At 67.5% G+C, this 55,382-nt stretch carries 53 protein-coding genes (2 of these 53 running past the window's edge); 37 read left to right on the top strand and 16 right to left on the bottom strand.

The window, feature by feature from the left end:
• Positions 1-84 carry the beginning of a prepilin-type N-terminal cleavage/methylation domain-containing protein gene (locus tag D5041_RS01625; protein WP_265283716.1) on the bottom strand. The gene continues 384 nt to the left of window position 1, outside the view, so 84 of the gene's 468 nt are visible here — the first part of the coding sequence; the start codon lies at positions 82-84; the stop codon falls past the left edge of the window.
• Positions 59-502 carry a type II secretion system major pseudopilin GspG gene (gene gspG / locus D5041_RS01620; RefSeq protein WP_010105244.1) on the bottom strand — a complete coding sequence of 148 codons (444 nt, stop codon included), beginning with the start codon at positions 500-502 and terminating at the stop codon, positions 59-61. Before gspG ends, D5041_RS01625 begins: the two co-directional genes overlap by 26 nt.
• Positions 503-563: 61 nt before the next feature.
• Between gspG and D5041_RS01615 the strand changes: the two genes are divergently transcribed.
• The 6 genes from D5041_RS01615 to D5041_RS01590 all read left to right on the top strand — a co-directional run bounded on the left by D5041_RS01615 (position 564) and on the right by D5041_RS01590 (position 5,846).
• Positions 564-1,016 carry a type II secretion system protein N gene (locus D5041_RS01615; protein ID WP_265283715.1) on the top strand — a complete coding sequence of 151 codons (453 nt, stop codon included), beginning with the start codon at positions 564-566 and terminating at the stop codon, positions 1,014-1,016.
• 226 nt (positions 1,017-1,242) lie between these two features.
• Positions 1,243-2,004 carry a substrate-binding periplasmic protein gene (locus D5041_RS01610; protein WP_010105247.1) on the top strand — a complete coding sequence of 254 codons (762 nt, stop codon included), beginning with the start codon at positions 1,243-1,245 and terminating at the stop codon, positions 2,002-2,004.
• Positions 2,005-2,019: 15 nt separating this feature from the next.
• Positions 2,020-2,802 (top strand): amino acid ABC transporter permease, encoded by a 783-nt coding sequence (locus D5041_RS01605; RefSeq protein ID WP_010105249.1) that lies wholly within the window; start codon positions 2,020-2,022, stop codon positions 2,800-2,802.
• Positions 2,799-3,542: an amino acid ABC transporter ATP-binding protein gene (locus tag D5041_RS01600; RefSeq protein ID WP_265258541.1), complete on the top strand. Its 744-nt coding sequence runs from the start codon at positions 2,799-2,801 to the stop codon at positions 3,540-3,542. The genes D5041_RS01605 and D5041_RS01600 overlap by 4 nt, the downstream gene beginning before the upstream one ends.
• 63 nt (positions 3,543-3,605) lie before the next feature.
• Positions 3,606-4,889 (top strand): DcaP family trimeric outer membrane transporter, encoded by a 1,284-nt coding sequence (locus D5041_RS01595; RefSeq protein ID WP_265283714.1) that lies wholly within the window; start codon positions 3,606-3,608, stop codon positions 4,887-4,889.
• A 63-nt stretch (positions 4,890-4,952) separates the two neighbouring features.
• Positions 4,953-5,846: a DMT family transporter gene (locus tag D5041_RS01590; protein ID WP_265283713.1), complete on the top strand. Its 894-nt coding sequence runs from the start codon at positions 4,953-4,955 to the stop codon at positions 5,844-5,846.
• A 22-nt stretch (positions 5,847-5,868) separates the two neighbouring features.
• On the opposite strand, the gene mrdA is transcribed toward D5041_RS01590, so the two are convergent.
• From mrdA to D5041_RS01570, 4 genes are all read right to left on the bottom strand, one after another.
• The gene (gene mrdA, locus D5041_RS01585; protein WP_265283712.1) at positions 5,869-7,812 is read right to left on the bottom strand and encodes a penicillin-binding protein 2; all 1,944 of its coding nucleotides are present in this window, start codon (positions 7,810-7,812) and stop codon (positions 5,869-5,871) included.
• Positions 7,813-7,855: 43 nt separating this feature from the next.
• Positions 7,856-8,374 (bottom strand): rod shape-determining protein MreD, encoded by a 519-nt coding sequence (mreD, locus tag D5041_RS01580; protein WP_265283711.1) that lies wholly within the window; start codon positions 8,372-8,374, stop codon positions 7,856-7,858.
• 34 nt (positions 8,375-8,408) lie between these two features.
• Positions 8,409-9,323: a rod shape-determining protein MreC gene (gene mreC, locus D5041_RS01575; RefSeq protein WP_265282088.1), complete on the bottom strand. Its 915-nt coding sequence runs from the start codon at positions 9,321-9,323 to the stop codon at positions 8,409-8,411.
• A 109-nt stretch (positions 9,324-9,432) separates the two neighbouring features.
• Positions 9,433-10,476, bottom strand: a complete 1,044-nt coding sequence (locus tag D5041_RS01570; protein WP_010101427.1) for a rod shape-determining protein — start codon at positions 10,474-10,476, stop codon at positions 9,433-9,435.
• A gap of 218 nt (positions 10,477-10,694) precedes the next feature.
• On the opposite strand from D5041_RS01570, the gene gatC reads away from it, so the two are divergent.
• The 10 genes from gatC to D5041_RS01520 are packed head-to-tail and all read left to right on the top strand — an operon-like array spanning position 10,695 to position 22,166.
• On the top strand, positions 10,695-10,994 hold the full coding sequence (gene gatC, locus D5041_RS01565; RefSeq protein ID WP_265258549.1) for an Asp-tRNA(Asn)/Glu-tRNA(Gln) amidotransferase subunit GatC: 300 nt from the start codon (positions 10,695-10,697) through the stop codon (positions 10,992-10,994).
• Positions 10,995-11,001: 7 nt separating this feature from the next.
• Positions 11,002-12,501: an Asp-tRNA(Asn)/Glu-tRNA(Gln) amidotransferase subunit GatA gene (gatA, locus tag D5041_RS01560; RefSeq protein WP_265283710.1), complete on the top strand. Its 1,500-nt coding sequence runs from the start codon at positions 11,002-11,004 to the stop codon at positions 12,499-12,501.
• A gap of 7 nt (positions 12,502-12,508) precedes the next feature.
• Positions 12,509-12,907: a hypothetical protein gene (locus D5041_RS01555; RefSeq protein WP_265283709.1), complete on the top strand. Its 399-nt coding sequence runs from the start codon at positions 12,509-12,511 to the stop codon at positions 12,905-12,907.
• A complete protein-coding gene (locus D5041_RS01550; RefSeq protein WP_265283708.1) occupies positions 12,904-14,307 on the top strand; it encodes a KGGVGR-motif variant AAA ATPase in 1,404 nt (467 codons plus the stop codon). The genes D5041_RS01555 and D5041_RS01550 overlap by 4 nt, the downstream gene beginning before the upstream one ends.
• Positions 14,297-15,826, top strand: a complete 1,530-nt coding sequence (locus D5041_RS01545) for a P-loop ATPase, Sll1717 family (protein WP_265283707.1) — start codon at positions 14,297-14,299, stop codon at positions 15,824-15,826. The genes D5041_RS01550 and D5041_RS01545 overlap by 11 nt, the downstream gene beginning before the upstream one ends.
• Entirely contained in the window at positions 15,823-17,271 is a 1,449-nt protein-coding gene (gatB, locus tag D5041_RS01540) for an Asp-tRNA(Asn)/Glu-tRNA(Gln) amidotransferase subunit GatB (RefSeq protein WP_265283706.1), read from the top strand. The genes D5041_RS01545 and gatB overlap by 4 nt, the downstream gene beginning before the upstream one ends.
• A gap of 34 nt (positions 17,272-17,305) precedes the next feature.
• Positions 17,306-18,298: a tRNA pseudouridine(55) synthase TruB gene (gene truB, locus D5041_RS01535; protein WP_265283705.1), complete on the top strand. Its 993-nt coding sequence runs from the start codon at positions 17,306-17,308 to the stop codon at positions 18,296-18,298.
• Positions 18,299-18,357: 59 nt separating this feature from the next.
• Positions 18,358-20,184, top strand: coding sequence for a translational GTPase TypA (gene typA / locus D5041_RS01530; protein ID WP_265282082.1), 1,827 nt, complete (start codon positions 18,358-18,360; stop codon positions 20,182-20,184).
• A 15-nt stretch (positions 20,185-20,199) separates the two neighbouring features.
• Positions 20,200-21,102: a DMT family transporter gene (locus D5041_RS01525; RefSeq protein ID WP_265283704.1), complete on the top strand. Its 903-nt coding sequence runs from the start codon at positions 20,200-20,202 to the stop codon at positions 21,100-21,102.
• Positions 21,072-22,166, top strand: coding sequence for an enoyl-CoA hydratase/isomerase family protein (locus D5041_RS01520; RefSeq protein ID WP_265283703.1), 1,095 nt, complete (start codon positions 21,072-21,074; stop codon positions 22,164-22,166). The genes D5041_RS01525 and D5041_RS01520 overlap by 31 nt, the downstream gene beginning before the upstream one ends.
• A 17-nt stretch (positions 22,167-22,183) precedes the next feature.
• Here the strand turns inward: D5041_RS01520 and smpB are convergent, their stop codons facing one another.
• A complete protein-coding gene (gene smpB, locus D5041_RS01515; RefSeq protein WP_010109610.1) occupies positions 22,184-22,657 on the bottom strand; it encodes an SsrA-binding protein SmpB in 474 nt (157 codons plus the stop codon).
• A 113-nt stretch (positions 22,658-22,770) separates the two neighbouring features.
• Between smpB and D5041_RS01510 the strand changes: the two genes are divergently transcribed.
• Genes D5041_RS01510 through D5041_RS01500 form a run of 3 tightly spaced genes read left to right on the top strand, consistent with a single transcriptional unit; the run spans position 22,771 to position 23,781 of the window.
• Positions 22,771-23,211: a type II toxin-antitoxin system RatA family toxin gene (locus tag D5041_RS01510; RefSeq protein ID WP_010109613.1), complete on the top strand. Its 441-nt coding sequence runs from the start codon at positions 22,771-22,773 to the stop codon at positions 23,209-23,211.
• Positions 23,204-23,557 carry an RnfH family protein gene (locus D5041_RS01505; protein ID WP_265283702.1) on the top strand — a complete coding sequence of 118 codons (354 nt, stop codon included), beginning with the start codon at positions 23,204-23,206 and terminating at the stop codon, positions 23,555-23,557. The genes D5041_RS01510 and D5041_RS01505 overlap by 8 nt, the downstream gene beginning before the upstream one ends.
• 5 nt (positions 23,558-23,562) lie before the next feature.
• On the top strand, positions 23,563-23,781 hold the full coding sequence (locus tag D5041_RS01500; RefSeq protein WP_265283701.1) for a transporter substrate-binding domain-containing protein: 219 nt from the start codon (positions 23,563-23,565) through the stop codon (positions 23,779-23,781).
• 65 nt (positions 23,782-23,846) lie between these two features.
• Here D5041_RS01500 and D5041_RS01495 read toward each other — a convergent pair whose 3' ends face one another.
• On the bottom strand, positions 23,847-24,374 hold the full coding sequence (locus D5041_RS01495; protein ID WP_265283700.1) for a DUF4124 domain-containing protein: 528 nt from the start codon (positions 24,372-24,374) through the stop codon (positions 23,847-23,849).
• 163 nt (positions 24,375-24,537) lie between these two features.
• Between D5041_RS01495 and guaB the strand changes: the two genes are divergently transcribed.
• The 5 genes from guaB to D5041_RS01470 all read left to right on the top strand — a co-directional run bounded on the left by guaB (position 24,538) and on the right by D5041_RS01470 (position 30,372).
• Positions 24,538-26,013: an IMP dehydrogenase gene (guaB, locus tag D5041_RS01490; protein ID WP_265258559.1), complete on the top strand. Its 1,476-nt coding sequence runs from the start codon at positions 24,538-24,540 to the stop codon at positions 26,011-26,013.
• A 62-nt stretch (positions 26,014-26,075) separates the two neighbouring features.
• Complete coding sequence (gene guaA, locus D5041_RS01485) at positions 26,076-27,695, top strand: glutamine-hydrolyzing GMP synthase (RefSeq protein WP_010100457.1); 1,620 nt, start codon at positions 26,076-26,078, stop codon at positions 27,693-27,695.
• Between the two features lie 159 nt (positions 27,696-27,854).
• Entirely contained in the window at positions 27,855-28,151 is a 297-nt protein-coding gene (locus D5041_RS01480) for a type II toxin-antitoxin system RelE/ParE family toxin (protein ID WP_265258561.1), read from the top strand.
• Between the two features lie 13 nt (positions 28,152-28,164).
• On the top strand, positions 28,165-28,491 hold the full coding sequence (locus D5041_RS01475) for an addiction module antidote protein (protein WP_010100451.1): 327 nt from the start codon (positions 28,165-28,167) through the stop codon (positions 28,489-28,491).
• Positions 28,492-28,755: 264 nt separating this feature from the next.
• Positions 28,756-30,372, top strand: coding sequence for an alkaline phosphatase D family protein (locus D5041_RS01470; RefSeq protein ID WP_265282073.1), 1,617 nt, complete (start codon positions 28,756-28,758; stop codon positions 30,370-30,372).
• A 78-nt stretch (positions 30,373-30,450) separates the two neighbouring features.
• Here the strand turns inward: D5041_RS01470 and D5041_RS01465 are convergent, their stop codons facing one another.
• Positions 30,451-31,173, bottom strand: a complete 723-nt coding sequence (locus D5041_RS01465) for a fumarate/nitrate reduction transcriptional regulator Fnr (protein ID WP_010100447.1) — start codon at positions 31,171-31,173, stop codon at positions 30,451-30,453.
• A gap of 203 nt (positions 31,174-31,376) precedes the next feature.
• On the opposite strand from D5041_RS01465, the gene hemN reads away from it, so the two are divergent.
• Together hemN and D5041_RS01455 are read left to right on the top strand one after the other, a co-directional pair.
• Positions 31,377-32,759 carry an oxygen-independent coproporphyrinogen III oxidase gene (hemN, locus tag D5041_RS01460; protein ID WP_265258563.1) on the top strand — a complete coding sequence of 461 codons (1,383 nt, stop codon included), beginning with the start codon at positions 31,377-31,379 and terminating at the stop codon, positions 32,757-32,759.
• Between the two features lie 8 nt (positions 32,760-32,767).
• A complete protein-coding gene (locus tag D5041_RS01455) occupies positions 32,768-33,478 on the top strand; it encodes a sulfite exporter TauE/SafE family protein (protein ID WP_265283699.1) in 711 nt (236 codons plus the stop codon).
• 19 nt (positions 33,479-33,497) lie between these two features.
• On the opposite strand, the gene D5041_RS01450 is transcribed toward D5041_RS01455, so the two are convergent.
• On the bottom strand, positions 33,498-34,214 hold the full coding sequence (locus tag D5041_RS01450) for a YggS family pyridoxal phosphate-dependent enzyme (protein WP_265283697.1): 717 nt from the start codon (positions 34,212-34,214) through the stop codon (positions 33,498-33,500).
• 132 nt (positions 34,215-34,346) lie between these two features.
• Between D5041_RS01450 and D5041_RS01445 the strand changes: the two genes are divergently transcribed.
• The 3 genes from D5041_RS01445 (at position 34,347) to D5041_RS01435 (ending at position 37,551) form a co-directional block, all read left to right on the top strand.
• The gene (locus tag D5041_RS01445; protein WP_010108284.1) at positions 34,347-35,390 is read left to right on the top strand and encodes a type IV pilus twitching motility protein PilT; all 1,044 of its coding nucleotides are present in this window, start codon (positions 34,347-34,349) and stop codon (positions 35,388-35,390) included.
• 31 nt (positions 35,391-35,421) lie between these two features.
• Positions 35,422-36,558, top strand: coding sequence for a PilT/PilU family type 4a pilus ATPase (locus tag D5041_RS01440; protein WP_265258566.1), 1,137 nt, complete (start codon positions 35,422-35,424; stop codon positions 36,556-36,558).
• A 78-nt stretch (positions 36,559-36,636) separates the two neighbouring features.
• A complete protein-coding gene (locus D5041_RS01435) occupies positions 36,637-37,551 on the top strand; it encodes an NAD(P)-dependent oxidoreductase (protein ID WP_010107987.1) in 915 nt (304 codons plus the stop codon).
• 20 nt (positions 37,552-37,571) lie between these two features.
• Here the strand turns inward: D5041_RS01435 and D5041_RS01430 are convergent, their stop codons facing one another.
• From D5041_RS01430 to ettA, 4 genes are all read right to left on the bottom strand, one after another.
• Positions 37,572-38,243 (bottom strand): BON domain-containing protein, encoded by a 672-nt coding sequence (locus D5041_RS01430; protein ID WP_265283696.1) that lies wholly within the window; start codon positions 38,241-38,243, stop codon positions 37,572-37,574.
• A complete protein-coding gene (locus tag D5041_RS01425) occupies positions 38,240-38,845 on the bottom strand; it encodes an SIS domain-containing protein (protein ID WP_010107991.1) in 606 nt (201 codons plus the stop codon). Before D5041_RS01425 ends, D5041_RS01430 begins: the two co-directional genes overlap by 4 nt.
• A gap of 39 nt (positions 38,846-38,884) precedes the next feature.
• Positions 38,885-40,105: a DUF1631 family protein gene (locus D5041_RS01420; RefSeq protein WP_265283695.1), complete on the bottom strand. Its 1,221-nt coding sequence runs from the start codon at positions 40,103-40,105 to the stop codon at positions 38,885-38,887.
• 158 nt (positions 40,106-40,263) lie between these two features.
• Positions 40,264-41,925 carry an energy-dependent translational throttle protein EttA gene (ettA, locus tag D5041_RS01415; RefSeq protein ID WP_010107994.1) on the bottom strand — a complete coding sequence of 554 codons (1,662 nt, stop codon included), beginning with the start codon at positions 41,923-41,925 and terminating at the stop codon, positions 40,264-40,266.
• 253 nt (positions 41,926-42,178) lie between these two features.
• Here ettA and D5041_RS01410 point away from each other — a divergent pair, with 253 nt between their 5' ends.
• Together D5041_RS01410 and coaD are read left to right on the top strand one after the other, a co-directional pair.
• A complete protein-coding gene (locus D5041_RS01410; protein ID WP_265283694.1) occupies positions 42,179-43,903 on the top strand; it encodes a DEAD/DEAH box helicase in 1,725 nt (574 codons plus the stop codon).
• A gap of 148 nt (positions 43,904-44,051) precedes the next feature.
• The gene (coaD, locus tag D5041_RS01405; protein WP_010106259.1) at positions 44,052-44,555 is read left to right on the top strand and encodes a pantetheine-phosphate adenylyltransferase; all 504 of its coding nucleotides are present in this window, start codon (positions 44,052-44,054) and stop codon (positions 44,553-44,555) included.
• A gap of 27 nt (positions 44,556-44,582) precedes the next feature.
• Here coaD and D5041_RS01400 read toward each other — a convergent pair whose 3' ends face one another.
• Complete coding sequence (locus D5041_RS01400) at positions 44,583-45,551, bottom strand: LysR family transcriptional regulator (protein WP_265258572.1); 969 nt, start codon at positions 45,549-45,551, stop codon at positions 44,583-44,585.
• 108 nt (positions 45,552-45,659) lie between these two features.
• Between D5041_RS01400 and lysA the strand changes: the two genes are divergently transcribed.
• The 6 genes from lysA (at position 45,660) to cobA (ending at position 54,696) form a co-directional block, all read left to right on the top strand.
• A complete protein-coding gene (gene lysA / locus D5041_RS01395; protein ID WP_265283693.1) occupies positions 45,660-46,907 on the top strand; it encodes a diaminopimelate decarboxylase in 1,248 nt (415 codons plus the stop codon).
• Positions 46,908-47,123: 216 nt separating this feature from the next.
• A complete protein-coding gene (gene nirB / locus D5041_RS01390; RefSeq protein ID WP_265283692.1) occupies positions 47,124-49,616 on the top strand; it encodes a nitrite reductase large subunit NirB in 2,493 nt (830 codons plus the stop codon).
• Positions 49,613-50,014 carry a nitrite reductase small subunit NirD gene (gene nirD, locus D5041_RS01385; RefSeq protein ID WP_265283691.1) on the top strand — a complete coding sequence of 134 codons (402 nt, stop codon included), beginning with the start codon at positions 49,613-49,615 and terminating at the stop codon, positions 50,012-50,014. The genes nirB and nirD overlap by 4 nt, the downstream gene beginning before the upstream one ends.
• 1 nt (position 50,015) lies before the next feature.
• Entirely contained in the window at positions 50,016-52,871 is a 2,856-nt protein-coding gene (locus D5041_RS01380) for a nitrate reductase (RefSeq protein ID WP_265283690.1), read from the top strand.
• 62 nt (positions 52,872-52,933) lie between these two features.
• Positions 52,934-53,857, top strand: coding sequence for a DNA-binding protein YbiB (ybiB, locus tag D5041_RS01375; RefSeq protein ID WP_265258576.1), 924 nt, complete (start codon positions 52,934-52,936; stop codon positions 53,855-53,857).
• A complete protein-coding gene (gene cobA, locus D5041_RS01370) occupies positions 53,854-54,696 on the top strand; it encodes a uroporphyrinogen-III C-methyltransferase (RefSeq protein WP_265258577.1) in 843 nt (280 codons plus the stop codon). The genes ybiB and cobA overlap by 4 nt, the downstream gene beginning before the upstream one ends.
• 64 nt (positions 54,697-54,760) lie before the next feature.
• On the opposite strand, the gene D5041_RS01365 is transcribed toward cobA, so the two are convergent.
• A protein-coding gene (locus D5041_RS01365) for a LysR family transcriptional regulator (protein ID WP_265283689.1) crosses the window boundary here: on the bottom strand, positions 54,761-55,382 show its 3' portion. The gene runs 302 nt beyond the window's last position; only the last 622 of its 924 coding nucleotides appear in the window; its start codon lies beyond the right edge, outside the window; the stop codon is at positions 54,761-54,763.

Here is a 55,382-nt window from a genome sequence, read left to right as displayed (position 1 = left end):
GACGACCACCAGCAGCTCCAGCAGGGTGAAGCCGCGTACGCGCGCGCGCCGGGGCCGGCTATTGCCAGCTGCCAATGTCGGCATTCTTGCCTTCGCCACCCGACTGCCCGTCGGCGCCGAGCGACATGACGTCGATCTCGCCCTTGATTCCGGGGTTCAGGTACTGGTAGGGGTAGCCCCAGGGGTCGTTGGGCAGTTTTTCCAGGTACAGCTTCCAGTTGCGCGGCACCGGACCCGTGGTCGGCTTGGTGATGAGCGCCTGCAGGCCCTGCTCGGCCGTGGGGTAGCGCTGGTTGTCCAGGCGGTACAGCTTGAGCGCCTGCATGATGTTGGTGATGTCGGTCTTGGCGGCGGTCATGCGGGCGTCGTCCGCGCGCTCGAGCACATTCGGCACGATGAGCGCGGCCAGAACGCCGATGATGACCAGAACCACCATCAGCTCGATCAGGGTGAAACCGCGGCCGCGGCGGGCGCGGTGCAGGAGGATGCGGGACGAGGACATGTTCACTGCGGGCGATCTCTTCTCTTGGGGTGGGCGAATCGCCTGCATCATAATCTCCCCCATGGTGAGCAATTCGTACAGCGAATGGGGTGTGCGGCTGGGGACTTTGGCGTTCTGGGCCGCAGCGGCTGCGAGCCTGGTCTTCTGGGGGCTGCGCCTGACGGCACCTGCGGACGGCCCCTTGGCGCCCGCCGTTGCCGCAGCCCCTGCGGCGCTCGACGCCCAGGCCCTGGCGCGCCTGTTCGGGGCCGTGCCCGCGGTGTCCGACGCGGCACCCGTTGCGCCGCAGGCCGCGGCCCGGTTCGCGCTCCTGGGCGTGCTCTCGGGCCGCCGCAGCGGCGGTGGCGCGGCGCTGATCGCGATCGGCAACCAGCCGGCGAAGCCGTTTCGCGTCGGCGCCACGGTCGATCAGGAACTCGTCGTGCAGTCCCTGGGACTGCGCCAGGCGCAGCTCGGGCCGCGCGTCGGCGGGCCCACGACGCTGACCCTGGAAATGCCGCCTTTGAGAAACTGACACCCCGCGAGCAGAACGCGCGGATCCGCCCGATCCGGGCCTGCCATGCACCGGCAAATGAACGCCATGAAGAAGGGAATCCACGGGGTTTTGGGAAAAACCGCGTCCCTATAATCGCGACCGTTCGATGGCAGAGCGCTTCGCGGTCTGCCCTGGCATCCGGTTTGCTAGCACGTCTGCATGCCGGATTTTTTGTACCTGAAACCCTCCGACAGGAGCCGTTGTCATGAAACTGTTCAAGGCCGTAGCCACCGCCCTGGCGCTCTGCGCTGCATTCCTCGCCCAGGCCCGGACGCTGGACGAAGTCAAGAAAGACGGCAAGATCCTCATCGCCACCGAGGGGCAGTTCGCGCCGTTCAATTTCTTCGACGGCAGCACGCTGACCGGCTTTGAAGTGGACGTCGCCGAGCTCGTGGCCAAGAAGATGGGGCTGCGCATCGAGTGGAAGACGCTGGGCTTCGACGCCCTGCTCACCGGCCTGCGCCAGGACCGCTGGGACTTGGTGATCGCATCGCACGGAATCACCGAGGAGCGCGCCAAGGCCGTGACTTTCACCGATCCCCATTACTGCTCGGGCGGAATGATCATCGCCATGGACCCGGCGATCAAGAACGCCCGGGACCTGGCGGGCAAGGTGGTCGCGGTGCAGACCGGAACCAGCTACCTGGAGAACGTGCAAAAGATCTCGTCGATCAAGGAGATGAAGAACTTCCCCACCGACATGGACGCGCGCAGCGCGCTGGTCTCGCACCGCGTGGACGCCTGGGTGACCGACCGCTTCGTGGCCAAGGCCATCGCGCAGAAGAACCCTGGCGTCGGATTCAAGCTGGGCGACATGCTGTTCATCGAGCGCATCGCCGCCGCCGTGGCCAAGGGCAACGCCTCGCTCGCCAGCGGCTGGAACAAGGCGCTGGCCGAGGTGCTGGCCGACGGCAGCTACGCCGCCCTGTCCAAGAAGTACTTCGACGAAGACGTGCGCTGCCACTGAGCCCCCCACCCCTGCATGCTCACCGCCCTTTGGCCACAACGCTGGAGCCGCCAGCAGTGCAGCAACGCCACGCTGGTCTCGGCCGTCGTTCTGACGCTGCTGGCGCTGGCCCTGCTCGGCCAGTTGCTCTCGTTTCTGCCCGAGCCCATCGGCTCCAACGCCCAGGCCTTCGCGGGCGGCGCGCGCACCACGCTGTGTCTCACGCTCGTGAGCGGCAGCCTGGGTCTGGCGCTGGGAACGGGCGCGGCGCTGGCGCGCACCGCGCGCTGGGCGGGCGTGCGCTGGGTCGCGGGCGGCTACATCTGGATCATCCGCGGAACGCCGTTGCTGGTGCAGATCCTGTTCGTCTACTTTGCGCTGCCGGTGCTGGTTCCCGGGCTGAACCTGCCCGACTTCGCCGCCGCCGTGCTGGCGCTGGGCCTGAACGTGGGCGCGTACAACGCGGAGGCCATCCGGGCCGGCCTGCTGGCCGTTGCGCGCGGCCAGACGGAGGCCGCCAGGGCGCTCGGCCTGAGCCGGTGGCACGTGTTCCTGGACGTGGTGTTCCCGCAGGCGTTCAGAATCTCGCTGCCGCCGCTCGTGAACAACTTCGTCGCGCTGCTCAAGGACTCGTCGCTGGCCTACGCCATCGGCGTGGTGGAACTGACGAACGTCGGCAACCGCATACAGTCGGCGACCTTCCAGCCCATCGCCACGCTCTCGACCGTGGCCGTCACCTACCTGCTGCTGACGACCCTGGTGACGCAGATCTCGGACAGCGTCGAGTACCGCTTCGACGTGGAAGGGCGCAACCCTTGAGCCAGCCCGAGCCCTTCATCGTCACCGAGCGCGTCTGCAAGGCCTTCGGCACGCAGCAGGTGCTGCGCGATGTCTCGACCGTGTTCAACACCGGCGAGGTCAGCGTGATCATCGGCGCCTCGGGGTCGGGCAAGAGCACGCTGCTGCGCGCCATCAACCGGCTCGAGCCGCATGACTCGGGGTGCATCCGGATCGACGGCGTCGAGGTGAGCGACGACCCGGCGACGCTCCAGAGGCAGCGCAGCGAGGTCGGCATGGTGTTCCAGCAGTTCAACCTGTTTGGCCACATGAGCGTGCTCGACAACCTGACGCTGGCGCCGCGGCGCATCCGCCGCACCCCGCGTGCGCAGGCCAACGAACAGGCCATGACCCTGCTGCGCCGCGTGGGCATGCACGCGCACGTGCACAAGTACCCCTGGCAGCTTTCGGGCGGACAGCAGCAGCGCGTGGCGATCGCCCGCGCGCTGGCGATGCAGCCCCGGGTGATGCTGTTCGACGAGCCGACCTCGGCGCTCGACCCCGAAATGGTGCAGGAGGTGCTGGACGTGATGCGCGAACTGGCGCGCGGCGGAATGACCATGGTCGTGGTGACGCACGAAATGGGTTTCGCGCGCGAGGTCGCAGACCGCGTCCTGTTCTTCGACCAGGGTGGCATCGCGCACGACGCCGCACCCGCCGAATTCTTCGAGTACCCTGCGAGCGAGCGCATTCGTGCCTTCATCGGCCGCATGAGCTCCTGAAAGACCCCATCACCCACCACCACCAGCCCAACCAGCCCAACCGGAGTGACCATGAAGCCAAACATGAAACCAAATCACGCCCTCCTTGCCCTGCTCGCCGCCGGCCTGTACAGCCTGCCGCCTGCCGCCTTGGCGCAGTCCGCCAAGGACTTTGAAACCTTGCGCGACGAGCTTCGGGCGCTACGCGACGAACTCAACCAGCTCAAGGCCCGGCAGGCGCAGCCGTCTGCGGCGCCGGTGTCGAATGAGCGCATGGACGCGCTGGAACTCAAGCAAAAGGACGCCGTGGTGCTCGGCGACATCCCGGGCAGCCTGCGCCTGCCCGGCAGCGAGACCTCGATCCGCCTCTACGGCCGGATTGAAGCCAATCTGTTCAAGGACTTCAAGACCACGGCGCCCGGCGACCACTTCAGCAACATCATGGAGCAGCCGCTGGGCGGCGGGAGCACCGGCAAGACCGCGTTCACCGCGCAGACCTCGCGCTTCGGCTTCGAGACCTCCACGCCGACCTCGGCTGGCAGCTTCACCACCATGCTCGAGGCCGACTTCTACGCCAGCTGCGGCGGCACCGAGTGCAACCGCAACCGCCTGCGGCTGCGCCATGCGTATGGCGAGTACGCGGGCTGGACCATCGGCCAGACCTGGTCGACCTTCATCGACCTGGACACCCTGCCGGAGACCGTGGACTTCAGCGGCCCGCCCGGCGCCCCGGGTCCCCGGGTGGGGCAGCTGCGCTACACCTACAGCAGACCCGGCCTGCCCAAATTCCAGTTTGCGCTGGAAGATCCCACGAACGGCGCCAAGCTCCCGAACCTGGTCGCCCGCGTCAGCAAGGTGTTCGACTGGGGCAGCCTGAGCACCAGCCTGTTGTCGCACGAACAGCGCGTGGACGGCGTCAGCAAGCGCGGCCTGGGCCTGAATCTGGGCGCCGGCTTCAAGGTCTCGCCCAGCACCACGCTCACGGCGCAGTACACGCGCCTGGACGGCGACGGCGACGCCGCGTTCCTGACGGGCGTGAACACCCCCGTGCTCGACGGCAACCGGTTGCGCCTGGACCGCGCGCAGGGCCTGGTGCTCGGGTTGGGCCAGAGCTTCGGCGAGAAGCTGCGCGCCAACCTGGCGCTGGGCATGATGCGCTCGAGCCACAAGCTTGGCGACGCCTACGTGAACGCATTCGGCGGCAAGGGCAACCGCCAGCTGTACCAGTGGCACGCCGGCATGTACTACCTGCCGATCAAGAACGTGGAACTGGGCAGCGAACTGCTCGGCGGCCGGCGCCGCACCTTCGACGGCAGCAAGGGCGACCTGCTGCGCCTGAACCTGCAGGCGCGCTACATGTTCAACTGATCCTGCGCCGATCCTTCGTCGCTCACCCGATGCGGCTGGCCGGGAAACCGGCCAGCCTTTCTCATGCGCCCAGAACGTCTCGGCCTGCTGGCCCTGCTGGTGGTGACCGCGGTATGGGGGACCACCTTCCCCGCGATGAAGCTGCTGTCCGCGCAACTCGACGCGCTCCAGATCATCTGGCTGCGGTTTGCCATTGCCCTGCTCGTGCTCGCGCCGCTGTGGCGCGGCATGCTGCGCCATGAGTGGCTATGGGGCTGCGCGCTGGGCCTGCTGATGTTTTTCGCGTTCTGGCTGCAGGTCGAGGGCCTGGCGCGCACGAGCAGTAACCGCAACGCCTTCGTCACCGGACTGAACGTGCTGGGGGTTCCGCTGCTCGCCATGGCGCTGCTTGGCCGGCGCTATGGCTGGCGGCTGTGGGCCGCCTGCGCCATGGCCTGCGCGGGAATGGCGCTGATGTTCCACGAGGACGCGCCCTGGAGTCGGGGCGATACGCTCACGCTCGCGAGCGCCGTGTTCTACGCCCTGTACATCCTGGCGCTCGAAGAATGCGCGCGCCGCACCCTGGCGCGGCCGCTGCGCGCCAGCCGCATGGCCGCGGCGCAGGCCACGGTGATGGTGCTCACGGCCACGCTGCTGCTGTTCGCGCGCGACGGCACAATGCGCGGGCTCGCGTCGGCGGGCGCCCTGCCCCCGTCCGCCTGGGTCGCCCTTTTGTACCTGGGCCTGTTCGCCAGCGTCGTGGTGGTGACGCTCCAGGCCTGGGGCCAGCAGCGCGTGGACGCCATGCGCAGCGCCATCGTGTTCGGTCTGGAGCCCGTGGTCGCCGCCCTGACCGCCTGGGTCCTGCTCGGCGAGCAGCTGGGCTGGGCAGGTCTTGGCGGAGCGGCGTTGATCGTCGGGGCGCTGGTGTTCAGCCAGATCCGACCCCGCGCGAGACCCGGGATGCATTCCCCATGAGCCGCTGCGCGTCTGGCCGCGCTCAAGGCTCCACGAGCGGCACGTCGGCCGCCAGGCGGGGTTTGCCGATGGGCGCCGTGGCCGCGCCTTTTTGCACGGCGAGCATATCTTCCTCGCTTGGGTACTCGCCCAGCAGCCAGTAGTCGAACACCCGCCGTGCGATGGGCGCGGCAACGCCGGCGCCCCAGCCCGCGTTCTCCACGAGCACCGCGAGTGCGATGCGCGGTTCATTCGCCGGGGCGAACGCTATGTAGAGCGCGTGGTCGCGCTGCTGCTCCTGCAGCCGGGCGGCGTTGTACCGGTCCTTCTGGCCGATCGACACGGCCTGCGCGGTGCCCGTTTTGCCGGCCGACAGATAGCGCGCGCCGGCAAATGCGCGCGCCGACGTGCCCTCCTGCGTCACGCCGACCAGCGCACGCCGCACCACCTCCAGGTTCTCGGGTCGGTAATGCAGGTCGACGACCGGTTCGCGGGCCAGCGGACGGCGCTCCTGCGTGACCGCGTCCAGCGTGGCGATGGCCAGATGCGGCCGGTGGCGCAGCCCCGCGTTCGCCAGGGTGGCCGTGGCGTGCGCGAGCTGGAGCGTGGTAAAGCTGTTGTAGCCCTGGCCAATGCCCAGCGAGATCGTCTCGCCGGCGTACCACGTTCCTTGCCCGGGGCGGCGGTAGGCGTTGCGCTTCCACTCCCGGCTGGGCAAAAGGCCGCGCAGTTCACCGTGCAAATCGATCCCCGTGAGCTGGCCAAAGCCGAGCGGCTGCATGAAGTCGTGCATCAGGTCCACGCCCATGTCGTTGGCCAGCGCGTAGTAGTACACGTTGCTCGACTGCACGATGCTGCGGTGCATGTCGACCGCGCCCAGGCCATGGTCGCTGTGGCTGCGAAAGACATGCCCGCCGAAGCTCCAGGAGCCGTTGTCCTGCGTGATCATCGACGGCGTGCGCTTGCCGCTTTCCAGCGCGGCCAACGCCATGAAGGGCTTGTAGGTGGAGCCGGGCGGGTAGGTGCCGCGCAGCGCGCGGTTGAGCAGCGGCTTGTCCGGGGACTCGTTCAACGCGGTCCAGTTTTCGACGTCGATTCCCTCGACGAACAGGTTGGGGTCGAAGGTCGGCTTGCTCACCAGCGCCAGCACCTCGCCGGAGCGTGGGTCGATTGCGACCAGCGCCCCGCGGCGTGCGCCAAAAAGGTCCTCGACCAGCTTTTGCAACCGGATGTCGAGCGCCAGCAGCACCGCGTCGCCGGGGGTCGCCGGGTAGCTGGACAGGCTGCGCACGGCGCGCCCGCCCGCGGAGGTTTCCATTTGCTCGACCCCGGTGCTGCCGTGCAGGACGGGCTCGAAGCTCTGCTCGATTCCCAGCTTGCCGATGTATTCCGTGCCGCGGTAGTTGGCCTCGTCGTCCGAATCCTGGATGCGGGTCTTCTCGTTCTGGTTGATGCGCCCGATGTAGCCGATGGCGTGGCTTGCCACTTCGCCCAGCGGGTAATTGCGAAACAGCCGCGCCTTGATGTCCACGCCCGGAAAGCGGTAGCGCTGCGCAGCGAAGCGCGCCACTTCCTGTTCGCTCAGGCGCGTGCGGATGGGCAGCGACTCGAAGTTGCGCGCCTGCTCCAGGAGTTGCTTGAAGCGCCGGCGGTCCCGGGGCTGGATCTCCACGACCCGGGACAGTTCGGCGATGGTCTCGTCGAGATCGCCCGCCTGCGCGGGGGTGATCTCCAGCGTGTAGGCCGAGTAATTGCTCGCCAGCACCACCCCGTTGCGGTCCAGGATCAGCCCCCGGCCGGGAACGATGGGGACGACCGCCGTGCGGTTGCTCTCGGCCTGCGCGGCCAGGTCTTCGTGGCGCAGAACCTGCAGAAAAAAGAGCCGCCCAGTCAGCACGCAGAACGCCGCCAGGGCCACGATGCCGACCGCCAGCGCGCGCATCCGAAAGCGCGCGGCGTCGGCCAGGCTGTTGCGCAGTTCGGTCATGGGTAGCGGCGCAGGGTCACGGGATTGCCCATCGAAGTTCCCATCACAAAGGGCGGCTCTGATCGCTGTCGGGCGGGCGACGCTGCGGCGCCAGCAGTACCCAGCTGGCCAGCGGCCACAGCAGCGCCTCCAGCACCGGTGCCAGAAAGCCCGTCAGCCCCGGAAAGATTCCGCCGCCGGCCATGCGCAGCAGGAGCTCCCCGGTGTGCGCCAGGGCAAACAGCGGGAACACCTGCAGCGCCTGCAACGGCACGCTGAACCACAGCAGGCGGCGGTGCATGGCGATGGCGCCGAAAGACAGCAGGGTGTAGGACAGCGCATGCTGGCCGAGCAGCGCGGACTGGTTCACGTCCATGCACAGCCCGAGCAGGAAGGCTGCGCCCATGCCAACGCGCAGCGGCTGGTGCACGCCCCAGAAGACGAGCAGCAGCATGAGCAGGTCGGGCATCCAGACGACGCGCCCCAGCGGCAGCATGTTGCCGGCCAGCCCCGCGACCAGGCTGGCGACCACGAACACCGGATTCACCGGCAGCAGCAGGGGTTCGCCGCGCGGCATGATCATCGCGGGCCACCTTGCGCAGTGGGTCTGCGGCCGGTCATTTGTTGCGTCTCCCGCGCCGGGCCGCGGCCGCGGGTTCGGGCCGCGGCAACCCGCTGTCCGCCAGCGGCTGGAGCACCAGCACGTGGCGCGCGCCCTGTACCTGCGCCAGCGGAATGCAGTACACGCGCGCGAACGCCGAGTCGGCCTGGCGCTCCACACGCAGCACCCGCGCCACGGGCAGGCCCGGCGGGTACAGGCCGTCAACGCCGCTGGTGGTCAGCAGGTCGGCCTCGCGCAGGTCGGCACTCGCGGGCATGAAGCGCAGTTCCATGCCGCCATGCCCGGCCACGGGGTCGCCGTAGGCCACCGCGCGCGCGCCGGTGCGCACGTTGAGCACGGGAATCGCTTGGTCGCGATCCACCAGCAGGCTGACCTCGCTGACCAGCGGAAAGACGCGCTTGACCTGCCCCAGGACGCCGGCCTCGTCCATCACCGGGGAGCCGGCTTGCACGCCGTCCATCTGCCCCCGGTCGATCACCACGCGGCGCGTGTAGGGGTCTGCCGTGTCGTAGATCACCTCGGCCGCGTGCGCCGGGGTGCTGAGGCGGTCGCGCAAGGCGAGCAGCTGGCGCAGCCGGCTGTTTTCCTGCGCCAACTGCTCGGCTTTGTGCGCGCGCTGCCCCATCAGCGTCATCTTCTTGTGCGCGGCGTCGAGCGCCTCCTGCGCCGTCTGCAGCGACTGGAAATAGCCGGCGCCGTGGTCGGCGAATTCCACCGGCTTGAGCATCAGCCACTGCACCGGGTAGAGCACGGTGGCGACGATCTGCCGCAGGTTCTCCGCGAGCTGAAAGCGCGTGTCGGCGACCATCAGGAACAGCGTCAGCGCGCTGTACAGCGCCAAACGCGAAAGGTCCGACGGGCCTTGCTTGAAGAACGGGGGAGCGTTGCGCTCCAGGGTGCCCTGCGGCATCGCAACGCTCAGTATCTGCCGCGGGCCAGCGATTTTGCCGGCGCCGGCGCGGGGGGCAGTGCAGCGGGGGCGGTCATGCCGTTTGGGGCGCAGCAGCCTGCACGCCGGATCACTCGCTCATGAAAATGCTGCCCTGGCGGTCCATGCGTTCGAGCGCAATGCCGCAACCGCGCACCACGCAGGTCAGCGGGTCCTCGGCTGCGAGCACGGGCAGTCCCGTCTCCTCGGCGAGCAGGCGGTCCAGGTCGCGCAGCAGCGCACCGCCGCCGGTGAGCATCATTCCGCGGTCGGCAATGTCGGCGCCCAGTTCGGGCGGGGTCTGCTCGAGCGCGTTCTTCACGGCCGAGACGATCTGGTTCAGCGGGTCGGTGAGCGCTTCGAGCACCTCGTTGCTCGAGATGGTGAAGCTGCGCGGAACGCCCTCGCTCAGGTTGCGGCCCCTGACCTCCATCTCGCGCACCTCGGAGCCGGGGAAGGCCGAGCCGATGTTCTTCTTGATGGCCTCGGCGGTGGGCTCGCCGATGAGCATGCCGTAGTTGCGCCGGATGTAGTTGATGATGGCCTCGTCGAACTTGTCGCCGCCCACGCGCACGCTGCCCTTGTAGACCATGCCGCCGAGCGAGATCACGCCCACCTCGGTGGTTCCGCCGCCGATGTCGACGACCATCGATCCGCTGGCCTCCGACACCGGCAGGCCGGCGCCGATTCCGGCCGCCATGGGCTCCTCGATCAGGTACACCGCGGTGGCGCCGGCGGCTACGGCGGCGTCCTTGATGGCGCGGCGCTCGACCTGGGTGGAACCGCAGGGAACGCAGATGATGATGCGCGGGCTGGGCGAGAACAGCGTGCGCGGATGCACCATCTTGATGAACTGCTTGATCATCTGCTCGGTGATGACGAAGTCGGCGATCACGCCGTCCTGCATGGGACGGATGGCTTCGATATTGCCCGGCACCTTGCCGAGCATGGCCTTGGCCTCGCGGCCCACGGCCTGTATCACTTTCTTGCCGTGGGGCCCGCCTTCGTGGCGGATGGCGACGACCGATGGTTCGTCGAGCACAATGCCCTTGTCGCGCATGAAAATGAGGGTGTTGGCTGTACCAAGGTCGATGGCAAGATCGGTGGAGAAATACCGACGGAAGGCTCCGAACATTCAAAAATCCTCTCGGGCACGGCATGCACGTCGGCCTGCCATCGCCGGGTTGGCGGGGTCAAAATACCGTTTCTTCACACACAATGACCGGCAGGTGGGGGCTATTGCTGCAAAGCAGGGATAATACTCCATCCCCCTGTGAATAACCCCCGGCAATGCGGCCCGGATCGCTGTTTGATCGCTTGAGAATCCCCGCATCTGCCCAGTTTCTTCTCCCCATGGCACTGACCTCCCAGGACATAGCCCGCATCGCCCAGTTGGCTCAGCTCGATCTGACGTCCGCCGAAAGCGCGCGCATGCTGACCCAGCTCAACGGCTTTTTCGACATCGTGGAAAAGATGCGCGCCGTGGACACCACGCAGCTCGCGCCCCTGACGCACCCCGTGGCCGCCATAGGGGAAGTGGCCCTGCGGCTGCGCGAGGACGTCGCCAGCGAGCCCGACCAGCGCGCGGCCAACCAACGCAGCGCGCCGGCCGTGGAGCGCGGCTTGTTCCTCGTTCCCAAAGTCATCGAATGAGGCCCGCATGAGCAGCTGCACCAAGGCCCTGCACGATCTGGGCGTCGCCGAACTCGCCGCAGCCCTGCGCGCGCGCCAAGTCTGCGCCGTCGAAGTTGCGCAGCATTTCCTCGCGCGTGCCAAATCGCAGAGCGACTTGGGCGCCTACGTGGCGCTGAACGAGGAGGCCACGCTGGCGCAGGCGCAGGCCGCCGACGCGCGCATCGCGGCCGGCACCGCGGGGCCGCTGGAGGGTGTTGCGCTGGCGCACAAGGACATCTTCGTCACGCGCGACTTCCCGAGCACCGCCGGCTCCAGAATGCTCGCGGGCTACCGCTCCCCGTTTGACGCCACCGTGGTGCAGCGGCTCGCGCAGGCCGGCGCAGTGACCTTGGGCAAGCTCAACTGCGACGAGTTCGCGATGGGATCGGCGAACGAAAACTCCGCCGTCGCCCCCTGGGGCCACGCCGGCCCGGCACCGGTGCGCAACCCCTGGGACCGGCGCCGCGTGCCCGGCGGCTCGTCGGGCGGCAGCGCCGTCGCCGTGGCCGCGCGCCTGGCGCCGGCCGCAACGGGCAGCGACACGGGCGGATCGATCCGCCAGCCCGCGGCGTTTTGCGGAATCACCGGAATCAAGCCGACCTACGGCCGGGCGTCGCGCTACGGAATGATCGCCTTTGCCTCCAGCCTCGACCAGGCCGGCCCTATGGCGCGCTCGGCAGAGGATTGCGCGCTGCTGCTGTCGGCCATGTGCGGCCCCGACCCCGACCGCGACTCCACCTCGCTCGACCGGCCCGCGGAAGACTTCGGTCGCGCACTTGGCGACTCCATCGAAGGACTGCGCATCGGCGTCCCGGCCGAGTTCTTTGGCCCCGGCCTGGCGCCCGACGTGCGCGCCGCCATCGATGCGGCGCTGAAGGAATACGAAAAGCTCGGCGCCAAACGGGTTCCCGTCAGCCTGCCGCGCACCGAACTGTCGATCCCGGTGTACTACACCATTGCCCCGGCCGAGGCCTCGTCGAACCTGAGCCGCTTCGACGGCGTCAAGTTCGGCCACCGCGCGAAGGACTACACCGACCTGGCCGACATGTACCGCAAGACCCGCGCCGAAGGCTTTGGCGCCGAGGTCAAGCGCCGCATCATGATGGGCACCTACGTGCTCTCGCACGGCTATTACGACGCCTACTACCTGCAGGCGCAAAAGATCCGCCGCATGATTGCCGACGACTTCCAGAACGCCTTCAGGCACTGCGACCTGATCGCCGGCCCGGTGGCCCCGACCGTGGCCTGGGAAATCGGCGCGCATGGCAACGACCCGCTGGCCGACTACCTGGCCGACATTTTCACGCTGCCCGCATCGCTCGCCGGACTCCCCGGAATCAGCCTGCCCGCCGGCCTTGGCGCAGACGCAATGCCCGTGGGGTTGCAACTGATCGGCAATTACTTTGGCGAAGCGCGCCTGCTGAACGCGGCGCACCGCCTGCAACAGGCCACTGATTTTCATCTGCGCCAGCCTGGTGCAGCGTGAGTCCGCCATGGATACGGATGATGATTACCCGGACGCGGCAAAGCGCCATCTGCACGATGCGCAATGGCTCCTTGCCCAAGCGCGTTTGGCAAATGCCAGCCATCTGTCCGGATTGTCGGCTGAATGTGCGCTCAAGGCCATTGCCAAAGCCAAACGCTTTGACGGAACCAAGAAGGTGCATATTCCAGGGATTTTTTCAGAATTGCAAAACCTCTCTTCAGTCGGCGCAGGCAATCCGGATTTGGTCAGCAAAATCGCAGCACTCCAGACGAAGTTCGCCGATTGGAACGTAAACCAACGTTATGCCCCACAGAACAAGTTCACGATCGCCAGGACTTCGGAAGAATGTGCTGGCGCCCATGCTGCCTGTCAGCTGATGACCAACTACGGTGAGGGAGTGGTATGAACTGGATGGAGCGGTTGCTGGATTGGGAATATGTGGAAGGTGCTTTCGTTGAAGCTATCAGGGAAAACCCGCAAAGCGATGATTTAAGAGCCCTGCTGGCCGGCGAGGCGCTGATCCTCGTGCGCAACTGGTACGGACAACTCGTGCTGCTGCTGCCATGCCACAGGGACGAACTGGAGCGCTCTCCCTGCGGCCCGCTCATCGATGCATTGAAAGAAAAGGCCGGCCCTCTTGCGCTATCACCGTGGACACTGTGTCGGGATGAACTGTTTGATGCCGAGTCCTATTGGGCTGATCCATCCCTTTTGCAACTCTTTGGCGTGGAACTGCTGCTGCTCGAACGCCAAGACAAGGAGCGGGATTGGTTGACGCCCACAGACAGCAAAACAAACACGGCCCATGCGGCAAAGCGCTGCGTATTCTTTAGCGTCAAGGGCGGGGTGGGCCGCAGCGCTGCGCTCACCATGCTCGCCATTGCGTGCGCGCAGCGTGGCCGACGCGTGCTGGTGGTCGATGGCGACTTTGAATCCCCCGGGCTTTCGTCCAGTCTGTTGCCCCGCGGCGATGGGCAACCGGCTTACGGCGTCATCGACTGGCTCACAGCGCAGGCCCTGGGCGCGGACCCTGAGGCGTTGGAGCGCATGGCGCGGGAGCATACGGTGGAATCGAGTCCGCTCAACGCGCGGCTTGCGCTGCCGGGTGAGATATTGGTCGCGCCGGCTTACGGAAACCACACCCAAGCCTACGTCGCCAAACTGGCGCGCATCTACCGGCAAAGCCCGGACGGCAAAGCGTACGCACGGCGAATCAACGATTTTCTGTTGGCAACGGAAAAACAACACAGGATCGACGTCACGCTTTTTGATTGTCGCGCAGGGATTGACGACACGGCGGCCGTCGCCATCACGCAATTGCAAGCGGACATATCGTTTCTGTTTGCAATCAACACCAGCCAAACCTGGGATTCCTACGGCCTGCTTTTCAAGCATTTGCAACGCAATCGTGCCTTGTTTGCCTCCACCAATTCTGAGGCAGATGACGAACCATGGGAACTCCGGCGCAGCCTGCGCCTGGTCTCCGCGCTCACCCCGCAAGAGCATGGGCCTTACGTGGGCTACTGGGATGCCTTGCAGCAAAATGCCTACACCACCTTTTCCGAGATCTATGACGAAGATTCAGGCGAAGATTCAGACGAAGATCCGCAAGCATTTGCCCCGGCCCCTGACGATACCGACGCCCCGCATGCGGCTTTGTGTATCAAGTGGGTCGATGCCCTGCGCGCATTCAACCCTCTGGCCGAACCAGGGCAGTTGACTGACCCACTCAACAAGGCCGCTTTTGATGATTTCCTGGGCCCCGCCATGGCGCTTTTGGGATGTGTGAGCAGAGATGGCCGTTGAAACACACACATTAAGCGTTCAGCAACGAACCGCGTTGCGCGAGGAGTTGCGCAAAGCGCTTCAAACCATTCCGACCGATGGTTCTACGGACGACTGGAGCGATGTCTACGTTCCCCTATCCCATCAACAGGCGTTAAACCCTGAGCGCATGCTTGTCGAAGGCATGCGGGGAGCGGGAAAATCTTTCTGGACGGGGGTCTTGGCCAATTCTGATTTGCTGAACAAGCTTGGCCGTCACCGTATCGGAACCGATCTTCAAGATGCGCTGAGGGGCATCAAGGAAAGCCATGCCATTAAATTGGACGCCCCAGCGGCAAAAGCAAATTTCCCCAGCCCGGTCGAACTGCCTCTATTGCGGGCTTTGCCAGGCGTTACGCCAGAAACGATTTGGAGCGTCGCCATTCTCTTGCTTTTCGTTCCGGACCCGGCGCTTGGCATGCCCCGGTCAACCGATGCACACGATCCTTGGCAAGCGCCGATGGCGTGGGCGGGGCAGCATCCCGGCCGGATTGCGCGCGCACTGGATTTGCTCGACGAGCGACTTACATCATCCAAGGAAACGGCATTGGTGGTTTTCGATGCGCTGGATCGGGCATCCAACGAACTGACTCAAGTGTCCGAAATGACCGCAGGGCTCTTGCGCGTCATGCTCCAACTCCGGTTTGCCAAGGGACTGCGCTTGAAGGCTTTTATTCGCGAAGATATTCTGGCGCAGGCGGGACCGGTGGTGGACGGGTCCAAACTGCTCAATAGTAAAGTGACTCTGCAGTGGACCCAAGCGGATCTGTACGGCTTGGCCTTCTATCGGATCGCGCAACGCTCGGACAAGTTCAGAGCTTTTTTTTCGCGCGTCGCCGGAATTTCATGGAGATCCGATGGTGGGCGTTACGAATGCAATGATTCTGCCGATGAGCCAGACAAGCAAGAGAAGCTATGGCGTGCGCTCGTTGGAGATTACATGGGAAAAACCGCCACCAAGGGACATAGTTACCGCTATATCTATAACCACCTGAGCGACGGCCTTGGCAGGGTCGCACCAAGGACTTTTCTGACCGCTTTGAGGGCGGCGCTTGAATCGGCATCAACACAATATTCCGATAAGCCGCATGTGATTCATCATGAAGCCATCAGGGACGGTGTGCGTGATGCCAGCACAGCGCGTGTCACGGAGTTGCATGAGGAATACCAGTGGATTGCCCCGGCCCTGCAATGCATCAAGGATCAAAAGAAAACCATTCCCATCGATAAAGAGGAGTTGGAAAAAATCTGGTTGCAAAACAAGGCCAGCGTTTTGCAGAAGATAGAGTCCATGCGGGACAAGGCACTTGTTCCATGGCAGAACGGCGCGCCAAATTCGGAAAGAATGGAGCGATTGCTCGCAACCCTGGAGCAAATCGGCATTGTCAGACCACGGAAGAAGAATGGGAACGAGCGCATCGAACTGCCCGACATCTATCGCTTGGCCTACAAAATCGGCCGCCATGGCGGCATTTCCACGCAAAGAAAGCCAAAATCATGAGCGCCACCCCGTCAGTCCGCGGCTACGAGGTCGTTATCGGCTTTGAGACCCATGCCCAGCTTGCCACCCAAAGCAAGCTCTTCAGCCGCGCGCCCACGGCCTTTGGCGCTGCGCCGAATACCCAGGCCTGCGCGGTGGATCTGGCGCTGCCCGGCACGCTGCCCGTGATGAACCGCGCCGCCGTCGAATGCGCCATCAGGCTGGGGCTGGCGCTGGGTGCGCGCATTGCGCCGGTGAGCGTTTTTGCGCGCAAGAACTATTTCTACCCTGACCTGCCCAAGGGCTACCAGATCAGCCAGTTCGAGATTCCGGTGGTGCAGGGCGGCGCGGTCGATTTCTTGCTCGGTGCGGAAAAAAAGACCGTGCGCCTGGTGCGCGCGCATCTTGAAGAGGACGCGGGCAAGTCGCTGCACGAGGACTTCGTCGGCCAAAGCGGAATAGACCTGAACCGAGCCGGAACGCCGCTGCTGGAGATCGTGACCGAGCCCGACATGCGCTCGTCCGAAGAGGCCGTGGCCTACGCCCGGGAGTTGCACCGGATCGTGACCTGGATCGGCATCTGCGACGGCAATATGCAGGAGGGGAGCTTTCGCTGCGACGCCAACGTCTCGGTGCGCAGGCCCGGCGAACCCCTGGGAACGCGCCGCGAGATCAAGAACCTGAACAGCTTCAAGTTCATGCAGCAGGCGATCGACTACGAGGTCCGCTGGCAGATCGCGCAGATCGAGGACGGCCACGCGATCCGGCAGGCCACCGTGCTGTTCGACCCCGACAGCGGCGAGACCCGCGCGATGCGCAGCAAGGAGGACGCTGCGGACTACCGCTACTTCCCCGACCCCGACCTGCCGCCGCTGCATATCCCGGAGCAGTGGGTGCAGGAGCAGCGTGCGCGGATGCCCGAATTGCCGCGCAGCATGGCGGCGCGTTTCGTTGCCGACTATGGGCTGCCCGAATACGACGCCGCGACGCTCACGCAGAGCCCGGGCCTGGCCGCCTGGTTCGAGGCCGTCGCCCTGGCGAGCGGCCAGGCCAAGCTGGCGAGCAACTGGATCATGGGCGAGGTCTCGCGCCGCCTGAACCAGGCGGAGATCGGCATCGGGCAGGCCCCGGTGTCCGCGGCGCAACTGGCGGCGCTGATTCGGCGCATCGCCGACGCAACGCTCTCCCATAGCGCCGCCCGGCAGGTATTCGACGCCCTGTGGTCCGGTGAATCCGCAGACGTGGACGCGCTCATTGCCGCCAAGGGCCTCGCGCAGATGAACGACAGCGGCGCGCTGGAGCAGATCGTCGATGCGGTCATCGCTGCGAACGCCGAGAATGTGGCGCAGTTTCGTGCGGGCAAGGTGAAGGCTTTCAACGCGCTCGTGGGCCAGGTCATGAAGGCCAGCCAGGGCAAGGTCAATCCGCAGCAGGTGAATGAGCTGCTCAAAACCCGGCTCGCCTGAGCCGCACGCCCAGCGCGCCCATCATTTCGCCACCATGCAGTCCGCACCCCGCACCAGGGTGCAGCGGCGCCCCGTGCACGGGGTGCTGCTGCTCGACAAACCGCTCGGCCTGTCGAGCAATGCCGCCCTGCAGAAGGCGAAATGGCTGCTGCGCGCCGAAAAGGCGGGCCATACCGGAACGCTGGACCCGCTGGCCAGCGGCGTGCTGCCGCTGTGCTTTGGCGCGGCGACCAAGTTCAGCCAGTTGCAGCTGGACGCGCCCAAGACCTACGAGGCCATCGCGCGGCTGGGCGTGACCACGGCCACCGGCGACGCCGAGGGCGCCGTGCTGCAGCGCCGCGAGGTGGACCCGGCGCAGCTCACGGCCGAGCGGCTGGCCGCCGTGCAGCAGCGCTTTACCGGCCCCATCCACCAGCTGCCGCCGATGCACAGCGCGCTCAAGAAGGACGGCCGGGCGCTGTACGAATACGCGCGCGCGGGCGTCACGCTCGAGCGCAGCACGCGCGAGGTCGTCGTCCTGGCGCTGAAACTGACGCTGGTGCAGAGCGAGCCCCCGTCCGCAGATCTGAAAATAGTCGCCAGCTGCAGCAAGGGAACCTATATCCGCACGCTCGCCGAGGACATCGGCGCGGCGCTCGGTTGCGGGGCGCACCTGGTGTTCCTGCGCCGCACCGCCAGCGGCGGCATCGGCGTCGAGGGCTGCATCACGCTGGAGCAGTTCGAGGCCCTGCCCGAGGCCGCGCGCCTGGCCCGGTTGCAGGCGCCCGAGTCGCTGCTCGCCGGGCATGCGCGTGTCACGCTGGACGGCGAGAATGCAGCGCGCTTCCTGTCGGGCCTGCGCCGCCGCGGGCCCTGGCCGAACGCCCGTGCGGTCGCGGTTTTTGGCGACAATCCCCGGTCCCTGCTGGGAGTGGGCCATATCGCGGGCGGGGAGCTGATTCCCGACAGGCTCCTGAGTCCGCTGGAAATCCGACAAATCTTGCAAGGCAGTCCGCAACCCGAAGCGGGTGTTCTGTCCGGCAAATAGCAGCACGCAATGAAACTGCTATTTGCGGGGCAGGACGCCCGCAGCACATTGGAAAAAACATGACGACTCCACAAATTCGCAATATCGCCATCATCGCGCACGTCGATCATGGCAAGACGACCATGGTCGATCAGTTGCTGCGCCAGTCCGGCACCTTCGCCGAGCACGAGAAGGTCGTCGATACGGTGATGGACAACAACGCCATCGAACGCGAGCGCGGAATCACCATCCTGGCCAAGAACTGCGCCGTGAGCTGGGAGGGGACGCACATCAACATCGTCGATACCCCCGGCCACGCGGACTTTGGCGGGGAGGTGGAGCGCGCGCTGTCCATGGTTGACGGCGTGCTGCTGCTCATCGACGCGCAGGAAGGCCCCATGCCGCAGACCCGCTTCGTGACGAAGAAGGCGCTGGCGCTGGGGCTCAGGCCCATCGTGGTGGTGAACAAGGTGGACAAGCCCGGCGCCAATCCGGACAAGGTCGTGAACGCCGCGTTCGACCTGTTCGACAAGCTCGGAGCCAGCGACGAGCAGCTCGACTTTCCCGTGGTCTACGCATCCGGAATCAACGGCTGGGCGTCGCTCGAAGAGGGCGCTGCCGGCGAGCAGTGGGGCCCCGACATGTCGGCCCTGTTCAACACCGTGCTGCAGCATGTGCCGGCGCAAACGGGCGACCCGGCGGCGCCGCTGCAATTGCAGATCTCGGCGCTGGATTTTTCCAGCTTCGTCGGGCGCATCGGCGTGGGCCGCATCGGCCAGGGGACGATCCGGCCCGGGATGGACGTGCTGGTCATGGAAGGCCCGGAGGGCAAGAGCGCCAAGGGCCGCGTGAACCAGGTGCTGACCTTTCAGGGGCTCGACCGCGTCCAGGTCAGCGAGGCGGGCCCGGGGAACATCGTGCTCATCAACGGCATCGTCGACATCGGCATCGGCGTGACGGTCACCGACCCCGTGAGCCCCGCCCCCCTGCCCATGCTCGAGGTTGACGAGCCCACGCTGACCATGAACTTCTGCGTGAACACCAGCCCGCTCGCCGGCCGCGAGGGCAAGTACGTGACCAGCCGCCAGATCTGGGACCGTCTGCAAAAAGAGCTCCAGCACAACGTGGCCCTGCGCGTGAAGGAGACCAAGGAGGACGGCATCTTCGAGGTCGCAGGTCGCGGCGAATTGCACCTGACCATCCTGCTGGAAAACATGCGCCGGGAAGGCTATGAACTCGCGGTTTCCAAGCCCCGTGTGCTCTACAAGGAAATCAACGGCGAGAAATGCGAGCCCATCGAACTGGTGACCGTGGACATCGAGGAAAGCCACCAGGGCGGCGTGATGCAGGCGCTCGGCGAGCGCCGGGGCGAGCTGGTGAACATGGAGCCCGACGGCCGGGGCCGCGTGCGTCTGGAGTACCGCATCCCGGCGCGGGGCCTGATCGGCTTTACCAACGAGTTTCTGAACCTGACGCGCGGCTCCGGCCTGATCGCGAACATCTTCGACCGCTACGAGCCGCACAAGGGCGAGATCGGCGGGCGCAAGAACGGCGTGCTGATTTCCATGGACGACGGGGAAATCTTCACCTACGCGCTGGGCAAGCTCGACGACCGGGGGCGCATGTTCGTGCGCGCGAACGACCCGGTGTACGAGGGCATGATCGTGGGCATCCACAGCCGCGACAACGACTTGGTGGTGAACGCCACGCGCACCAAGCAGCTGACCAACTTCCGCGTCTCCGGCAAGGAGGACGCGATCAAGATCACCCCGCCGATCGACCTCACGCTGGAATACGGCGTGGAGTTCATCGACGACGACGAGCTGGTCGAAATCACGCCCAAGTCCGTGCGCCTGCGCAAGCGCCATCTGACCGAGAACGAGCGCAAGCGCGCGGGCCGCACCTAGCCTCGGGGCTGGCCCATGCCGAAACTCACGCATTCGCGCGCGGTGTTCCTGATGGTCGTGGTGGCCCTGATGTGGTCCATCGCGGGCGTGGTCACGCGCCACCTGGAGCACGCGCGCAGCTTCGAGGTGACGTTCTGGCGCAGCCTCTTCACGCTGCTGTCGCTGCTGCTCATCCTGCCAGCGCTGCAAGGCCGGGCGGTGTTTGCGACGCTGCGCCAAAGCGGCCGCGCGCTGTGGATCTCGGGCCTGTGCTGGAGCGTGATGTTTACCGCGTTCATGGTCGCGATCCTGCTCATGCCGGTGGCGAACGTGCTCGTCACCATGGCCGTGGGGCCGCTGCTCACGGCGCTGTTTGCGCGCGTCCTCATCGGCCACCGCATCGCGCCGCGCACCTGGGTGGCGATCGTGCTCGCGGGCGTCGGCATCGCGCGCATGTACGGATCGCAGATGGCCGGCCTGCCGCTGGCCGGGACGCTGGTCGCGCTGTGCGTTCCGGTGGCCGCAGCCATCAACTGGACGGTGGTGCAGCATGCGCAGCGCCACGGCCAGGCGGTGGACCTGGTGCCGGCGGTGCTCGTGGGCGCGGCGATCTCGGTCATTGCCATGCTGCCGCTGGCCCTGCCGCTGCGCGCCTCGCTGCACGACCTGGGCCTGCTGGCCTTGCTGGGCGTGGTGCAATTGGCCATTCCCTGCGTTCTCGCGGTGCGCTGCGGGCGCGTTCTCAAGGCGCCCGAGATGGCGCTGCTGGGCCTGCTGGAAGTGATCTTCGGCATCCTGCTGGCCTGGTTGGGCGCGGGCGAGGAACCCAGCATGGCCGTGCTCACGGGCGGCGCGCTGGTGATCGGCGCGCTGGTTTTGAATGAAATTCTGGGCTGGAGGGAGCAGAGATGGCAGAGCCGCTCGTTGCAGAGGTCCTGAGCGAGGTGCGCGCCCAACTGGGGTTCATCACGCTGAACCGCCCGCACGCGCTGAACGCGCTGTCGCTGGGCATGGTGCGCGAGCTGACGCGCGTCCTGCGGGCCTGGCAGGACGACGCGCGCGTGCTCGCGGTGGCGCTGCGCGGCAGCGGCAAGCAGGGGCCGTTCGGCGTCTTCTGCGCCGGTGGCGACATCCGCTTTCTGCACCAGGCCGGCAGCCAGGGCAACCCGCTGCTCGATGATTTCTTCACCGAGGAGTACACGCTCAACCACCTGATCCACAACTACGCCAAGCCCTGTATCGCGTTCATGGACGGCGTCGTGATGGGCGGCGGAATGGGAATCAGCCAGGGCGCCGCGCTGCGCGTGGTGACCGAGCGCACCCGGATGGCCATGCCCGAGACGGCCATCGGCCTGTTCCCCGACGTGGGCGGCGGCTACTTTCTGAGCCGCTGCCCCGGCCGCGTGGGCGAATGGCTGGCGCTCAGCGGCGAGAGCATCGGCGCGGGCGACGCCATCGACAACCGGCTCGCCGACGGCTTCCTCGCAGCAGACCGCCAGGCCGCCCTGTGGGACGCGCTGGGCGCGCAGCGCTTTGCCGACGGCGCGGCGGTCAGGGACTTCGTGGCTGCGCAGTTCGTGGCTCCGGGCGCGGGCCGAACGCTCGCCAGGGCCGGGATCGACGCGTATTTCTCGCTCCCCACCGTGGGGGAGATCGTGCAGGCGCTGGAAGCCGCCGACAGCGACTGGGCGCGCGCCTGCGCGGCCACGCTGCGCAAGCGCTCGCCGCTGATGCTGCACGTGGCGCTCGAGCAGATCCGCCGTGCGCGCAGCATGCGCCTGGCCGACGACCTGCGCATGGAGCGCGACCTGGTGCACCATTGCTTCCATCTGCGTCCCGGCCAGAGCGAGACGCTTGAGGGAATCCGCGCGCTGGCCGTGGACAAGGACCAGGCGCCGCGCTGGAACCCCGGCCGCATCGAGGACGTGAGGCCCGAAATGGTCGCGCCGTTCTTTGCAAGCCCCTGGCCCGCGCACGCGCACCCGCTCGCGGCCCTGGCCTGATATCCCGTCCCGCGCCCTCAGCGCCCGTGCCGCTTCATCGCGCGCTCGACCTCGCGCTTGTCTTCGCGCTCCTTGATGGTGTTGCGCTTGTCGTGCTCGGCCTTGCCCTTGGCCAGGGCGATCTCGCATTTCACGAGGCCGTTCTTCCAGTGCAGGTTCAGCGGCACCAGGGTGTAGCCCTTTTGCTCGACCTTGCCGACCAGGTGCCGGATGTCGTCCTTTTTGAGCAGCAGCTTCTTGGTGCGCGCCGCCTCGGGGTGCACATGCGTCGACGCGGTCTTGAGCGCCTGGATCTGGCAGCCGAGCAGAAACAGCTCGCCGTCGCGGATCAGCACATAGCCGTCGGTCAGCTGCGCCTTGCCCGCGCGCAGCGCCTTGACCTCCCAGCCGTGCAGCACCATGCCGGCCTCGTGGCGTTCCTCGAAGAAATAGTCGTAGGCCGCTTTCTTGTTGTCGGCGATGCGGGACGCGGGATCGGGTTTTTTGGCCATGGAGGTTTGGATGCGGCGCAGGCCGGGAGATGCATCCCTACAATTTGTCGTCGCCGCGCCAGCGCGATTCTAAATTCTCCCGGCCCGCGCGCCCTGCCGCAGGCAGCGTCTGCATGAAAACCGTCCACAAGTCCGTCCTCATCTGGTACAGCCCCGAAGAAATGTTTGCCCTGGTCACGGGGGTCGCGCACTATCCCGAGTTTCTGCCGTGGTGCGAGCGCGCGCGCGTGCTCGAGCAGACCGGGGACGGAATGACCGCCGAACTCGGAATCGCGCTCGGCGGCGTGCGCCAGACCTTCGTCACGCGCAACACGCACGAAGCGGGCCGGCGTGTGCAGATGCAACTCGTCAAGGGGCCGTTCTCGCGGCTCGACGGCGACTGGCATTTCCATCCGGTGGGGGACGGCACGCAGCGCGCCTGCAAGGTGGAACTGCGGCTCCACTACGGCTTTGACAGCAGGGCGCTGGCGGCGTTGGTGGGGCCGGTGTTCGACCGCATCGCCGCGAGCATGGTCGATGCCTTCGTCAAACGCGCGCAGCAGGTCTATGGCTGAGGGCGCCGGCAGGGCCACGGTGCAGGTCACGGTGGTGGTCTGCGTGGCCGCGCGCACGCTGCGCGAGTGGACGCTCGAACTGCCCGTTGGCGCCACGGCCGCTGACGCGCTGCGCGCGAGCGGGGCCGATGCCTTGCTGCCGCCGCAACCCGTTTGCCCAGCGCTGGGGATATGGGGCCGCGTGGTCAGGCCGGATACACCCCTGGTGCACCTCGACCGGGTGGAGGTCTACCGGCCATTGCAGATCGACCCGAAGACCGCGCGCCGCGAGCGCTTTGCCCGCCAGGGCGCGCGTGCCGCGGGCCTGTTTGCCCGCCCGCGGCCGGGAGGAGGCAGTCCGGACTGAATTCCATGCTCGCCAACCAGAGCCTGAAAGCCCGCCCCGACGGCGACATGGCGCTGAAATTCGGCTTTGGCCGGCAGGCGAACGCGATGACGGTGCGCAAGGATGCCTTTGAGTTGCACCAGTGGCTGAACAACACGATCTACTACATGAAGTCCAACGGCGAACTCGACGAGATCGCGCGCAAGTGGATCGGCTCCCCGCTGCATGAACTGCCCACGTTCTGACGGCCTCGCGCTGCCGCAGCGGCTCGGGCAAGAGCACGTTGCTGCGCTGCCTCAACGGGCTGGACTCAGCGCACGCAGTCCGAGGCGACGATTTCGTCAACGCGCTTGGCCTCCGCCGCGTAGGCGGGGCCATCGAGGAAGATGCGCTCGCCCTGGGCGTTGGCCTGGGTGATCGGTTTGCCCGCGTCGAACGCTGCCTTGGCGGCACGCGCGCGTGCGCAGTTGTCTGCCTTGGCCTTGGCGACCTTTTCCTCTTCGGCCTTTTTCTTGGCCGCTTCCGCGGCTTCGGCCTGGGCCTTTTTCTCTTCCAGTTCCTTGTCCTTGCCGTTGCCCGGCGCGCTGGCGGCCGGTTTCGCCGCGGACGCTGGCACTGGCGCGCTCTGCGCTCCCTCGGCGGAAGCCGGCGGCGCGGACGGCTGACCACCACCCGGCTGCTTGAGAATGTTTTTTTCGGGAATGTCCGCCGGAGGCGGGAGGTCGCTGAAGACCTTGTGTCCGTCCTTGTCGATCCACTGCCACTGCGTTGCGCCCACGGACCAACTGCTGGCGCAGGTGCAGGCGACGACCAGCAGGAGAAGCTTGTGCATTTGCATGCGCACGAGTGTAATCGCGCGGCCCGCCGCCCGCCAGTGCATGGACGGCGCGCAGACGACCGTGGCCGTGGCCCGCAAGCCGCCGCGCGCCGGGATTCTTCGGCCACGTTGCCTTTATGCGACGCAGGGCGCGCGGGTACAATCCGTTTTTTGGAGCCTTCTCATGCGCCTTCTCGGAAAAGCGCTCACCTTCGACGATGTGTTGCTGGTGCCGGCGTATTCCCAGGTCCTGCCCAAGGACACGTCCCTCGCGACGAAACTCTCCCGCAATATCCCGCTGAATCTGCCGCTCGTCTCCGCCGCCATGGACACCGTGACCGAGGCGCGCCTGGCGATTGCCATCGCCCAGGAAGGCGGCATCGGCATCGTGCACAAGAACCTCACGCCGCAGGAGCAGGCCGCGCACGTGGCCAAGGTCAAGCGCTACGAATCGGGCGTGCTGCGCGACCCCGTGGTCATCACCCCCGAGCACACGGTGCGGCAGGTGCTGGAATTGTCCGAGCAATTGGGAATCTCCGGCTTTCCGGTGTGCGACGCGGGCAAGGTGGTCGGCATCGTCACCGGGCGCGACCTGCGCTTCGAGACGCGCCACGACATCCCGGTGCGCCAGATCATGACGCCGCGTGAAAAGCTCATCACGGTCAATGAAAGGCAGGCAACGACGCCTGCCCAGGCCAAGGCGCTGCTCAACAAGCACAAGCTCGAACGCATCCTGGTGGTGAACGACGCCTTCGAACTCAAGGGCCTGATCACGGTCAAAGACATCACCAAGCAGACCAGCTTTCCCAACGCCGCGCGCGACGCCGCGGGCCGCCTGCGCGTGGGCGCCGCGGTGGGGGTCGGCGAGGGCACCGAGGAACGCGTGCAGGCGCTGGTCAAGGCCGGGGTGGACGCGATCGTGGTGGACACGGCGCACGGCCACAGCAAGGGCGTGATCGAGCGCGTGCGCTGGGTCAAGCGGAACTACCCGGAAATCGACGTGATCGGCGGCAACATCGCCACCGGCGCAGCCGCGCGCGCGCTGCTCGAAGCGGGCGCAGACGCGGTCAAAGTCGGCATCGGCCCGGGATCCATCTGCACCACCCGCATCGTCGCCGGTGTTGGCGTGCCGCAGATCATGGCCATCGACAGCGTGGCCACGGCGCTCGCAGGCAGCGGCGTGCCCTTGATCGCGGACGGGGGAATCCGCTACAGCGGCGACATCGCCAAGGCCCTTGCGGCCGGCGCCAGCACGGTGATGATGGGCGGCATGTTCGCCGGCACCGAGGAAGCGCCGGGCGAGGTCATCCTGTACCAGGGCCGCAGCTACAAGGGCTACCGCGGAATGGGCAGCATCGGCGCGATGCAGCAGGGCAGCGCCGACCGCTACTTCCAGGAATCGAGCACCGGCAACCCGAACGCCGACAAGCTCGTTCCCGAAGGCATCGAAGGCCGCGTTCCCTACAAGGGATCCATGGTCTCCATCGTCTACCAGATGGCGGGCGGCGTGCGCGCTGCCATGGGCTACTGCGGCTGCACAAGCATAGAAGAGATGCACCACAGGGCCGAGTTCGTCGAGATCACCGTCGCCGGAATCCGCGAAAGCCATGTGCACGACGTGCAGATCACCAAGGAAGCGCCGAACTACCGCGCCGACTGACGGGGCGCGCCTGCCGCCGGCCCCCGCTTGACCGAGCCCACCCGCCTCCGACCGGGCGCACCATGCAACACCAGAAAATCCTCATCCTTGACTTCGGTTCGCAAGTCACCCAACTCATCGCCCGCCGCGTGCGCGAGGCCCGCGTGTACTGCGAGGTGCATCCCTGCGACGTGAGCGACGAATGGCTTCGTGACTACGCGCGAGGCGGATCGCTCAAGGGCGTGATCCTCTCCGGCAGCCACGCCAGCGTGTACGAAAACACCACCGACAAGGCGCCCCAGGCGGTGTTCGGTCTGGGCCTGCCGGTGCTCGGCATCTGCTACGGCATGCAGACCATGGCGCATCAGCTCGGCGGCAAGGTCGAGGGCGGCCACAAGCGCGAGTTCGGCGCTGCCGCCGTGCGCGCGCATGGCCATACCGCGCTGCTCAAGGACATCGCCGACTTCAGCACCCCCGAGGGCCACGGCATGCTGAACGTGTGGATGAGCCATGGTGACAAGGTCACCGAGCTGCCCCCGGGATTCAAGCGCATGGCCAGCAGCGACGGCTGCCCGATCGCTGCAATGGCCGACGAGGAACGCCGCTTCTACGCCGTGCAGTTCCACCCCGAAGTCACGCACACCCCGCAGGGCAAGGCGCTGCTCGAACGCTTCGTGCTGGGCATTTGCGGCGCCCGGCCCGACTGGGTGATGCGCGAGCACATTGCCGAAGCCGTGGAGCAGATCCGTCAGCAGGTGGGCGACGAGGAGGTGATCCTGGGCCTGTCCGGCGGCGTGGATTCTTCGGTGGCCGCAGCGCTGATCCAGCGCGCCATCGGTGCGCGGCTGACCTGCGTGTTCGTCGACCACGGCCTGCTGCGCCTGAACGAGGGCGACGCGGTCATGGACATGTTCGTGGGTCAACTGCACGCGAAGGTGATCCGTGTCGACGCCAGCGAGCTGTTCCTGGGCCGGCTGGCGGGCGTGAGCGACCCCGAGCAAAAGCGCAAGATCATCGGCGGCCTGTTCGTCGACGTATTCAAGGCCGAAGCCGCCAAGCTCAAGGCGGGCGGCGCAGGCCACAAGGGCGCGAGCTTCCTCGCGCAGGGCACCATCTACCCCGACGTGATCGAATCGGGCGGCGCCAAGAGCAAGAAGGCCGCCAGCATCAAGAGCCACCACAACGTGGGCGGTCTGCCCGAACAACTGGGCCTGAAACTGCTCGAACCGCTGCGCGACCTGTTCAAGGACGAGGTGCGCGAACTCGGCGTGGCCCTGGGCCTGCCACCCGGGATGGTCTACCGCCACCCCTTCCCCGGCCCCGGCCTGGGCGTGCGCATCCTGGGCGAAGTGAAAAAGGAATACGCCGAACTCCTGCGCCGCGCCGACGCGATCTTCATCGAAGAACTGCGCAACTGCAGCGACCCGGCCACGGGGAAAACCTGGTACGAACTCACGAGCCAGGCGTTCGCCGTGTTCCTGCCCGTCAAGAGCGTCGGCGTCATGGGCGACGGCCGCACCTACGAGCACGTCGTGGCCCTGCGCGCCGTGCAGACCAGCGATTTCATGACCGCCGACTGGGCGCAACTGCCCTACGACCTGCTCAAGAAAGTCTCGTCGCGCATCATCAACGAGGTGCGCGGAATCAACCGCGTGACCTACGACCTGTCGAGCAAGCCGCCTGCGACCATTGAGTGGGAGTAATCCCACATCTCGTACAACCTCGTACGAGACGGCGTGGGCGGTATCGGCATCACTCTGGCCGAAGCGCGGGAGCGGCTGGGTGAAGCCAAGATGCTGCTCGCCGCGTTTCAGCTCTTGTGCTTGATGTAGTGTAATCAGTTGATTATTTATACTGTGGGCATGTTTACGGTCAAACTATTGCCCGAATTCAGAGCTTGGTTGAACGGTCTGGTTGATGCGAAGGTTCGTGACGTGATCATGGCGCGGCTCGATCGATTGGAATGCGGCTTGATGGGCGATGTGCAGCCTGTGGGCGATGGCGTATCGGAACTGCGCATCCATATCGGCGCGGGCTGGCGGGTGTACTTCATACAGCGCAGTACGCAGCTGATCGTGCTGCTGGCCGGTGGGTCCAAGCGTTCGCAAAAGGCCGATATCAAGCGTGCCAAGGAACTGGCGGCGCTGCTGAACAACTGACGGAGAAACGACGATGAGCCAACGTATCAGCAAACAACGCATCAATGTGGATGAACTGCCGGTGTTCGATTCCAGCGAGTATCTGGACAGCGAAGAATCCATTGCCAACTACCTGACGGACATTCTTGAAGCGCACGACACGGGCTTGTTGGCCGCCGCGCTCGGCAAGATTGCCCGCGCGCGTGGCATGACAGAAATCGCCAAGTCTGCCGGCATTACGCGGGAATCTCTGTATAGGGCTTTGCGGTATGAAAGCGAGCCGCGCTTCGATACCATCCATCGCGTTTGCGCAGCGCTTGGCGTGCGGCTGGTTGCCCTGCCTGTGGCAGTAGCAGCCTGACGCGCGGTCCGGGCGCTGACGTTTCGGGCCGGCGTGCGCAGGAGGAGCCCACGGCCCCCGTGCGGGGCGTGCAGGACAGTCTGGTCGTCCTGGCGGCGGCATACGCTGTGCGCATCCATCGCAGGAGCCCGGTCATGCGCAAGAAAAGCCAAGAAAATTTCCCAGGGCCTGACCGCTGTTGGTTGGCTGCGCAGCGGATTCATGGATTGGTCACAGTGCATGGCTACATTGCCATGTTTCTTTTTCCAACCAAGGAATCCCCCCATGTCCGACGCGCCTCCCTTTCCGAAATCCCGTCGCAAATTTTTGTACGACGCTGCGCTCGGCACGAGCGCCTGGATCGGCGCTGGCCAGCTGGCCCCCGTGCTCGCGCAGCAGCAGGGCCCTGCGATCGTGACCTCGGAGCGGCTGCGTCCGCAGGTGGGCAGCGGCGTCATGAGCGGCGACACCACGCGCGACGCGGCGATCCTGTGGAGCCGCACCGACCGCCCGGCGCGCATGGTGGTCGAGTATTCGCCGAATGAAAATTTCAAGGACGCGCGCACGCTCGTCGGCCCGGTCGCGCTGGCGCGCAGCGATTACACCGCGCGCGTTGATTTGCGCGGTCTGCCGGTGGCGCAGCGCCTGCATTACCGCGTGCGCTTCCAGGATCTGCAGCACGAATCGGCGTGGAGCGAGCCGCTTGTCGGCAGCCTGCTCATCCCCGGTGGCAGCGCGCGCGACATCTGCTTTGCGTTTTCCGGCGATGAGGCGGGGCAGGGCTGGGGCATCGACGAGTCCCGGGGTGGCTTTCGCGTGTACGAAACCATGCGGCGCTTCAAGCCGGATTTCTTCATCCATTCGGGTGACCAGATCTACGCCGACGGTCCGATCCAGGCCGAGGTGAAACTCGACGACGGCAGTCTCTGGCGCAATCTGGTGACTCCGGCGAAGTCCAAAGTGGCCGAGACGCTGGACGATTACCGCGGCAACTTTGCGTACAACCTGATGGACGCGAACAAGAAGCGCTTCATGGCCGAGGTGCCCTTTCTGGTGCAGTGGGACGACCACGAGGTGCGCAACAACTGGTACCCCGGCCAGGTGATCGGTGCGGCCGAAAAGCGCTATCAGGAGCGCGAGATCAACCTGCTGGTGCAGCGCGCGCGGCAGGCCATGTTCGAGTACAACCCGTTTCGCATCGACCGCGCCGACCCCGAGCGCGTCTACCGTTCGTTCAACTATGGTCCGCTGCTGGAAGTGTTCATGCTCGACGAGCGCAGCTATCGCGGCGTGAACTCGCCCAACCGCCAGAGCAAGCCGGGTCCGGATGCGGCGTTCCTGGGCGCGGCGCAGACGCAGTGGATCAAGCAGTCGCTGCTGCGCTCGCGCGCGACCTGGAAGCTGATCGCCAGCGACATGCCGATTTCCATCATCGTGCGGGACCTGAATCCGGACGTGCCGCAAGGCAACTTTGAGGCCTGGACGAATGCCGACGATGGCAAGCCGGCGGGCCGCGAGCTGGAACTGGCGCAGCTGCTGCGCTTCATCAAGCAGCACGACATCAGGAACGTGGTGTGGGTCACGGCCGACGTGCACTATGCGTCGGCCACCTATTACACGCCGGAAAAGGCGCAGTTCACGGACTTCAAACCGTTCTGGGAGTTCGTCGGCGGCCCCTTGCACGCGGGCACTTTCGGCCCGGGCGAGATCGACCACAGCTTCGGCCCGGACGTGCGCTACGTCAGCGTTCCGGAGGGAATGAAGCAGAACCGCTCGCCGGCCGACCAACTCCAGTTCTTCGGCATTGGCAAGATCGACGCGAAGACCCGGGCGCTGACGATGTCCTTGCACGACGTTGACGGCAAGAATCTGTTTGGCGTCGAACTGTCGCCGGAGGCCTGACCCGAACGCGCCGCAACGGGGGCCCGGCTTGGCGCGTCGGGTCCTTGATCCAGCCGCGCAGCACGCCGGCCGCGCCTTTCAGTGGCAGGTCTGCTGGCTGTTCACGATGCGTTTGAGCGCGTCGATGTCCAGGAGGCGGACATGGCGCTGATTCACCTCGACGATGCCTTCTTCCACGAACTTGGAGAAGGTGCGGCTCACCGTCTCGAGCTTCAGTCCCAGATAGCTGCCGATTTCTTCGCGCGTCATGCGCAGCACCAGTTCGGAGCGCGAGAACCCCCGGGCATGCAGGCGCTGCACGAGATTCAGCAGGAATGCGGCCAGGCGTTCCTCGGCGCGCATGCTGCCCAGCAGCAGCATCACGCCGTGCTCGCGCACGATTTCGCGGCTCATGATCTTGTGCACGTGGTGCTGCAGGGCGGTGATTTCGCGGGACAACTCTTCGATGCGATCGAACGGCATGACGCAGACTTCGGCGTCTTCCAGCGCCAGCGCGTCGCAGGTGTGGTGGTCGTTGACGATGCCGTCGAGACCGATGATCTCGCCGGCCATCTGAAAGCCCGTGACCTGATCGCGGCCATCCTCGGTGGCCACGCAGGTCTTGAAGAAACCCGTGCGGATGGCGTAAAGCGAGGTAAAGGGTTCGCCGTTGCGAAACAGCGGTGTGCCGCGCCGGATCTTGCGTCGAACGGCCACGACCTCGTCGATGCGCTGCAATTCCTGTGCGTTCAGATCCACGGGCATGCATAGCTCGCGCAGGTTGCAGTTCGAGCAAGCGACTTTCATGGTCAGCGGATTCATCGGCATGTCGGGCGCATGGGCTGGGGGTCGAATGCCGAGCATAACGTGCCCGATGCGGCGGGAGCGCGCCTGACGCTGGCGGGAGGCTGACAGGCGGGCAAATAGGCTGCCCTGGGGTGACCCCGTGCATCGCTTGACTCAGGTCAAGGACATGTCCGGGGCGGTGCAGCACATTCGGGGTGCAAGCCAAGGATATTTTGCCCATGACCGCCGTCTCGCCCGATCTTCTGCACCGTTTTGACGTGCCAGGGCCACGCTATACCTCCTATCCGACGGCCGACCGTTTTGTCGAAGCCTTTGGTCAGGAGGACTATGTCCTGGCGCTGCAGGAGCGCCGCTCGGGCGCCCTGGCCAAGGCGCTGCCGTTGTCCCTGTACGTGCACATCCCTTTTTGCGCGTCGTTGTGCTACTACTGCGCGTGCAACAAGATCATCACCCGGCGGCACGATCGCGCCGAGGTCTATTTGCGCTACCTGGGCCGCGAGATCGATCTGCACACGGCGCACTGCGGCGTCGGGCAGGCGGTAAGCCAGCTGCATCTGGGGGGAGGCACGCCCACGTTCCTTTCGGACGCGGGACTGCAGGAGCTCATGCGCATGCTGCGGCGCAGCTTCAGCCTCGCGCCGGGCGGCGAGTACTCGATCGAAGTCGATCCGCGCACCGTCGATGCCGGGCGGCTGGCCTTGCTCGCGCAGCTGGGTTTCAACCGGCTGAGTCTGGGCGTGCAGGATTTCGATCCCCAGGTGCAGAAGGCGGTGCACCGCGTGCAGCCTGCGGAGCAGGTTTTTGCGCTGCGCGAGTCCGCGCGCGCGCTGGGCTTCGACTCGATGAACGTGGACCTGATCTACGGCTTGCCGCACCAGACGCCGCAGTCGTTCGAACGCACGCTGGCGCAGGTCACGCAGCTGCGCTCGGAGCGCATCGCGCTGTATGCGTACGCGCACCTGCCCGAGCGCTTCAAGTCGCAGCGGCGCATTCCTTTGGCGGCGCTGCCGAGCGCGTCGGACAGGGTGCTGATGCTCGCGCGCGCGCTCGAGGCATTCACGGACGCCGGCTATGTGTACGTCGGCATGGACCACTTTGCCCTGCCCTCGGACGCCCTGGCCGTGGCCAAGCGCCAGGGGCGCCTGCACCGCAATTTTCAGGGCTACAGCACGCGGCCGGAGTGCGACCTGGTCGGCCTGGGGGTCTCGGCGATTGGCCGGGTGGGCGCGACCTACAGCCAGAACGCGAAGACGCTCGCCGAGTACTGCGATTTTCTCGACCAGGGCCGTCTGCCGGTGGTGCGCGGCCTGGCGCTCACGCGCGACGACCTGGTGCGGCGCGCCGCCATCATGGCGCTGATGTGCCAGGGCAAGCTGCTGTTCGAGCCCATGGAGCAGGCCTGGTTGATCGACTTCCGGCAGTATTTCGCCGCCGAGCTCGCGCAGCTCGAAGACATGGCGCAGCAGGGCCTGCTGCGCGTGGGTGCCGAGGGCATCGAAGTCAGTCCCACGGGCTGGTTCCTTGTGCGCGCGATCGCCATGGTTTTTGACCGCTACCTGCAGGCGGATCGCAACCGGGCGCGGTTCTCGCGCATCATCTGAGTTTTTTCATGTCCACGACGCTTGCCTGGACGGCCTTGCTCATGGGACTCGTGGGCGGGCCGCATTGTCTTGCCATGTGCTCGGCGCCCTGCGCGGCGCTGACCGGCGGTGCGCGCGTGCCCGCGCCGCTGCCTGGGGTCCCCGTCGCCCGGGGGCACGCGGCCTGGCGCAGCGTGGCGTTCCACGCCGGCCGGCTCGCGGGCTACGCGGCCGCAGGCGCCCTGGCGGCGCTGGCCATGGACAGTCTGGCCTGGCTTACCCGCCAATCCGCGGCCCTGCGCCCGGCGTGGACCCTGGTGCATGTCGCCGTCATGGCCTGGGGGCTGTTGCTGTTGCTGCAGTCGCGCCAGCCCGCGTGGGTGGAGCAGGCCGGGCGGGCCGTGTGGGCGCGGGTGCAGCCCCTGGTGAGGGCGCCGGGCGGTGTGCTCGTGGCCGGCGTTCTGTGGGCCCTGCTGCCGTGCGGGCTGCTGTATTCGGCCCTGTTGGTCGCGGCACTGAGCGGCACGCTGCTGCAAGGGGCGCTCAGCATGGCCTTGTTTGGCGTCGGCAGCGGCCTGTGGCTGGTGGCCGGCCCATGGATCTGGGGCCGGCTCAGAAACCGCCTCGATGCGGCCCGGACCGAGTGGGGAAGCCGGGTGGCGGGGGCGCTGCTGTGCGCGGTGGCAGCCTGGGCGCTCTGGGTGGACCTGCTCCACGCGCCGGCGCTCGGGTGCCGGTGAGCGCCGCGGGCCGGCGGGCTCAGGGGGTGGTATCCCGGCCGCCGAAGATTCCCGTGCCCACGCGCACCAGCGTGCTGCCGGCCTGGACCGCGGCCTCCAGATCGGCGGTCATTCCCAGGGAGAGGGTGTCGAAGTCTTCGAGCCCCGGCTCCGCGTTCCCGCGTATCTGGTCAAACAAGCGCTTGGCGCGCAGGTGCACGGCGCGCTGCGCTTCAAAATCAGGCGTGTGGTCGGGAATGCTCATGAGCCCGCGCACGCGCAGGCATGGCAGTTGCGCAACGGCGCGCACCAGATCCGGCGCGTCCGCCGGCGCCACGCCCGACTTGTTCGGATCCCCGTCCACGTTCACCTGAATGCAGACCTGAAGCGGCGGCAAATGCGCGGGGCGCTGGGCCGACAGACGCTCGGCAATCCGGAGCCGGTCCACGGTGTGCACCCAGTCGAAATGCTCGGCCACGGGCCGCGTCTTGTTGCTCTGGATCGGGCCGATGCAGTGCCATTGCAGCGCCGCACCGGGCAGGGCCGCGCGCAGGGCGGCGATCTTGGCCACGCCCTCCTGGATGTAGTTTTCGCCAAAGGCCCGCTGGCCGGCGGCCACGGCCTGCGCCAGCGCGTCGGCGCCGAAGGTTTTGGAGACGGCCAGCAGGGCGACGCTGGCCGGGTCGCGCCCGGCGGCTGCACATGCTTGCGAAAGTCTGCCGCGAACCTGTTGAAGCTTGTCGTAAATCGTGGTCATAATGGTTGCCAAGCCTAGCAAAGAAGATGGGCAACCAAAGCTCGGTGTTTTGCCCCGAAAATAGCAGCACAAGATGAAACGGCTGCTATTTGCGGGGCAGGACACTGGCCCAGGAGAATGAAGAGGGATACCGTGGACATTAGCCAACTGCTCGCTTTCAGCGTCAAGAACAAGGCATCCGACCTGCACCTTTCTGCGGGACTGCCGCCCATGATCCGGGTCCACGGCGACGTGCGGCGCATCAACGTCGAGCCCTTCGATCACAAGACCGTGCTCGCCATGGTGTCCGACGTCATGAGCGATTCCCAGCGCAAGACGTATGAGGAGTTTCTGGAGATCGACTTCTCGTTCGAGATCGAGGGCTTGGCGCGCTTTCGCGTCAACGCCTACAACCAGAACCGCGGCGCGGCCGCCGTGTTCCGCACGATTCCGAGCAAGATATTGTCGCTGGAACAGCTCAACGCGCCGAAAATCTTTGCCGACCTGGCCTTGAAGCCGCGTGGACTGGTGCTCGTGACCGGCCCCACGGGGTCGGGCAAGTCAACCACGCTGGCGGCGATGGTGAATTACCTCAACGAGACCGAGTACGGCCACATCCTCACGGTGGAAGACCCGATCGAGTTCGTGCACGAGCCCAAGAAATGCCTGATCAACCAGCGCGAAGTGGGCCCGATGACGCTATCGTTCGCGGCCGCGCTCAAGTCTGCGCTGCGCGAAGACCCGGACGCCATCCTCGTGGGCGAGATGCGCGACCTGGAAACCATCCGCCTGGCGATGACGGCCGCCGAAACGGGCCACCTGGTGTTCGGCACGCTGCACACCTCGAGCGCGGCCAAGACCATCGACCGGATCATCGACGTGTTCCCTTCCGAAGAAAAGGAGATGGTGCGCGCGATGCTCTCCGAATCGCTGCAGGCCGTGGTCTCGCAAACGCTGTGCAAGACCAAGGATGGCGCGGGCCGTGTGGCCGCGCACGAAATCATGCTGGGCACCAGCGCCATCCGCAACCTGATCCGCGAGGCCAAGGTGGCGCAGATGTACTCCGCCATACAGACCGGCAACGGCGTGGGCATGCAGACGCTGGACCAGAACCTGACCGACCTCGTGCGCCGCAACATCATCAGCCCGACCGAGGCGCGCAGCAAGGCCAAGATTCCCGAAAACTTCTCGGGCTGATACGCGCACAGCGCATACCGGAGCCACTCTGATGGAACGCGACCAGGCGAGCAAATTCATCAACGACCTGCTCAAGCTGATGCTCAGTCGCAATGGCAGCGACCTGTTCATCACCGCAGAGTTTCCGCCGGCGATCAAGGTGGACGGCAAGATGACCAAGGTCTCGCCGCAGCCCCTGACCCCGAACCACACGCTCACGCTGGCTCGCTCCATCATGAGCGACAAGCAGGTGGCCGATTTCGAGCGCAGCAAGGAGTGCAACTTCGCCATCTCGCCCGCAGGCATCGGGCGCTTTCGGGTGAGCGCCTTCATCCAGCAGGGCCGGGTCGGCATGGTGCTGCGCACGATCCCGCTCATGCCGCCGACCATAGACGCCCTGGGAATGCCGCAGGTGCTCAAGGAAGTGGTCATGCACAAGCGCGGGCTGTGCATCCTGGTGGGCGCCACGGGAATGGGCAAATCCACCACGCTGGCGGCCATGGTGGACTGGCGCAACGAGCACTCGTTTGGCCACATCATCACGGTGGAGGACCCGATCGAGTTCGTGCACCCGCACAAGAACTGCATGCTGACGCAAAGGGAAGTGGGTCTGGACACCGACAACTGGTCAGTCGCCATGAAGAACATGCTGCGCCAGGCGCCCGACGTGATCCTGATGGGAGAGATCCGCGACCGGGAGGCCATGGAGCACGCGGTGGCCTTCTCCGAAACCGGGCATCTGTGCCTGGCCACCCTGCACGCGAACAATGCCAACCAGGCGCTGGACCGGATCATCCACTTCGTCCCCGAAGACTCGCGCACCCAGCTGTTGATGGATCTGTCGTTGAACCTGCGCGCCATGGTGTCGCAGCGCCTGATCCCGCGACAGGACGGCAGGGGGCGCACCGCCGTGGTCGAGGTGATGCTGAACACGCCGCTGATCTCCAACCTGATCTTCCGGGGCGAAGTCGCCGAGATCAAGGAAATCATGAAGAAGAACCGCAACCTCGGAATGCAGACCTTCGACCAGGCGCTGTTCGATGCGTATGAGCAGAACGTGATCAGCTACGAGGACGCGCTGCGCAACGCCGACTCGGTGAATGACCTGCGCCTGCAGATCAAACTCAACAGCCAGCGCGCCAGGTCCCCCGACCTGGCCGCCGGCACCGAACACCTGGGGATCGTCTGACCCCGCTGCCCACCACCCCGCAGCGCGGTCCCTTTCCCCTTCCCCTTTCTCATTTTTCCCCGCAACGGACCTGTATTCATGCCAAGCACCAACCCGCGCAACTACGACGCCACGCCCTCGCGCAAGACCGCCTTCCTGGGACTGGGCGTCATGGGCCATCCCATGGCCGGCCACCTGGCGCTGGCGGGCCATGCGGTCACCGTCTACAACCGCACCGCGGAAAAATCCGCAGCCTGGTGCGCCGAATACGCCGCCACCCAGACCGTGATCCATGCGCCCACGCCGCGCGCGGCGGCGGCGGGCGCGGACATCGTTTTCTGCTGCGTGGGCAACGACGACGACCTGCGCAGCGTCACCCTGGGTGCCGACGGCGCGTTTGCCGGAATGCGGCCCGGGGCGGTCTTCGTGGACCACACCACGGCGTCCGCCGAAGTCGCGCGCGCGCTCTGCGCGACGGCCCGGCAACAGGGTCTGGAGTTTCTGGACGCGCCCGTATCGGGCGGCCAGGCGGGCGCACAGAACGGCCTGCTGACGGTGATGTGCGGCGGCGACGCCGCGGCCTTCGACACCGTCCGGCCCGTGGCCATGGCTTTCTCGCGCGCCTGCACGCTGCTGGGCGCGAGCGGCTCGGGCCAGTTGGCGAAGATGGTGAACCAGATCTGCATCGCCGGGCTGGTGCAGGCCCTGTCCGAGGCCCTGGCCTTCGGTCGCAACGCCGGGCTGGACATGCAACAGGTGTTGCAAGTCATCGGCCAAGGCGCCGCGCAGAGCTGGCAGATGGACAACCGCGGCCAGACCATGGTCGATGGCCGGTTCGACTTCGGCTTTGCCGTGGACTGGATGCGCAAGGACCTGGGCCTGGTGCTCGACGAGGCCCGGCGCAATGGCTCGCGCGTCCCGGTGACGGCGCTGGTGGACCAGTTCTACGCCGACGTCCAGAAGATGGGCGGCGGCCGCCGGGACACGTCGAGCCTGATCCAGCGGCTGGGCTGATTTCCCGGCGGGGATGGATCTCAGCTGCCGGTGGGCGCCGTGCCGTTGCCCTTGTCCACCGGCAAGGGCTGGGGCGCGATGCGCTGCAGCTCTTCTTCCGAAATGATCTCGAACACGCGCACCACCTTGCTCACGCCGCCCACGCCCCGGGTGATCTCGGTCGCGCGTTGCGCCTCGCGCGACGATACGCGGCCCATCAGGTAGACGACGCCGCGCTCGGTCACCACCTTGAAGGCATTCGCCGTGATGTCCTTGGCGTCCACGAAGCTGGCGCGCACCTTGCCCGTGGTGAGGGTGTCGGTAGAGCGCTGGCCCAGCGTGCTGCCGGGCATGATGGCCAGGTCGTTCACCACCGAGCGCACGTTCTCCACCGCGGACACGATGCGTTCGGCGTTCTGGCGGTCCTGCGCGCTGGCGACCTCGCCGGTGAGCAGCGCCTGGCGGTTGAAGCTGGTGATGTTCACATGCGCGCTCTCGCCCAGGGCCTGGCGCAGGCGGCTCGCCGCGCGCAGTTCGATTCCTTCGTCTTCGATTTGCGTTCCGGTGGTGCGGCGGTCGAGCGCCATCACGCTGCCGACCACGGCGCCTCCGACGATCAACGGCGCGCAGGCCGACAGCGATGCGGCCAACGCTGCAAGGGCCAGCACGGTGCATGCGCTGCGGTGGATACGGTTCATGGTTTGCTTCATCATGGGAGAGTCTCCTGTTCACCAAGTAATTGCGTGTCCACACCGTCGCACAAACAGTGCAGCACGAGGGAATGGACTTCGCGCACGCGCGCCGCGCGATCGTGCGGCACGTTGATCAATACGTCGGTTTCGCGCAGCATGGCCGCGAGCCTGCCGCCGCTGCAACCGGTCAGCAGCAGCACGCCCATGCCACGCTCCTGCGCCGCTTCGGCGGCCGTGAGCAGGTTGGCGTCGTTGCCCGTGACCGATAAGACCAGCAGCACGTCGCCCGCCTGGCCCAGGGCCCGCACCTGGCGGGCAAACTGTTGCGCCGCAGCGTTGCCGCTCGCCGCGGCGGTGAGCAGGGTGCTGTCGCAGGTCAGGGCCACGGCAGCCAGCTCGGGCCGCTCGCGCTCGAAGCCGGCGACGCAAAAGGCGGCAAATTGCTGGGCCTCGGCGGCCGATGCGCCGTTGCCGCAGGCCAATACCTTGCCGCCGCTGGTCACGCAGGCCAGGATGGCTTGCACGGCGGCGGCGATGGGACGGCTCAGGGCTTGCGCGGCTTGGTACTTCAGGTCCGCGCTGTCGATGAAATGTTGTTGGATGCGTTGCAACTGCTCTGGCATGGCAAGCGATGATACCCGTTGCCGGTTGCGGCCGTGCGCTCAGCTGCGGCCATGCGCACTCGTCTGGCGCGCGGCGGGCGGACTCGGCGGCGCTGCGGGCAGCACGCGCAGCGCGCCTTGCGCGGCCAGCTTGTCACGCATGCGACGCGTCATGGACTGCGTGCTGGCGTCGGGCGCGGTAAACAGGAACAGCGTCGCTTGCGCGCTGGCCCAGGTGAGCTGGGTGCGCACCATGCGGCCGTGGGTCATGATCTCCACCCAGGCGCCGACCACGAAGCCGGCCAGCGGGTCGGGCGCCGGCTTTGCGCTGGCTGCTGGTGCGGCTTCCTCCACCTTAACCTCAACCAGGTGCGGTGGCTCCAACTGCCCGGTCGGGGCCACGCCCTCCATGGTTTCCAACGCCAGGTCCAGCGGATCGCCGGTCGGGCCGGGTTGCGGACTCGCCGCTGCGGCCACGGGCGGCACGGCTGGCGCCGACCCGTCATCCGCGAACAGCGGGTGCGGGATGTCCAGGCTGAGCAGCGCTTCCTCGGCCGCTGCCGCAGCCTGCCCGGGGCCGCGGCCAGGGCTACCGGGGCCAGGCACCGGATGGCCGCCGCCCGCGCCGCCGCGCACACTGCCCGACGGCGTTGCGATGAGCATGTAGCTCACGGGTTGCACGCCCTGTTGGGACAGGCTCCGGGCGACCTTTTGGTATTCCTCGGCGAGCAGCCTGCCGAGCGGGGGGCACATCTGCTGGATCCATATCTGGCGGACTTCGCCGGACACGCCGGTCGCGTCCACCACCTGCTGCAGGGCGCGGATGTAGTTTTCCGGCCGCAGCGGATTGCGCTCGGGCTGCACACTGTGCAGGCCCTGCGCCGAACTGATCAGCGTGTCGAGCTCGCTGAGCTCCTCGTCGGTGGCGCGCAGGACGGATTGCCGGGCCTTGGAAAACTCCACCTGCGCCTGTATGACGTCCTCGCCCACGAGGGAGAGCTCGTCCAGGTCCGGCGCGCTGTCTTCGACCGCCGTCCGGTTCTTCGCGCCGGACGGGTTCTGGGCGCAGATTTCCGCCAGGGCCCGGGGGTAGCCCCCGACCAAGTCGGCCTCGTGCCGGTTCAGCAGGCGCAGGCTGTCATCGAGCAGGTCGCGTTGGCGGATATCGCGGTTCTGGGGCGCGTCGGCCGCCAGGACCTCTTGCGCGACCCTGAGCAGCTCCCGCACCAGGGCATCGCTCGCGCGCATGGCGTCGGCAATGCAGGCTTGGAAAGCGCTCATCGGACGCGTCGCAGTCTGGAACATAGGGGGCCCCAAGGATATCGGGAGCCACCCACCCATGGCAAGACCATCCCGGGGCTTTTTCCATTTCCCATGGCGCTGCGCCCCTGCCCACGCGGCGCATGCAACGGGCCTGGGGCTCTCCTGCGGGAGGGGTTTTACCCCAGGGCCTTGAAGCGCATGCGCCGGGGCTTTGCGCCCTCCTCGCCCAGGCGTTTCTTCTTGTCCGCCTCGTACTCCTGGTAATTGCCGTTGAAGAAGGTCCACTGGCTGTCGCCTTCGGCGGCCAGGATGTGCGTGGCGATGCGGTCGAGGAACCAGCGGTCGTGGCTGATGACCAGCACGCTGCCGGCGTATTCGAGCAGCGCGTCTTCGAGCGCGCGCAGGGTTTCCACGTCCAGGTCGTTCGAGGGCTCGTCGAGCAGCAGCACGTTGCCGCCCGCGATCAGCGTCTTCGCCAGGTGCAGGCGCCCGCGTTCGCCGCCCGAGAGCAGGCCGACCTTTTTCTGCTGGTCTGCGCCGTTGAAGTTGAACCGGCCTGCGTAGGCGCGGCTGGCCAGGGTGAACTTGCCGATGTTGATCATGTCCAGGCCGCCCGAGATGTCTTCCCAGACGGTCTTGTCGTTCGACAGCGCGTCGCGGTGCTGATCGACAAAGGCCATCTTCACCGTGGAGCCGATGACGACGCTGCCGCTGTCGGGCTGCTCGCGGCCCGCGATGAGCTTGAACAGCGTGGACTTGCCGGCCCCGTTCGGGCCGATGATTCCGACGATGGCGCCGGCGGGGATGCTCATGGACAGCTCGTCGATGAGCACGCGCTCGCCAAATGACTTGCTGACCTTGTGGAACTCGATCACCTGCGAGCCCAGGCGCTCGGCCACGGGGATGAAGATTTCCTGCGTTTCGTTGCGCTTTTGGTATTCGTGGTCGCTCAGCTCCTCGAAGCGGGCGATGCGCGCCTTGCTCTTGGCCTGGCGGCCCTTGGCGTTCTGGCGCACCCATTCCAGCTCCTTTTTCAGGGCCTTGGCGCGGGCCTCCTCGCCCTTTTGTTCGGACTCCAGGCGCGCCTGCTTTTGCTCCAGCCAACTGCTGTAGTTGCCCTTGTACGGGTGGCCGTGGCCCCGGTCGAGCTCCAGAATCCACTCGGCGGCGTTGTCCAGGAAGTAGCGGTCGTGGGTGATGGCCACCACGGTGCCGGGGAAGCGGTGCAGGAACTGCTCCAGCCAGTCCACCGATTCCGCGTCCAGGTGGTTCGTGGGTTCGTCGAGCAGCAGCATGTCGGGCTTGGACAGCAGCAGGCGGCATAGCGCGACGCGGCGCTTTTCACCGCCCGAGAGCACGCCCACCCGGGCGTCCCAGGGGGGCAGGCGCAGCGCGTCGGCGGCGATTTCGAGCTGGTGCTCGGAATCGGTTCCGGCGCTGGCGATGACGGCCTCCAGGCGCGCCTGCTCGGCGGCCAGCGCGTCGAAGTCGGCGTCGGGCTCGGCGTAGGCGGCGTACACCGCTTCGAGTTTGGCCTTCGCGGCAAACACTTCGCCCAGCGCTTCCTGCACGCTCTCGCGCACGCTGTGCCCGGGGTCGAGCTGCGGCTCCTGGGGCAGGTAGCCAATCCGGATCCCGGGCATGGGGATGGCTTCGCCCTCGATCTCCTTGTCCACGCCGGCCATGATTTTGAGCAGGGTCGATTTGCCCGATCCGTTCAGGCCGAGCACGCCGATCTTGGCGCCGGGAAAGAAGCTCAGCGAGATGTCCTTGAGGATCTGCCGCTTGGGCGGCACGGTCTTGGAGACACGATTCATCGAATAAACGTATTGGGCCATGGGGGTCTCGTTGCAAAAATGGGCGGCAAATCGCGCGTGCAAATTGCGCGTGCAAACCCGCAATTATCGGACCATGCGACAATACGCATCTGCGGCGGGCTCCAGTTGCCTGTCGCATCAGCACGCTGCTGGGGACCAAGGAAGCAGATTCCGGGCTCCCACCAAAACCCCATCGACCTGAGACTGGCTCGTCAACCCACCGGTTGTCACGACAGGCCGATACCCGGCGTCCCGGACGGGCGCATCCAAAACCATGACATTCGACGAACTGAACCTGGCTCCCGCCATCCTCAAGGCCGTACACGAAACCGGCTACGAAACCCCCACCCCCATACAAGCGCAGGCCATCCCTGCCGTTCTGCAGGGCCACGACCTTCTGGCCGGTGCGCAGACCGGCACCGGCAAGACCGCCGCGTTCACCCTGCCCATACTGCACCGCCTGTCGCTGAGCGCCGCGCCGCGCAACAAGTTTGGCGGCAAGGGGATCCGCGCCCTGGTGCTGACCCCCACGCGCGAGCTCGCCGCGCAGGTCGAGGAATCCGTGCGCGAGTACGGCAAGTACCTGGACATCGACTCCACCGTGGTCTTCGGCGGCGTGGGGATGAACCCCCAGATCGAGCGCATGAAGCGCGGGGTGGACATCCTGGTCGCGACCCCCGGCCGCCTGCTGGACTTGCAGCAGCAGGGCTTCGTGGACCTGTCTGCCGTGCAGGTGCTGGTGCTCGACGAGGCGGACCGCATGCTCGACATGGGCTTCATCCACGACGTGAAGAAGCTGCTCGCGCTGGTGCCCCGGCAGCGGCAGAGCCTGCTGTTCTCGGCCACCTTCAGCGACGAGATCCGCGAGCTGGCCAGCGGCCTGCTGAAGGACCCGCAAAGCATTCAGGTCACGCCGCGCAACACCACCGTGCAGCGCATCGCGCAGGTGATCCACCCCGTGGGCCGGGGCAGGAAGAAGCAGGTGCTGCTGCACATCATCGAGCAGAACCAATGGAGCCAGGTGCTGGTGTTCACGCGCACCAAGTTCGGCGCGAACAACGTCGCCGAATTCCTGAGCAAGAACGGCGTGCAGGCCATGGCCCTGCACGGCAACAAGAGCCAGGGCGCGCGCACCCAGGCGCTCTCCGGCTTCAAGAGCGGCACGCTGCGCGCGCTGGTGGCCACGGACATCGCGGCGCGCGGGATCGACATCGACGAGTTGCCGCACGTCGTGAACTATGAAATCCCCAACCTCCCGGAAGACTACGTGCACCGCATCGGCCGCACGGGCCGCGCCGGCGCCACGGGCCAGGCCGTGAGCCTGGTCTGCATGGACGAGGAGGGCTTCATGATGGCCATCGAGCGCTTTACCGGGCAGCAGATTCCCGTGCAGCTCATCGAGGGCTTTGGCCCCGAGCCGGGCGAGAAGGCCGAGCCGATTGCCATGGGTCGCCAGACCATCTGGGGCGGCGCGGGCCGGCCACCGAGCCGCGAGGTGATGCAGGCCGCGGCCAAGGCGGCGCGCAGCGAAATGCTCGAACGCATGCGCAACAACAAGACGGACCAGGGGGCTGACCAGGGCGAGCGCCGCCCGCGCCAGGCCGCCGGCGCTGCGAACCGTGGCGGGGGTGGGGGTGGGGGTGGCGGTGGCCGCGGTGCGCGCAGCGGCGCCGGCGCGCGGGGCACGGCGCCCGCGGCCCGCGGCCCGCGCCCACAGGGCAGCGGCCGCCATGACGACGCGCAGCCCGCGCGCCCGAACGCCCACCTGGGAACGCACGGCGGCGGGCATGCGAACCCGGTCCACCGCGGCGCAGGCCATGCGGGTGGCGCGGCGCAGCCCGACCCGATGCGCACCAGCGTGGACAGCATGGCGGATCGCGGTCGCCGGGGCGGCGGCGCTTATCGCAACGCCGCAGGTGGTGGCCATGGCGGCGGCGGCGCGGGTGGCGGCCGGGGCGGCGGCCTGCGCGGGCCCGGCGGTCCGCGCTTCAACCGCTGATACCGGGAGCGCACCCGCCCGCGCGGATCACGCGCGGCGGGAAATCCGGTGCCTGTTTCGGCGCACTGCATAATTAATGCGCGCACGCAGCCCGCCCCCCGGGGCCGGGGGCGGCGTCCACATTGCGCCAGACAGGAGACATGCAGCCATGGCCCAGAACGTGCTCGCCGTTTACCCCGGGACCTTCGACCCCATCACGCTGGGCCATGAAGACGTGGTGCGCAGGGCCACCCAGCTGTTTGCGCGCGTGATCGTGGCCGTGGCGGCGGGCCACCACAAGAAGACCCTGTTCAGCCTGGACGAGCGCATCGACATGGTCCGCGACGCAGTCAGGCACTACCCCCAGGTGCAGGTGGAGAGCTTCTCCGGCCTGCTGCGCGATTTCGTGGTGTCGCGCGGCGGCAAGGCCATGGTGCGCGGCCTGCGCGCCGTCACCGACTTCGACTACGAGTTCCAGCTCGCGGGAATGAACCGCAGCCTGATGCCCCAGGTGGAGACCGTGTTCCTCACCCCCGGAGACAAGTACCAATTCATCAGCAGCACCTTCGTGCGTGAGATCGCCATGCTCGGCGGCGAGGTGCACAAGTTCGTATCGTCCACGGTGAAGGACCGGCTGGCGCTGAAGGTGAGCCGCCTGGCCCCTCCGGTCTGAAGTGCGCGCGCGTCGGCCGGCGCCCGGTCAGGTCAGGATCTGCAACTGCCGGGTGATGTCCGCCGCTTGCGCGCGCAGGGCCTGGAGCATCGGCCCGACCTCGGGCAGGGACGGGCGGTACAGGGGCCGCAGGAGGGTCACGTTGAACGGGATCGAGAACGCGAGGCGGCGCAGCACGAGCTGCCCGCCGGCGGCGGCCAGCGCCGTCACCGGGTTCACGATGGCCAAGCCCAGACCCTGTTGCACCATGGCGCACACGGCCGCCGCGCTGTGCGTCTCGACGCGCAGGCTGCGCACCACGCCGGCAGCCGCAAAGTGCGCGTCGATCAGGCCCCGGTAAGGGTCTTCGGAGGACAGACTGACGAAGGACTCGTGGGCAAAATCCGCCAGTTCGATCCTGGCCTTGCACGCCAGCGGATGCTGCGCGGGCAGCACGGCGACCTCGTCGAGCGTGAGCAGCCGCTCGGCGCGCGTGCCCGGCGGGACGGTGACGTGCTCGGACAGCCCCAGGTCGAAGCGCTGCGCGCTCATCCATTCTTCGAGCAGGGGCGGCTCCTGCGGCGTGATCGACAGGCGCGCATGCGGGCTCTCGTGCAGCAGCCGCGCCACTGCGCCCGGCAGCAGGGCATGCGCCAGCGCGGGCAGGCAGAGCACCGACAACTGCACGGCGTTCGGGCGACTCAGCGTGAGCGCGTGCTCGACGACGCGCTCCAGCCCCGTCCAGGAGCGCTGCACCTCGTCCCACAGCGTCAGCGCGCGCGCGGTGGGGCGCAGGCGGCCCTGTATGCGATCGAACAGCGCGTAACCGAGCAGAAATTCCAGCCGCGCGAGTTCCCGGCTCACGGTGGGCTGCGAGCTGTACAGCAGATCGGCCGCGTTCGTGGCGCCACCCGCCACCATCAGCGCGCGAAAGACTTCGATATGTCGGTGGGTGATGCGTGCGGCAGGGGGCTGCGCCCGGGTGTGCGTGTTGATGTTGTTGTTGTCGTCCGTCATACCCCGGAGCATATCCGTGGTGCATGGACGATCGAACGACAGGCATTCGCCTGCGGGCCATGGCGCGGGCATGATCGGGCCCTCGACAGCTTCCCGCGCAGTCCCACCATGCCCCATCCCTTCCCGCCCGCCCGGTTGCGTGCCCTGGCCGACCGCTTCGGCACCCCCTTGTGGGTGTACGACGCGGCCACGATGCGCCAGCGCATCGCGCAGCTGTCGTGCTTTGACACCATCCGCTTTGCGCAAAAAGCCTGCTCCAACATCCACGTCCTCGGGCTCATGCGCGCGCAGGGCGTGCGGGTTGACGCGGTCTCGCGCGGCGAGATCCTGCGCGCGCTGGCGGCAGGCTTTCGGGCCGGGGGCGATCCCGCGGACATCGTTTTCACCGCCGACCTGTTCGACGCCGCCACGCTCGACTGCGTGCTCGAACACGGCGTCCCCGTGAACGCGGGATCGATCGACATGCTGCACCAGCTCGGCGCGCGCGCGCCCGGCCATGGCGTGTGGCTGCGCATCAATCCCGGCTTTGGCCATGGCCACAGCAACAAGACGAACACCGGCGGCGAGCACAGCAAGCACGGCATCTGGCATGCCGAGCTGCCCGCCGCGCTGGCCGCCGTCGGGCAGCATGGCCTGAAGCTCGTGGGCCTGCACATGCATATCGGCTCGGGCGTGGACTACGGCCACCTGGCCCAGGTCTGCGGCGCCATGCTGGAGCGGGTGCGCACCGTGCATGCGGCCGGGCATGGGCTGCACGCCATCTCGGCGGGCGGTGGCCTGTCCACGCCCTACCGCAGCGCCGACCCGGTGCTGGACACGCAGCACTACCACAGCCTCTGGGACGCCACGCGCCGGCAGGCCGAGGCCATCGTCGGCCACGCGCTGGGGCTGGAGATCGAGCCGGGCCGCTACCTGGTGGCCGAGGCGGGCGTTCTGCTTTGCGAGGTGCGCGCGACGAAGAACGCGGGCAGCCAGCATTTCGTGCTGGTGGACGCGGGCTTCAACGAGCTCATGCGGCCCGCGATGTACGGCAGCTACCACGCCATGAGCCTGCTGCGCCGCGACGCCGCGGACGCTGGCGCCCTGCGTCCCAGCGTGGTCGCGGGCCCGCTGTGCGAATCGGGCGACGTGTTCACGCAGGACGAGGGCGGCGTGGTGCTGCCGCGCGAGCTGCCCGCGGCCCGGGTGGGCGACCTGCTGGTGATCCATGACACGGGGGCCTACGGCGCGAGCATGTCCTCGAACTACAACACGCGCCCCCTGATCGCCGAGGTGCTGGTCGATGGCGCGCAGGTCCGGCCCATCCGCCGCCGCCAGACGGTGGACGAACTGCTGGCGCTGGAGAGGGGGCTCTGAGGCGCTGAGAAAGGTGCGCGCGCCCCATGGTGGTGCGCAAAATCTGGCACGGGCCTTGCACGACGAGGGCGAGGGCCTGGCAGTGCAACGGCGCACAAAGGGCCTGTATGGACGAAGGCGTCCCCGCATGCGGCATCGGGCATCCGAAGCCGCATCGCGTGGACGCCTTTCTTGTTTTGCGCAGCGCGCAGGCGATTGACAAGCGACGGAGGCCCGATGAAGAAACCCAAGCTGGTGCTCGTGGGAAACGGCATGGCCGGTGTGCGCACGCTCGAGGAACTGCTCAAGGTGGCTCCCGATCTGTACGACATCACGGTGTTCGGCGCCGAGCCGCACCCGAACTACAACCGCATCCTGCTGTCGCCGGTGCTCGCGGGCGAGCAGAGCATCGACGAGATCATCCTCAACGACTGGTCGTGGTACGCCGGGCACGGCATCCGCCTGCACGCCGGCTGCACGGTGACCGAGGTGGACCGCGCGCGCCGCGTGGTGAGCGCGCGCAGCGACGCGGGCGAGGTGATCAGCGCCGGGTACGAGCGCCTCGTCCTGGCCACGGGGTCGCGGCCCTTCATGCTGCCCGTCCCCGGCAGCGGGCTCGAGGGCGTGCTGGCGTACCGCAACATTGCCGACACCCGGGCCATGATGGACGCGGCCGCGACCTACCGGCAGGCGGTGGTGATCGGCGGCGGCCTGCTCGGGCTGGAGGCGGCCAACGGCCTGATGAAGCGCGGCATGCAGGTCACCGTGGTGCACGCCAGCGACTGGCTCATGGAGCGCCAGCTCGATGGCGTCGCCGGCAGGATGCTGCAAGAGTCCTTGCAGGAGCGCGGCATGCGCTTTCTCATGGGCGCGCAGACGCAGGCGCTCGTCGGCGACGCACGTGGCGGTGGGGACGGGCCTGCCGGGCGGGTGCGCGCCGTGCGCTTCAAGGACGGCAGCGAGCTGCCCGCCGATCTGGTGGTGATGGCCGTCGGCATCCGCCCCGAAACGGCGCTCGCCGAGCGGATGCGCCTGCACGTGGAGCGCGGCATCGTGGTCAGCGACACGCTGCAGAGCACCACCGACGCGCGCGTCTACGCCGTGGGCGAATGCGCCGCGCACCGCGGCGTCGCTTACGGGCTGGTGGCCCCGCTGTTCGAGCAGGCGAAGGTGCTGGCGAACCACCTGGCCGAGTTCGGCATCGGCCGCTACCAGGGCTCGCAGACCTCGACCAAGCTCAAGGTCACGGGAATCGACCTGTTCTCTGCGGGCGACTTCCAGGGCGGAGCCGGAACCGAGGAAATCGTTCTCAGCGACCCCTGCGGCGGCGTGTACAAGAAGCTCGTGATCCGGGACGAGAAGCTCGTGGGCGCCTGCCTGTACGGCGACACGGTCGATGGCAGCTGGTACTTCAAGCTGCTGCGCGACGGCCGCGGCGTGGGCGCAATCCGCGACCGGCTCATGTTCGGCGAAACGCAGCTCGGCGACACCGGCCACCAGGGCCAGAGCCGGGCCGCCGCGCTGCAGGACGGCGACGAGGTCTGCGGCTGCAACGGCGTGACCAAGGGCAGCATCTGCAAGGCCATCCGGGACCAGGGCCTGTTCACGCTGGACGCGGTGCGCAAGCACACCAAGGCCAGCGCATCCTGCGGCTCGTGCACCGGGCTGGTCGAGCAGATCATCATGTTCACCGCCGGCGGCGACTACTCGGCAACGCCCGCGACCCAGGCCCTGTGCGGCTGCACCGAGCACGGCCACCAGGCGGTGCGCGACGCCATCCGCGCGAACCGGCTGCTGAGCATGGACAGCGTATTCAAGTTTCTGGAGTGGCGCACGCCCAACGGCTGCGCCAGCTGCCGCCCGGCCCTGAACTACTACCTCATCAGCACCTGGCCCAAGCAGGCGCGCGACGACCCGCAGAGCCGCGCCATCAACGAGCGCAGCCACGCCAACATCCAGAAGGACGGCAGCTACAGCGTGGTCCCGCGCATGTGGGGCGGCGAGACCACGGCCGACGAGCTGCGCCGCATCGCCGACGCGGTGGACAAGTACCGCATCCCCACGATCAAGGTCACGGGCGGCCAGCGCATCGACCTGCTGGGCGTGAAGAAGGAAGACCTGGTGAATGTCTGGAAGGACATCGGCATGCCCAGCGGCCACGCCTACGCCAAGGCCCTGCGCACGGTCAAGACCTGCGTGGGCAGCGAATGGTGCCGCATGGGAACGCAGGACAGCACCCGGATGGGCAAGGACCTGGAGCGCGCCATGTGGCGCATGTACGCCCCGCACAAGGTCAAGTTCGCCGTCTCCGGCTGCCCGCGCAACTGCGCCGAGGCCGGGATCAAGGACGTGGGAATCATCGGCGTCGAATCGGGCTGGGAGATGTACGTCGCCGGCAACGGCGGAATCAAGACCGAGGTCGCGCAGTTCCTCACCAAGCTCCAGACCGCCGAGGAGGTGCTCGAGTACACCGGGGCCTTTTGCGAGCTCTACCGCCAGGAGGGCTGGTACCTGGAGCGCAGCGTGCACTACGTGCGCCGCGTGGGCCTGGACTACGTGAAAAAGCGCATCCTGCAAGACCCCGCAGGCCGCAAGGCGCTGTGGCAGGAACTGCAGTTTGCGCTGGCCGACGAGCCCGACCCCTGGTTCGAGCCCGAAAAGGCCGCGCTGGACCTGCGCCAGTTCACCCCGTTGGGCGAGCCCGCGGCAGCCCAAGGACCCTGCGCATGAGCACCCACCCTCCCGCTGCCGCATGGCAGCTCGTCTGCCGCGTGCACGACATCCCCGTGCTCGGCGCGCGCCGCGTGGCGCGCGCCCGGGGGCTGGACGTGGCGCTCTTTCGCACCGACGCCGAAGGCGTTTTTGCGCTGCTCGACCATTGTCCGCACAAGGGCGGGCCCCTGAGCCAGGGAATCGTGTTCGGCACGCAGGTCGCCTGCCCCCTGCACAACTGGAGCATCGGCCTGTGCGACGGGCAGGCCGCGGCGCCCGACAAGGGCTGCACGCCGAAGTTCGCGGTGAAGGTGGATGACGGCGCGGTCTACCTCGACGCGCACGAGCTGGCGAACCTGGCGACCGAATTCACCCGGCCGCGGGCCGGTCCCGCGCGGTCCGCGGCCGCGGCATGACATGCAGGAGACCGCGTCCACCTGCCCCTACTGCGGCGTAGGCTGCGGCGTGATCATCGAGAGCGAGGGGGCGCAGATCACCGGCGTGCGCGGCGACCCGGCGCACCCGGCGAACTTCGGCCGCCTGTGCACCAAGGGCGCGACGCTGCACCGCACGGCCAGCCGCTCCGTCACCCTGCAGACCCGTTTGCTGCAACCGCTGCACCGCGCGCGCCGCGGGGACACGCCGCAGGCGCTGTCCTGGGACGCGGCCCTGGACCTGGCCGCGCAGCGCTTCGCGGACACCATCGGGCGCCAGGGTCCGGACGCCGTGGGCTTCTACGTCAGCGGCCAATTGCTCACCGAGGACTACTACGTCTTCAACAAACTCGCCCGCGGCCTGATCGGAACGAACAACATCGACAGCAACTCGCGCCTGTGCATGAGCAGCGCCGTGGCCGGCTACAAGGCCACGCTGGGGGCCGACGCGCCGCCCGCCTGCTACGACGACCTGCGCCACGCGCAATGCCTGTTCATCGTGGGCAGCAACACCGCCTGGGCGCACCCGGTGCTGTTTCGGCGCATCGAAGACGCACGCGCGGCGAACCCCGGCCTGAAGCTCATCGTTGCCGACCCGCGCCGCACCGACACCGCCGCCATGGCCGACCTGTTCCTGCCGCTGCAACCGGGCAGCGACGTGATGCTGTTCAACGGCATGCTGCACCTGATGCTGTGGGAGGGCTGGATCGACGCTGCGTTCATCGCCGCGCACACCACGGGCTTTGCCGCGCTCAAGGCCCTGGTGCGCGACTGCACACCCGAGCGCGTGGCGCAGGTATGCGGCATCGCGCAGGACGACCTGGTCCGCGCCGCGCAGTGGTTTGCCACGGGCGCCAGCGGCGACCCGCAGCGCCGCGGCGCGACGCTCAGCCTGTACTGCCAGGGCCTGAACCAGAGCCGCAGCGGAACGGCGAAGAACGCCACGCTCATCAACCTGCACCTGGCCTGCGCGCAAATCGGCCGACCCGGCGCGGGCCCGTTCAGCCTCACCGGCCAGCCGAACGCCATGGGCGGGCGCGAGGTCGGCGCGCTGGCGAATCTGCTCGGCGCGCACCGCGACCTCGCGAACCCGCAGCACCGCGCCGAAGTCGCCGCGCTCTGGGGCCTGCCCTCGGTTCCCGCGCAGCCGGGCAGGAGCGCCGTGGAAATGTTCCAGGCCGCGGCCGACGGCGAAATCAAAGCGCTGTGGATCGCCTGCACCAACCCCGCGCAAAGCATGCCCGACCAGGCCACGGTGCGCCGCGCGCTGCAACGCGCCGAGTTCGTGCTGCTGCAAGAGGCCTTTGCCACCTCCGCCACCGCGCAGTACGCCGACCTGCTGCTGCCCGCGAGCACCTGGGGCGAGAAGACCGGCACCGTGACGAACAGCGAACGCCGCATCTCGCGCGTGCGCGCCGCCGTCCCCGCGCCGGGGCAGGCGCGCCACGACTGGGCCATCGCCGTGCAGTTTGCGCACCGGCTCGAGGCCCTGCTGCGCCCGGGCCAGCGCAGCCTGTTCCCCTACGACACCGCGGACGCCGACCTGGGCGCGCAGAGCGTGTGGAACGAGCACCGCGAAAGCACCCGCGGCCGCGATCTGGACATCAGCGGCCTGTCCTGGGCGCTGCTCGAGAGCGCCGGCCCGCAGCAATGGCCCTATCCCGCAGGCGCGACCACGGGGAAGGCGCGGCTGTACGAGGACGCCGTGTTCGCCACCGCCGACGGCCGCGCGCGCTTTGCCGCGCATCCCTGGCAGCCCACGGCCGAGCAGCGCGACGCGCACTACCCCTGGAGCCTGAACACCGGGCGCCTGCGCGACCAGTGGCATGGCATGACGCGCACTGCAACCCTGGGCCGCCTGTTCGGCCATGCGGCCGAGCCCTGCGTGCAAATGCACCCGCAGGACATGGCGCGGCAGCGGCTGCGAGACGGCGACCTGGTGCAGCTGAGCAGCCGGCGCGGCGCCATCGTGCTGCCCGTGCAGGCCGACGCCACGCTCGGCCTGGCGCAGGTCTTCATCGCCATGCACTGGGGCAGCGAATTTCTGAGCGGCCGCGCGCCCGGCGGCGAGCCGCTCGCGGGAGTGAACGCGCTGTGCACAGCGGCCCTGTGCCCCACGTCGAAGCAACCCGAACTCAAGCATGCCGCCGTGCAGCTCGTGCGGGCCGAACTGCCCTGGACGCTGCTGGCCATGGCCTGGCTGCCCGCCGACGGCGCGCAGACCGTGCGCGCGTCCCTGTCCGCGCTGCTCGCCGAATTTCCGTTTGCCAGCTGCGTGCCGTTCGGCCCGCTCGGCGCGCACGCGCCGCCCGAGGCCGCAGAGCCCGAACGCAGCGGCGTGCTGCTGCGCGCCGCCGCGCACGCCGCGCCGCCGGACGCGCTCATCGAGCGCATCGAAGCCCTGCTCGGCCTGGCCGGCGCAGACACCCTGCGCTACGCCGACAGCCGGCGCGGCCAGCGCCGCGCCGCGCGCCTGCTGCGCCAGGGCGACGCGAGCACGCTCGAAGGCATCGTGCTCGCGGGCGACACCCGCGCCGAAGGCTGGCTCCGGACCCTGCTGCAAGAGGAACTGCCCGTGCAGACCCCGGGCCAGCTGCTGCTCGCGCCCGGAGCGCAGCCTCCCGTGGCGCTGCCCGCACGCGGCAAACCCGTGTGCATCTGCCTGAACGTGACCGACGCCGCGATCGGGCAGGCGCTCGCGCATTCCCACGGCAGCGAGGCCGAGCGGCTGGCGCAGCTGCAGGCCAGCCTGCGCTGCGGGACCCAGTGCGGCTCCTGCCTGCCGGAGATCCGGCGCATGCTGCGCGCCACCGGGCCGCTGGCGCAGGCCGCCCCATAGAAGCGCAAGCATCCGGCTTGCCGGAGAATAAGCGCCCCCCACACAGCATCGAACGGCGTCCCATGGGAATCAGCCAGTACATCAAGGAAATCGGCCGCGGCGCGCGCGGCGCCAAGCCGCTCACGCGCGCGCAGGCCGCCGACCTGTTCGGCCAGGTGCTCGACGGCGCGGTGACCGACCTGGAGGTCGGCGCCTTCTGCCTGGCCATGCGCATCAAGGGCGAGACGGCCGAAGAGATGTGCGGCTTTCTCGACGCCACGCACCAGCGCCTGACCCGGTTTCCCGCGAGCGAGCGCCCGCTCGTCGTGCTGCCAAGCTACAACGGCGCGCGCAGGCTGCCCGTGCTCACCCCGCTGCTCGCGCTGCTGCTCGCGCGCGCGGGCCTGCCCGTGCTGCTGCACGGCATGCGCACCGAGGCGCGCCGGGTTCTGGCCTGCGACGTGCTCGACGCGCTGGGCATACCGGCACTCGATGCGCCGGAACGCATAGCCGCCGGGGCGGTATGCCATATCCACACCCGGCAGCTGCACGGCGGCCTGGCACGGCTGTTGGCGGTGCGCGAGGTGGTGGGCCTGCGCAACCCGGGGCACAGCACCGTGAAGCTCATGAACCCCTGCGCGGGGCCCGCCGTGGTCGTGAGCAGCTACACGCACCCCGAATACTTCGGGATGCTGCAAGCCACCTTCTGCCTGCTGGGAATGACCGCCCTGCTGTCGCGCGGGCTCGAAGGCGAGGTGGTGGCAGACCCGCGCCGCAGCGCGCGCAGCGACGGTTTCGTGCACGGCGTGCACGGCGTGCTGCAAGCGCAGCAGCCCGGCACCACGAACGAAGTCCCCGGCCTGCCCACGGCGCTGGACGTGGCCAGCACCGCCACCTACACGCGCCGCGTCCTCGCGGGGGAACTGCCGGTTCCGCCGGCCATCGGGCGCCAAGTGGAACATATCCTGCAACTTGCCGACCGAACCGTTGTGGAGACCCTGCCATGAGCCGTCCCCCATTCCCTCAGATCCCCCCGCCGACCCCCTTGGCCCCCGCGTGCGGCAGCTGCACCCTGGTCGGCGCGGGCCCGGGCGACCCGGAGCTGCTCACGCTCAAGGCGCTCAAGGCGATACGCGCCGCGACCGTGCTGTTCGTCGACGACTTGGTGAGCGAGGCCATCGTGGCGCAGGCCGCGCCCACGGCGCGCATCGTCCACGTGGGCAAGCGCGGCGGCTGCAAGAGCACGCCGCAGGCCTTTATCGAAAAGCTGATGCGCATGGCGGTGCACGCGGGCGAGAACGTGGTGCGGCTCAAGGGCGGCGACCCGTTCATCTTTGGCCGCGGCGGGGAAGAGGTCGAGAGCCTGCGCGCCGCGGGCATTGCGGTGCACGTCATCAACGGCATCACCGCGGGCCTGGCCGGCCTCACGGCGCTGGGCGCACCGCTCACGCACCGCGCGCATGCGCACGGCGTGGTCTTCGTCACCGGCCACGCCAAGCCCGGAGACGCCGCAATCGACTGGCGCCAGCTGGCCGCGACGGCGCGCGCCGCAAGGCTCACGCTCGTGATCTACATGGGCGTGAGCGGCGCGGCCGGAATCGAACAGGAACTGCTCGCCGGCGGCCTGCCCGCCGACACCCCCGTGGCCATCATCGAGAACGCCAGCCTGCCCCGGCAACGCCACGCCGTGACGACCCTGCACGCCCTGCACGCGACCATTCTCCGCGAGGGCCTGGGCAGCCCTGCGGTGATCGTCGTCGGTGACGTGGTGCGCGGCGTGGCTGCGCAGGCCGAGGCAGCGGGGTCTCATGCCTCCCGGGAACAGCCATTTTCCACATGGGCGTGAGCGGCGCGGGCGATTTCGCCGATGGCCGCGTGAATGCGGAGAAAACCATCCTGGCGCGCGCCGCTCAGTGAATGACGAACGCGCCAGCAAGCCCTGCTTCCTCTGCCGTTTGCCGGACACAGTCCTTGGCAATGGCCAGCACGTCTGCGACCGCGCGGTTGTCCTTCATCGCGTGCTGATGCACGAGGTAGAAGGTGAACCATTGGGCCGAGTCGAAGGGTCTGGCGACCAGATCACCATGGACGCACAGATCCGCAGCCGTCAATGCGTTCAGCAGGCTGACGCCGTTGCTCAACCGGATCACCTCGCCCAGCGCGCTCATGCTGACGCGCAAGCTGTAGTCGAGCTGGCGGTCGTGGCTGGTGTTGGCGTAGATCAGGTGATCCGACTGAATCGGCTTGATGTAGCGCTGGTCGGCGAGGTCGCCGTAGTGGAGCCGTTTGCGCGCGGCCAACCGATTCCTTCGGCACAGCAGCGCCATCATCTGTGCGGCGAATACCGGCGTAATGATCAACCCCGGCTCGTGAATCTGGTACGACACCAGCGCGAGATCCAGGCGGCCGCCGTCCACCTCCGAAATCAGCCGCCCGCTGGCGGCGATGTCCAGCGCCATGCCGGTTCCCGGATGGCTGGCGACGTATTGCTGCGCGAGCCGCGGGCCGAAGCGATGGCCCAAACCGGGTGCA

It is taken from the genome of Verminephrobacter aporrectodeae subsp. tuberculatae (genome assembly GCF_026127385.1).
GTDB classification, from domain to species: domain Bacteria; phylum Pseudomonadota; class Gammaproteobacteria; order Burkholderiales; family Burkholderiaceae_C; genus Acidovorax; species Acidovorax aporrectodeae.
This window is presented reverse-complemented; position numbering and strand designations above follow the sequence as displayed.

What these genes read in the sequence shown, in the direction of transcription:
- gspG (WP_010105244.1), bottom strand. Translation starts at nt 502, where the DNA reads ATGTCCTCGTCCCGCATCCTCCTGCACCGCGCCCGCCGCGGCCGCGGT.
- D5041_RS01615 (WP_265283715.1), top strand. Translation starts at nt 564, where the DNA reads ATGGTGAGCAATTCGTACAGCGAATGGGGTGTGCGGCTGGGGACTTTG.
- D5041_RS01610 (WP_010105247.1), top strand. Translation starts at nt 1,243, where the DNA reads ATGAAACTGTTCAAGGCCGTAGCCACCGCCCTGGCGCTCTGCGCTGCA.
- D5041_RS01605 (WP_010105249.1), top strand. Translation starts at nt 2,020, where the DNA reads ATGCTCACCGCCCTTTGGCCACAACGCTGGAGCCGCCAGCAGTGCAGC.
- D5041_RS01595 (WP_265283714.1), top strand. Translation starts at nt 3,606, where the DNA reads ATGAAACCAAATCACGCCCTCCTTGCCCTGCTCGCCGCCGGCCTGTAC.
- D5041_RS01590 (WP_265283713.1), top strand. Translation starts at nt 4,953, where the DNA reads ATGCGCCCAGAACGTCTCGGCCTGCTGGCCCTGCTGGTGGTGACCGCG.
- mrdA (WP_265283712.1), bottom strand. Translation starts at nt 7,812, where the DNA reads ATGACCGAACTGCGCAACAGCCTGGCCGACGCCGCGCGCTTTCGGATG.
- mreD (WP_265283711.1), bottom strand. Translation starts at nt 8,374, where the DNA reads ATGATCATGCCGCGCGGCGAACCCCTGCTGCTGCCGGTGAATCCGGTG.
- mreC (WP_265282088.1), bottom strand. Translation starts at nt 9,323, where the DNA reads ATGCCGCAGGGCACCCTGGAGCGCAACGCTCCCCCGTTCTTCAAGCAA.
- D5041_RS01570 (WP_010101427.1), bottom strand. Translation starts at nt 10,476, where the DNA reads ATGTTCGGAGCCTTCCGTCGGTATTTCTCCACCGATCTTGCCATCGAC.
- gatC (WP_265258549.1), top strand. Translation starts at nt 10,695, where the DNA reads ATGGCACTGACCTCCCAGGACATAGCCCGCATCGCCCAGTTGGCTCAG.
- gatA (WP_265283710.1), top strand. Translation starts at nt 11,002, where the DNA reads ATGAGCAGCTGCACCAAGGCCCTGCACGATCTGGGCGTCGCCGAACTC.
- D5041_RS01555 (WP_265283709.1), top strand. Translation starts at nt 12,509, where the DNA reads ATGGATACGGATGATGATTACCCGGACGCGGCAAAGCGCCATCTGCAC.
- D5041_RS01550 (WP_265283708.1), top strand. Translation starts at nt 12,904, where the DNA reads ATGAACTGGATGGAGCGGTTGCTGGATTGGGAATATGTGGAAGGTGCT.
- D5041_RS01545 (WP_265283707.1), top strand. Translation starts at nt 14,297, where the DNA reads ATGGCCGTTGAAACACACACATTAAGCGTTCAGCAACGAACCGCGTTG.
- gatB (WP_265283706.1), top strand. Translation starts at nt 15,823, where the DNA reads ATGAGCGCCACCCCGTCAGTCCGCGGCTACGAGGTCGTTATCGGCTTT.
- truB (WP_265283705.1), top strand. Translation starts at nt 17,306, where the DNA reads ATGCAGTCCGCACCCCGCACCAGGGTGCAGCGGCGCCCCGTGCACGGG.
- typA (WP_265282082.1), top strand. Translation starts at nt 18,358, where the DNA reads ATGACGACTCCACAAATTCGCAATATCGCCATCATCGCGCACGTCGAT.
- D5041_RS01525 (WP_265283704.1), top strand. Translation starts at nt 20,200, where the DNA reads ATGCCGAAACTCACGCATTCGCGCGCGGTGTTCCTGATGGTCGTGGTG.
- D5041_RS01520 (WP_265283703.1), top strand. Translation starts at nt 21,072, where the DNA reads ATGGCAGAGCCGCTCGTTGCAGAGGTCCTGAGCGAGGTGCGCGCCCAA.
- smpB (WP_010109610.1), bottom strand. Translation starts at nt 22,657, where the DNA reads ATGGCCAAAAAACCCGATCCCGCGTCCCGCATCGCCGACAACAAGAAA.
- D5041_RS01510 (WP_010109613.1), top strand. Translation starts at nt 22,771, where the DNA reads ATGAAAACCGTCCACAAGTCCGTCCTCATCTGGTACAGCCCCGAAGAA.
- D5041_RS01505 (WP_265283702.1), top strand. Translation starts at nt 23,204, where the DNA reads ATGGCTGAGGGCGCCGGCAGGGCCACGGTGCAGGTCACGGTGGTGGTC.
- D5041_RS01500 (WP_265283701.1), top strand. Translation starts at nt 23,563, where the DNA reads ATGCTCGCCAACCAGAGCCTGAAAGCCCGCCCCGACGGCGACATGGCG.
- D5041_RS01495 (WP_265283700.1), bottom strand. Translation starts at nt 24,374, where the DNA reads ATGCAAATGCACAAGCTTCTCCTGCTGGTCGTCGCCTGCACCTGCGCC.
- guaB (WP_265258559.1), top strand. Translation starts at nt 24,538, where the DNA reads ATGCGCCTTCTCGGAAAAGCGCTCACCTTCGACGATGTGTTGCTGGTG.
- guaA (WP_010100457.1), top strand. Translation starts at nt 26,076, where the DNA reads ATGCAACACCAGAAAATCCTCATCCTTGACTTCGGTTCGCAAGTCACC.
- D5041_RS01480 (WP_265258561.1), top strand. Translation starts at nt 27,855, where the DNA reads ATGTTTACGGTCAAACTATTGCCCGAATTCAGAGCTTGGTTGAACGGT.
- D5041_RS01475 (WP_010100451.1), top strand. Translation starts at nt 28,165, where the DNA reads ATGAGCCAACGTATCAGCAAACAACGCATCAATGTGGATGAACTGCCG.
- D5041_RS01470 (WP_265282073.1), top strand. Translation starts at nt 28,756, where the DNA reads ATGTCCGACGCGCCTCCCTTTCCGAAATCCCGTCGCAAATTTTTGTAC.
- D5041_RS01465 (WP_010100447.1), bottom strand. Translation starts at nt 31,173, where the DNA reads ATGAATCCGCTGACCATGAAAGTCGCTTGCTCGAACTGCAACCTGCGC.
- hemN (WP_265258563.1), top strand. Translation starts at nt 31,377, where the DNA reads ATGACCGCCGTCTCGCCCGATCTTCTGCACCGTTTTGACGTGCCAGGG.
- D5041_RS01455 (WP_265283699.1), top strand. Translation starts at nt 32,768, where the DNA reads ATGTCCACGACGCTTGCCTGGACGGCCTTGCTCATGGGACTCGTGGGC.
- D5041_RS01450 (WP_265283697.1), bottom strand. Translation starts at nt 34,214, where the DNA reads ATGACCACGATTTACGACAAGCTTCAACAGGTTCGCGGCAGACTTTCG.
- D5041_RS01440 (WP_265258566.1), top strand. Translation starts at nt 35,422, where the DNA reads ATGGAACGCGACCAGGCGAGCAAATTCATCAACGACCTGCTCAAGCTG.
- D5041_RS01435 (WP_010107987.1), top strand. Translation starts at nt 36,637, where the DNA reads ATGCCAAGCACCAACCCGCGCAACTACGACGCCACGCCCTCGCGCAAG.
- D5041_RS01430 (WP_265283696.1), bottom strand. Translation starts at nt 38,243, where the DNA reads ATGATGAAGCAAACCATGAACCGTATCCACCGCAGCGCATGCACCGTG.
- D5041_RS01425 (WP_010107991.1), bottom strand. Translation starts at nt 38,845, where the DNA reads ATGCCAGAGCAGTTGCAACGCATCCAACAACATTTCATCGACAGCGCG.
- D5041_RS01420 (WP_265283695.1), bottom strand. Translation starts at nt 40,105, where the DNA reads ATGAGCGCTTTCCAAGCCTGCATTGCCGACGCCATGCGCGCGAGCGAT.
- ettA (WP_010107994.1), bottom strand. Translation starts at nt 41,925, where the DNA reads ATGGCCCAATACGTTTATTCGATGAATCGTGTCTCCAAGACCGTGCCG.
- D5041_RS01410 (WP_265283694.1), top strand. Translation starts at nt 42,179, where the DNA reads ATGACATTCGACGAACTGAACCTGGCTCCCGCCATCCTCAAGGCCGTA.
- coaD (WP_010106259.1), top strand. Translation starts at nt 44,052, where the DNA reads ATGGCCCAGAACGTGCTCGCCGTTTACCCCGGGACCTTCGACCCCATC.
- D5041_RS01400 (WP_265258572.1), bottom strand. Translation starts at nt 45,551, where the DNA reads ATGACGGACGACAACAACAACATCAACACGCACACCCGGGCGCAGCCC.
- lysA (WP_265283693.1), top strand. Translation starts at nt 45,660, where the DNA reads ATGCCCCATCCCTTCCCGCCCGCCCGGTTGCGTGCCCTGGCCGACCGC.
- nirB (WP_265283692.1), top strand. Translation starts at nt 47,124, where the DNA reads ATGAAGAAACCCAAGCTGGTGCTCGTGGGAAACGGCATGGCCGGTGTG.
- nirD (WP_265283691.1), top strand. Translation starts at nt 49,613, where the DNA reads ATGAGCACCCACCCTCCCGCTGCCGCATGGCAGCTCGTCTGCCGCGTG.
- D5041_RS01380 (WP_265283690.1), top strand. Translation starts at nt 50,016, where the DNA reads ATGCAGGAGACCGCGTCCACCTGCCCCTACTGCGGCGTAGGCTGCGGC.
- ybiB (WP_265258576.1), top strand. Translation starts at nt 52,934, where the DNA reads ATGGGAATCAGCCAGTACATCAAGGAAATCGGCCGCGGCGCGCGCGGC.
- cobA (WP_265258577.1), top strand. Translation starts at nt 53,854, where the DNA reads ATGAGCCGTCCCCCATTCCCTCAGATCCCCCCGCCGACCCCCTTGGCC.